Source organism: Peribacillus deserti, from assembly GCF_002863585.1.
GTDB lineage: Bacteria > Bacillota > Bacilli > Bacillales > DSM-1321 > Paraperibacillus > Paraperibacillus deserti_A.
The window spans coordinates 1-54,038 of record NZ_PGUY01000025.1; the positions used below are offsets into that span (position 1 = coordinate 1).

Below are 54,038 nucleotides of genomic sequence, written 5' to 3' on the forward strand. Positions count from 1 at the left end.
AGATTGCTAAACATTCTTCTCTAAAAACAGATTCTTGGGAAGGCACCGTTCTCCGCTTTTCTTATAGTATACAGGATTTTACCATTGGTGTTCAAAGTTGAATTGCCTTCACCAATTGTCACAGGAATTTTATAACTGGCTCATTTACTTGATTTTATATCCAAAATATGAAAAACTACTGTCAAGATATAGGAGGAGGAATGCCATATGCCATATGTAACTGTAAAAATGCTCGAAGGACGTACCGAGGACCAGAAGAAAGCACTTGTAGAAAAAGTTACGGACGCTGTAACCGAAACAACTGGAGCTCCAAAAGAAAAGGTTGTTGTCTTTATTGAGGAAATGTCCACAAACCACTATGGTGTGGCCGGGAAACGCCTTAGCGACCAATAAGAAATACATACTAAAAAAAGCTAGGCTCTGTTATTGGAGCTTAGCTTTTTCTTCTATTTGCACAATATATTCATAGGCTTCATCGATTTCTTCTAACGTATATTTCTGTTTGCTTTTCAACGTATGAATCTTTTCAGTGACTTCTTCCTTGGACAATTCATAAAAGTACAGTACAGTCGATACCAATTCAAGGAATCTGGCACTTTGCTCGTTCATGTCAAGCATGCATGGCTGCAGCGCGGGCATGTCCATCTCATAGTGTTTTAAAAACTCTTCCCCAGATGGAGTCAGCGTATAACGATACTGAAAATACCCGCTCTTTTTTTCCTTGTTCTCATGCAGGTAGCCTAGATTGCAAAGTTCCTCCACCCTCAGTGTCAGCTCCTCGGAATACGGCCCATAGAAATGAAATTGAAATTTTTCCTGAAAAGGGAAAGAAATCCTTTTAGCTATATATATCATCTTCTGCAGCTTTTTGCGGCCGGTTACTTCTCCAGCTGAAGCTATCGCATTCATTATATTTGCGTGATCTTTAAACAACAGTTTTCCACTCCTTGGTATTCCTTAAATCTATCAATCATTCCACGAGGCTTTCGCTGCTGATGCCAGAACCTTGTTGTCTATAAGGTCCTGCCTTAATCTCAATCTAAATCAAGCAGCTGTCTGATCTGCTTTTTTATTTTCCGCCTGCCGGTATCATTTTCTAGAATATCCGCAGGAAAATACAGCTTATGGTCCGTTCTTCTCTTTCCTGATATTGAATCCACAATTTCTGATTCTCTGGAAAGCTCGCGGATTTCACCATTATTCTTCATTAAATGGATCGGCAGTCTTTCTTCCTCTTCGCCAGGACGGTAAAAATCGTAAGGAAGATCTGACGATGAGTCGACGACCAGATAATATTCCGGATCAATACCCGCTTTATGGAATAATTTATTTAATTCTAACAGCTTGCTCATCTGTTCATTCGATGGGTGAAACTCTACATACTTAAACAGCTTTCTGTTTACGAAACGAGTGCACAGATCACTTAGGATCGGGTCACTTTCCTCCTGCCAGAGCTGAAAATAGTAAAGCATGACCGACTCATCCAGCTTTAAGTAATCATCCAGCGAAATCTTCCCTTCAAACAGGGAATAAAAATGGATGGGAGGCAGCTTAAAGGTATACGATTTTTCAGAAAGGTGCTTTGCCCGGTGAAGAATCTTCGTTAGTATAACCTCCGCACTGCGGGTCACCGGGTGGAAATATACCTGCCAATACATCTGATATCTGCTCATGATATAGTCCTCAACTGCATGCATCCCGCTATGTTTGATGACTACCTGATCTTCCTTCGGCCTCATTACCCGAAGAATTCTTTCCATATCAAAATGTCCGTAGCTTACCCCTGTAAAATAAGCATCCCTTTGCAGATAGTCCATACGGTCTGCATCGATCTGGCTTGAAATCAAGCTGACTACTAGTTTATTTCTATATGTTTTGGCAATCACGTCAGCCACTTTCTTTGGAAAACCGGGATCCACTTTTGCCAAAACCTCATGAATTTCTGTATCACCAAGAATAATCTGCTGTGTAAACTGCTCATGATCCAAATCGAATACCTTTTCAAACGAATGGGAAAAAGGACCGTGGCCCAAGTCATGAAGCAGCGCAGCACATAAAGACAGCAGCCGTTCCTCCTTGTCCCATTCCGGACGCCCGTCAAACACGTCATCCACAATCCGCCTGACTATTTCATATACTCCCAGGGAATGATTAAGCCGGCTGTGCTCTGCTCCATGGAAGACCAAAAAGGTCGTCCCCAGCTGCCGGATTCTCCTTAACCGCTGAAACTCCTTGGTGCCTATCAAATCCCAGATGACTCTATCTTTGATATGTATATAGCGGTGAACAGGATCTTTAAATACCTTTTCTTCATACATTTTTTCTTCGGAATATCCCATTGGCTGACCCTCATTTTCGTAATCTACCATGTTTATATTATAGCTTGTTATTTTCCAAAATCCTACCATCCATCGTCTGGAAAAAGAAAAAAATGACGAATTGCTGGAGATTCTGTCGGATTATAGCATAGGGCAATGTTTTTCCCTGGCGCGTGCCTTCCCATGCATACTCACAGTGTTGTACGGCAGCACGAGCCTTCAGCTTCTCTCCATTATGTTTCCCATTATGTGAATCCTCCTAAACAAAAGTTTTTTGAACTAAATGACCCAGTCCTCCTCACTTTCCGCCAAGGTTTTTACTTATCTATTAACTATTATCCTTCCAACCTGTATAAAAAACCGCAAGACTGTCCACACTGTTTGTAAGAAACGGCGTGATTGCAAGGTCAGAGCTTTTCTGGCACATGTGAAAATAACGGTTACCATCCGGTACAGAAAATCCATTACACAGACCGGTTTTTTTCTAAAATCATGCTAATATATCCATCTAGCAGGAAAGGGAGTAATAGGATGAAAGTTCGACAAGATGCATGGACTGAAGAAAATGATTTATTGCTTGCAGAAACAGTATTAAGACATGTAAGAGAAGGCAGCACACAGCTGAATGCCTTCGAAGAAATTGGGGATAAACTGAATCGTACATCTGCAGCCTGCGGTTTCCGCTGGAATGCCGTGGTCCGCCACAATTATGAAAAAGCACTTCAATTGGCGAAGAAGCAGCGGAAACAGCGGAATCGCATACTTGGAAAAGAACAGGGCGGAAAGAAAAAACTGTTATATAACCCGCCAGCACCTACAATCGATGAGATCACAAATCCAGTGCCATTGGAAGAGGTACATACTTTCCATTCCCAAGACTTTGAAATGGCGGAAATGGTAGAGTTGGAAACACAGCCTTTTACAACAGCACCCGTACAAGAAATACCTGCTTACACCGCACCGGCTGCTACTTATACAGCACCCGCCGCAGTGCCTTCCATGAGGACCGAAATCACCATGGATATGGTCATTACCTATTTGCAGTCTCTTACCGGCAGCCAGCTCCAAAATCAGGTATTGAAGTCTGAAAATGAGAGACTCCGTCTGGAAATTAAAGATTTAAAGCAGCAAAACATAGATTTGCAAAAGAGAATCAACGATCTTGAACAAAATTCCGGCATGATGCAGGAAGACTATGAAACACTTATGAAGATCATGAATCGTGCGAGAAAGCATGTTTTATTAGATGAAGATGACCGCCCGGCTACCAAGTTTAAGATGGACCGTAACGGCAATCTGGAAAAAGTAGCTGAATAAAAAGAAACGCTTTTGAGAGAGAAACTGGCAGCATAGGATTCTCGATTGATATATAAAAAAGGCTGTTTTCGCAAACTTTGTTGCTATTGAACCAGAGGTTGATTTCCACTCCAGGATGCTCGCTTTCCGCGGGGCGGGCGGTGAGCCTCCTCGTCTTCGCCTGCGGGGTCTCTCCTGTCCCGCTGCTCCCGCAGGAGTCTCGCACCTTACGCTCCAATCAACCTGATTTAACAATAGGGTGATGTAACAAAACTTATTAAAAACAACAATCTTTTAGAAAAGAGCCATAAAAAAGAACAGCCATCCGCGTGCGGATGGCTGTTCTTTCGTTGATTATCAAAGGTTGAACCCGAATTTTTCGTTACGGTCTACCATTCTCTTCAAATAAGCTTCGAACCAGGCAGTTTCCTCACTTTGAAGCCCGCTGTTATACATATACGAGCTATGTTCCTGCAGAGTCTTTAAAAAGCGCAGCATCACATCCTGCACCGTTAAAGGCACTTGTAAGAGCTCAGATAATGAAGCCATTACCTCAGGCCGGATGTCAGGCACGTCAAATTTGGTTGGTGCACCGCCCTTTGCTCGTTTATAAAACTCTTGAATTAATTGGGCCCGTCCGCTTCCGCTTCCTTCGACCGACAGGTAAATCTGAACGGCTACCCCATTCCGGATCCTTCTTTGTGAAATGCCGGCAAACTTTTTACCATGAATACTCAAGTCATAGCTTCCCGGGCAATATGACCCTGTAATCTCCCGCGCTTCGATCTCCAGCGGGAAATCCCTGAACATATATTTAATTAATGAATACATCGTCTCATAGCCGCGGTTAATATCAATCTTCCTGCGTTCGGTTTCTGGGAAAATTAACGATACATTTAACACACCCTCATCCAATACAACCGCCAGACCCCCAGAATTCCGGACAATATAGTCGTAGCCCTGATCCGCTAAATAATCCAGCCCTTTTTCAAGGTGCGGAAGCCTAGTGTCCTGTATACCAAGAACAACGGTCGAATGGTGGACCCAGGCTCTCGCCGCAGCCGGCGAAAGTTCCGCCCCGACAGACTGGCACAGGGTATCATCCATCGCAAAAGACTGGATCGCTCTAAAATGAGGGCCAAGAGAAGATTGATCAATAACTCTCCACTTATCCTGCATCAGCAGGGAGATTTCCTCTGCCACAATAACTAACTCCTTCAAACACTGAAATATGCCTTATTATAGCATATGGCGGTGGCAGGTGCGTCGTGGTGCGGCTTTTGTGGAAGCCATTTAATTTTTGGTAACTTGTGAAACTTAGGTCTCATTCTTACATTTTGATCGCCAGCTTAAAGTCCTGATTTTCGCTCTTGCCCCTTAAATATCACCTTTGAATTTAAATTCACTTTTAAACCTTAAGCTCAGGCATATACCCTGAAAATTTTAGGTGCTATCACGAATCATGGGAACTAGCTGGAAACCAGAAGACGGCAGAACGGCCGCCCGCTATCCTCGTATCGTTTTTAATGTAACAAAAAGGCCGCTCCTAAAAGGAGCCGCCTTTCATCATGTTACTTATCTGTGCAGTGTTTGTGCAGCTGTGATTAATGCTAATTTGTAGACATCTTCTTCGCTGCAGCCGCGGGATAGATCGTTTACAGGACGATTCAGGCCTTGCAGGATCGGTCCAACTGCTTCGAAGTTTCCAAGTCGTTGAGCGATTTTATAGCCGATGTTTCCAGCTTCAAGGCTAGGGAATACGAATACATTGGCATTTCCCTGAAGCGGTGAATTTGGCGCCTTTTTCTCAGCTACTGCCGGTACGAATGCTGCGTCAAATTGAAATTCTCCGTCAATGACTAATAAAGGATCCAATACTTGTGCCGCTTGAACAGCATCAGCTACTTTTTGGGTCTCAGGAGACTTTGCAGAACCTTTTGTTGAGAAGCTCAGCATCGCAACGCGCGGTTCAATATCGAACATACTTGCTGTTCTTGCACTTTCAACAGCGATTTCAGCAAGGTCCTGGCTGTCAGGAGCAATGTTGATGGCGCAGTCAGCGAATACATACTTTTCGTCCTCGCGAACCATGATGAACACACCGGATGTTTTCTTAACGCCTTCTTTGGTCTTGATAATCTGCAAAGCAGGGCGGACTGTGTCCGCAGTAGAATGAGCTGCTCCGCTTACAAGGCCGTCTGCTTTATTAGCGTAAACCAGCATAGTTCCGAAATAGTTTTCATCAAGCAGCATGGTCCTTGCTTGTTCTTCATTTACTTTTCCTTTGCGGCGTTCCACGAATGATGCAACTAGCTCGTCCATCATGATAAAGTTGTTAGGATCATAAATTTCAGCTCTGTCCAAAGTCACATCCAATTCTTCTGCTCTGGATTGAATTTTTTCAATGTTTCCGATTAGGATGGGAGTAATGATTCCTTCAGCAGCAAGTCGTCCAGCCGCAGTTAGGATTCTTTCGTCCATTCCTTCTGGAAAAACAATCTTAATGTTATTTCCAGACACTCTTTCTTTTAAAGCCGTAAATAAATCACTCATTTAAATACCTTCTTTCCGCTTAATTCTTGTATAGGATACTCTTATCTTTTAAAAATTACTATTTTGCAAAACAAAAATACCGCTTACATAATAAATGTTCTTTTATTCAGAAATATTTGAATGCATTATTGCTGAAAAACCTAAGAAATACGATAAAATACAGACCGTCTATGATATCTAAGCGACTTAGCTACTGCCGGGCGGGCGATCTTACTCGTCTACAAGCATATCCGACGATGGAGAAGCATATAGGCTGTTTGATAAGCATAAAGCCTCTCACATAAGCATTGGATGAAGGCAGATCAGCATAAATGTTGAAAACATAAGCATAAAATCTGAAAACTTAAGCATAAATACTCTAAACATAAGCATATTTCCGGCAAAGTTAAGCATAAATCGTGCTGCATGCTTCACATCTATAAAAATCTCTTCAAAAGGTATGATTTTTGAAGCTTGTGCACTGCCTTTCATATAAGAAAATACCCAAACTGGACGGTTCAACAACATAAATCACAGTTTTTCAATAAAAAATTAACAAACTCCCCAATTTCTTGGCGCCGAACACTGGTCTTTCATATCCTGCCTGTTCGTCTTAGAAAATATGAACATGGATCCATCTAATTTTCAATTTCTTGAAGGCTGCTTTTCTTTAAATAATGTGTTTTATAATAGTTTTGCAATCATCGTGTTTGCAAAGGGCTTTGTGCCAAAAAGCACCATCCTTCGCTTTTTTTGGTGTCCAGCACCAAACTGAGACCCTCGAGTCATAAGCCAATCAGTCCATGGAAAGAAAAACGCTTTCCACGGCCTGCTCGTCTTATGCCATTCGGGTCTCTGCCTTCCATTTGGGGAAGAAGTTTAAATGTATATCCTGAACATTGATCAATCTAATGGCGGTTTCTGGAAGGCATCGCTTTCCGCTTTTCTTGGTGTCCAGCTGCGGACTGCCATCCTCGATCATAAGCCAATCAGTCCATGGAAAGAATAACGCTTTCCATGGCCTGCTCGTCTTATGCTTTTCGGATGCCTGCTTTTCTTTAAATGATGTGCATTTTTAAAAACTTGTATATCATAGTGCTGTAATTAGATTTTGAGTGAAAAGCACCGTCCTCCGCTTTTCTTATTGATTTCCTTTTTGAGAGGTTATAAACCTCTTTTGTTATTGGGAATATTACAGAGTAGAAGGGTCATATTGAACGCTTTGTGACAGAATAAACAGCGTTCACCAAACCGATACATATTTGGAGCTGTTCCTTGGTGGTATTGCTGTAAACGTATGCTATAGTAAAAATGTAGAAATTGACGTAATGGAGTGATGATACATGAGTGAAGCAGCTCAAACACTAGACGGATGGTACTGTCTGCATGATTTTCGAACTGTGGATTGGACAACCTGGAAAATGTTACCTGAAACTGAGCGCCAGGAAGCGGTAAATGAATTCCTTGGGTTGGTTGAAAAGTGGAATAAGACCCAGGAAAATAAGGAAGGCAGCCATGCGATTTATACCATTGTCGGTCAAAAAGCTGATTTTATGATGATGCTTCTTCGTCCTACGATGGAAGAGCTGAATGTCATTGTAACAGAATTCAATAAATCCAAGCTTGCTGAATTCCTTGTTCCGGCACATTCTTATGTTTCCGTTGTCGAGCTAAGCAATTACCTGGCTTCAGGAGAAAACCCATATGAGAATCCGCATGTCCGCGCCCGCCTGTACCCTGAACTGCCGCAATCTAAGTATGTGTGCTTCTACCCAATGGACAAGCGCCGCCAGGGCAATGATAACTGGTATATGCTCCCTATGGAAGAACGCCGCAGCCTTATGCACTCGCACGGTATGATTGGCCGCCAGTACGCAGGCAAGGTAAAACAAATCATCACTGGTTCTGTAGGCTTTGATGATTATGAGTGGGGAGTCACCCTATTTTCAGATGATGTTCTTCAATTTAAGAAACTCGTGTACGAAATGCGTTTTGATGAAGTAAGTGCACGCTATGGCGAATTCGGTTCTTTCTTTGTAGGAAACATCCTGACAGAAGAAGAATTCCCGCAATTTTTAACTGTATAACACTCTCAACCCTCCTTTTCCGGAGGGTTTTTTTGTGTTAACTGGAATAAAAAAGCCCATCCCACATACATATGGAATAGTGAGAAATTAGCATGTTGACACGTTTATCCAGGTGAAGGAGCCTGGGTAGATGAATAAATTACTTACTGAAGCAAATGGTTTCTTAAGCAAGTAAAACGTATTATTGGAGGGATTTCTTAATGATGAGACAGTCTTCTAATCAGCCTCAATACCCTGGATACACTCCCCCGTATAATCCATATGCTCAGCCACAGCAGCAGATGTTCCAGCAGCCGTCTCCGTACCAGCAGCAATTGCCCGGAGCACAGCCTGGCCCGGCATTCCAGCCGCCGACACAGGACTTCCCAGGCACAGGCCAGGGGCCAGGAATGGGAGCCGGAGCCGGCCCAGGAATGGGGCCGACAGTACCTGGAGGAGGGCTGCCGCCTGAACAGTCTTATGTTGAAAATATACTCAGGCTGAACCGGGGCAAGCTCGCGACCGTGTATGCCACCTTTGAAAACAACCGGGAGTGGAATGCGAAGATTTTTAAAGGGATTATCGAAGCTGCAGGAAGGGACCACCTTATCCTCAGCGACCCGCAGACAGGTATGAGATACCTTATTCTGATGGTGTACGTTGATTATGTAACGTTTGATGAAGAAATTGAGTATGAATATCCGTATGCGGGAGCACAGGGCCCCGCGTTATCCACATATCCGCCGAGATAATACAAATAAAACCACCGGACGAAATGAACCTCCCGGTGGTTTTCTATTACATATGCTTATAGACAGCAACCATCAATAAGACCCATGCCGCCAAAAACGACACTCCTCCAAGCGGAGTAATGGCTCCGAGGACTTTAATCCCGCTGACGCTTAATATGTACAAGCTTCCGGAAAAAAGAATGATTCCGATCAGCATCAGCCAGCCTGACCAGTTCAACAGGTTCCCCGCTTTTAAGGTACTTGCGAGTATGCCAATAATCAATAACCCTGAAGCATGGAACATCTGATAGTGGACAGCCGTTTTCCAGGTTTCTAAATATTTATCCGAGATTTTCCCTTCAAGTCCATGAGCTCCGAAAGCTCCCAATGCAACAGCCAGAAATGCGTTGATTGCTCCTAGCAGCAGAAATGTTTTCAATTCCTTTTCCCCCTGGTTCATCTTTACTTCAGCCATTTTGACCGACGCACACTTGTTTATAGACTTTCCTTAAGCTAAAAAGACATAAGTGCCTATATTAAAAATCAAATAGTGAATTTCCATTCGCTCCTTCAATTGGAGCTGGTTTACCCTGCGGCAAGGACGGCTGTCTTATGCTTGTTTCCGGCACATTTGAGAAGACTGGACCGGCAGAAGGCATAGTTATGGGTTCAGCGGCAGCTGATGTTTCGCTTTTGCCATCCGTCATCAACTCGCAGACTGCCTGTATGGCGATTATGTATTTTACTGCCTCTGGTTCCGTCTCGGCAGCCTTTGCTTGATGAAGAAGATCTTCTATTTTGTCCAGCATCTTTCGAGAAGAAATTTCCACGGCATTCACCTCTTTAACTGCTTTTTTCCGTTCACTGAATCGGTTTCCCTATTTATTCTACATGGCTTGGGCATCTTTCTCAAATTCTTTTAAAGAGTCATTAGAACCGAAAATCACCATAACATCGTTTTCGAGCAGTTTTTCTTCCGGTTCAGGATTGCTGTTCGTTTCTTCCTTCCTCACAATGGCAAGAATCATTACTCCATATTTAGTCCTGATCTGGAGGTCTCCAATTGTTTTATTAATAAAGGGTGAATCCCTGTCTAATTTCACTTCTTCAATCCCATAGTTGCGTTTTCCGGCATGCAGCATAGCATTTACATAATCAACACTGACCGGCTTAAGAATCGAAAATACCATCTGCCTGCCTCCGATTGAGGAAGGATTGATAACCCTCGATGCTCCGGCTCTGATCAGTTTGTCCTCGGTCTGCTCTTTTTCTGCCCTGGCTATGACTTTTAGGTTTTTATTCATCCCTTTGGCCGTTAATGTGACAAAAACATTATCTGCATCCGTCGGCAATGTTGTAACTAAGCCTGAGGCTCTTTCTATACCGGCGTTTTTTAATATTTCATCATCGGTAGCATCCCCTACAATATAGTGCACATATTTCGGAAGATTTACAGGGAGTTCCTGTTCCTGCATATCGACAACGACTGTTGGAGTTTCAGTATGTATTAATTGTTCGAGAACCTGCTCACCGACACGCCCATATCCACACACGATCACATGGTCTTTAAGCTTGGCTATCACCCTGCTCATTCTCCTTTTTGCAAAAGTTTTCGTTAATTCCCCTTCAATCATAGCCGTTGCTAGGGCGCCTGTTGCATACGATACAATTCCTATGCCTAAAGGAATGATAATAAGGGCAAACATTTTCCCCGCAGCGTGTTCCGGCACAGCGTCTCCATAACCGACGGTCAGGACTGTGATGACTGTAAGCCAGAAAGCATCAAATATACTCAGATCCTCTGTATAATAAAATCCAATTGTTCCAAATGCTGTAACTGCCAGCATAGCAAACATGGCATTATATACATGCTTAAACCGAAAATAATCCATTTTTGGCGCTCCTTATCATTACATGAGGAATATAGTCTATTTTTCCCTAATCACGGTCATCTCATGTTGAGGGTCAATGTTTCATGTGAAACATTAGCAGACTTTTATTATCAAGATTTAATACACCAATTAATCTTTAGCAGCCCAGCCTTCTCCAGGTATTCGTTGGCTTTAGAAAATGGCCTGCTTCCGAAAAACCCTTTATGTGCTGAAAAGGGGCTTGGATGCGGTGATGTAATGATAAAATGCCGGTTCGCATCAATCAAGGGAAGTTTGCTTTGTGCAGGCTTGCCCCAAAGAATAAAAACAAGAGGAGCTTCGCGAGAGTTCAATAGGCTTATAATCCGGTCCGTGAATATCTCCCATCCTTTCCCCCTATGTGAATGAGCTTGTCCTTTTCTTACCGTAAGGATCGTATTCAAAAGAAGGACGCCCTCCCTGGACCATTCCGTTAAGTTGCCATGAGCCGGGATGGGACAGCCTGCATCCTGATGAAGTTCTTTGAAGATATTTTTCAAAGAAGGCGGAACGGAAACCTCCGGCCTGACCGAGAAGCTTAATCCATGAGCCTGATTCGGGCCATGATACGGATCCTGCCCGAGCAATACCACTTTCACCTTATTAAAATCAGTTAATCTGAGCGCATTAAAGATATCTTCAGAGGCCGGATAAATTGTCTCTGTTTCATATTCTTTTTGAAGAAATTGTTCAAGCTCAGTAAAATAAGGCTTTTCAAACTCTTCCGCCAGAAGTCGACCCCATTCATTATCTATTGGTTTTCCCAGCATATTTATTTCCCCTTTCACTAAAAAGCCAGACTACTTAATACCCTCATACACGTCAAGTCTCAACATTTCCATTTCCTGTTTTACACATTTTTCAAACCTTGAGTGTGGTTTTAGATTCTTCAACTCAAAAAATGAAGTTTAAATTTATCTAGAAGGGCTATATAAAAAATATACCAGGTAATCACTTTTACCTAACAACGACAAGGAGGAATTATTTATGTATCAAGTACATGTAATTGAAAATGGTGTCCAGGCTAAGGAACAGATCGACAGCCTATCAGGAACTGGCTTTGGTGAAGAGAACATTTATCTGTTTGCACATGATAAGGATCGTTCAGAGCATTTGACTGAAAACACGAATACACAGGAAATCGGAATGAAGGAACAGGGCTTCCTTAGTTCGGTAAAAAATGTATTCAACTCCCGCGGAGATGAGCTTCGTTCTAAAATGCAGTCATTAGGACTTACAAAGGAAGAAGCGGATCAGTATGAAAAGGAACTTGATAAAGGCAAGGTTGTACTAGTAGCCTCTGATGAAGCTAAATGATGGCCTTGAAATGATGCAGCTAAATAATGGTATGAAATATGAAAGGCAGATAGGACCATTACCTATCTGCCTTTTATTTTGTCAGGTAAAAGTACCTGCTTTAGCTCTTCTTCCTGATCTGCTGGTACTAAAGCACACAGTACATCTCCCTGTTCAATTTTTGTGTTTCCTTGAGGAATAACAAAATCCTTCCCTCTGATAATAGCGGCGATCAGTACGTCTGAAGGAAGCCCCATGCTCGATATTTCCTTCCCTGCAATATCAGAATCTGCACCTACGTCAAATTCCATCATTTCAACATTATTCCGTCCTTCAGCCAATAGTTCTATACTCTGTGGTGCTGCCCGCTCATGGTCGTGGAGTAAGCCCAGTCTCTTAGCCAGCGGATTCATCGTCGCCCCTTGGATGAGAGCCGAGGATAGGACCACAAAAAAGACCGCATCAAACATATAGCCGGCTTTGGGAAGATCCGCGAATAATGGATATGTAGCAAGCACGATCGGAACTGCCCCTTTTAAACCGCCCCACGCAATAAAGACTCTCTCCTTATTTGTAAGCTTAAAGAACATGGTACTTATAAAGACCGCTGCTGGACGGGCGACCAGCATCAAGAGCAGCGATAAGATAATTCCTTTCCCAAGAATCGCCCATAAATCCTTTGGAAACACGTATAATCCCAGCAGAACAAACATTAGGATCTGCATCAGCCAGGCAATCCCATTATTAAAGCGGGTGATTGAAAAGTGATATCTTATCTCTTTATTTCCTACATACAGGGCCATAACATAAACGGCAAGGAGGCCGCTCCCGTGAAGCAATACGGTAAAGCCGTATGTGAAAATGGCAAAGGCCAGGGCAAGAACAGGATATAATCCTGCTTCAGCTAACTGAATTTTATTGATCACTTTAACAGTTAAAGCCCCTAGTACTAGACCCGCTATCAGGCCAAACGCCATTTCCCACAAAAACGTTAAGGAAAGTGACCAGAAATCCACCCGCCCAATTTCAATGATTTCAATAAAACTGAGGGTTAAAAAAACGGCCATAGGGTCATTCGTTCCCGATTCCGCTTCAAGGATGGACGTCATTTTCTCTTTAATATTTTTATTACCTAGAACCGAGAATATTGCAGCTGCATCAGTAGAACCTGCGATGGCACCGAACAAGAAGCTCTCGAGCCACGTGAGATCAAGTATAAATTTTGCAAACACCGCAACAAGGAAAGCCGTAATTAATACCCCTGCTGTCGCCAGACTGAGAGAAACCCCTATAACCGGGCGGATGTGTTTCCAATTCGTCTGCATTCCGCCGTCAAACAAGATAATGATCAGCGCGATAATCCCGACAATCTGAGTAATCTTGGTATTCTCGAAGAAGATGAATTGATTGAGAAGCAATCCCACAATCACAAACAAAACTAACGAGGGCAGCCCCAGCCGAGAGGAAAACTTAGCCGCCGTAACTCCCGCTATTAACATGACCGAGGATAACAGTATGATTTGATCCGTGGAAAAATCCAACGCTGCCACCTGCTTACCTAGAGTTTTACTGTTTGTATACCCTATTTTTGTTCTAATCATGATAAGGGTAATAAAATTTTTAGGCTTTTTAGCCAGAGAATTTTCCCGAGGAGCCACGGTTGGAATCTGTTAAATCAAAAATCTACCTGATATGAAGGATAAAGCCTAGGCAGCAGGCCCGTGTAACGGCCTTCATGATCTTAATGAAGGACGAAATTGAGTTAATGACTGACAGAAAAGGCCTTCATATTAGCTATGAAGGACAGAGTCCAGGCAGCTGGTCATTGAAACGTCCTTCATGACCTTGATGAAGGACGAAATTGAGTTAATGATTGACAGAAAAGTCCTTCATATTAGGTATGAAGGACAGAATCCAGGCAGCTGGTCATTGAAACGTCCTTCATGACCTTGATGAAGGACGAAAACCAGTTAATCCTTGAAAGAAAAGTCCTTCATATTAGGTATGAAGGACAAAATCCAGGCAGTTGGTCATTGAAACGTCCTTCATGACCTTGGTGAAGGACGAAAACCAGTTAATCCTTGAAAGAAAAGTCCTTCATATTTGCTATGAAGGACAAAATCCAGGCAGCTGGTCATTGAAACGGCCTTCATAACCTTGATGAGGACGAAATTGAGTTATTGAATGATAGAAAGGTCCTTCCTATTGGCTAGGACAGTTCAAGCAATGAATTTGTTAAATGACCTACACATGTTATGGAGAACCCAAATAAGGCGTTTTGTTAAAGAAGGTATACATACGAGCATGAGATGGACAATTCAATCAGCCAATTAGAGAAAGCAATTCATGCCCCTCCCGTCACGACTGCCAGGCGCATCGATATCATTGGCCCGCCTGACGAGAAGACCGAGTAAAAAACAAAAAATTATGACCCTTTTATTTAGCTATGATAGAATATTTAGATAATAGTAATATTTTCTTAGGGGGACTTCATATGACAGATAAAGCTGCTTTATTTGAAAAATATGCAGATGTTGCATTAAAAATCGGGGTTAATGTTCAGCCTGGGCAGCCTTTAGTTATTCAATCACCAATCAGCGCGGCAGATTTTGCGCGTGTGCTGGCAAAAAGAGCTTTTGCAGCAGGTGCAGGCAATGTGTTTATTGAATGGGGAGATGAAGCCTTCACGAGAATTAAAACAGAAGATGCCCCGGTTGAAGCTTTAAAATTTGTACCTGAGCATTCCGTAAAATTAATGGAAGAATATCAGCAGCTGGGTGCTGCGTTTTTACAGATATATTCTCCAAATCCTGATGCATTCACAGGTGTTGATCCTGAACGGATGGCCATAAGAAATAAGGCAAACGCATCAGCATTGGAAAACTTTAAGAACACCATGATGAAGGGCGATGTAAGCTGGAACCTTATTTCTACTCCAGCGCCGGAATGGGCTCAAAAGGTCTATCCGGAGCTTTCTGAAGAGGAAGCTGTGGAGAAGCTATGGAATGCCATTTTCTCGGCAACCCGCATCCTTGAGGAAGATCCAGTTCAAGCTTGGAAAGAACACGGCAGCAACCTTCATCAGAAGCTTGATTACTTGAATACAAAGAAATATAAAAAGCTTTACTATAAAGGGCCTGGAACAGACTTAACGATTGAATTGCCAGAGGGCCATAAATGGGTGGGCGGTTCTCTTGAGAATACAAAAGGTGTGGAATATACACCTAACATTCCTACAGAGGAAGTATTTACAATGCCTAAAAAGGACGGAGTAAACGGAGTCGTCAGAAGCACAAAGCCGTTAAATTATAATGGCACGACCATTAACAACTTCTCCCTGACCTTTAAAGATGGCAAAGCTGTCGAATTTACAGCAGAAACTGGAGAAGAGACACTTAAGAAAATGCTTGATATCGATGAAGGCGCTGCTTTCCTTGGAGAAGTAGCACTTGTTCCTCACGATTCACCGATTTCGAATACAAATATCATTTTCTATAACACTCTATTTGATGAAAATGCATCCTGCCACCTTGCTGTAGGCAGCGCTTATCCAATGACATTAGAAGGCGGAACAGCTATGAGCCAGGAAGAGCTAGCTGAAGCTGGGGCTAATTACAGCCTTTCTCACGTGGATTTCATGATCGGTTCTGCTGAACTTGATATTGATGGAGAAACGGCGGATGGCAAGACTGAGCCTGTATTCCGCAATGGAAACTGGGCTTTTTAAGAAATATGTAAGAGGCCGTACAATGGTTTAACCTTGCACGGCCTTTTGATTTAGATTGCACTCTTTTCAATACGATTGGTAAGCGGTTCTATTTTTGAAGGTATACGAAATGAGTGGATGAAAAGATATAATGCCAAAAATATCAAAGCGGCTGTAATCGTTGAGAGCCAGGATCCCAGTAACAAATTGGAAGAAGAGTGTACTTGAAACAAAAATATTCCGTCTCCACGGTTCCCAGAAACTCCATAAAATAACCCATAAATTACATTCAACCCTAAGTGGATCCCTGTATCAGCCCATATTGAATGTGTTTTATAAAACGCATAAGCAAGGCTGAATCCCAGTGCCACTGAAAAAAAGGTATTGGATATGCTAAATCCTTCATTCCAGCTATCATCAGCCGCATAGACTACGACGGATAACAGCATTAATGCCTTAAAGGACAGTCTATTCCTATAAAAGTGGAAGACCAGCCCCCTGACAATCACATCATTAATGATAGAACCCAGCCCGTATCCGACAAACACCACTACAAGAATCGGGGCAGCTTCAACACCAGATTTTATCCCAGTTATGTGATAGTCCCCCAGGACTATCCTCAAAAAAAATAATAGAGCCCACCCTGCTGCCCCTATCAGGAATCCAAGCATTAAATTTCTTTGCCAGCCTTGAAAGAATACAATCCCGTAGGAATCCAATCCCTTTCCACTCCATTTTTTCGTTAAAAAAAAGGCTAATGGAAAGAACATCACTAAATGAACGAAGCGAAGAATATCGTTCATCTGAATTAGAATGGGCAATACATAAAAATAAGAAGCAAAAATGAAATAATTCAATATAAATTGTACGGTGTGTTTCCGCAAGATAAAAAAATCCCCCTTTGAATATAACATTCGACAGGGGTATCCTTTTACCTCTTTTTGTAAGATCCCGTGGAATTCTCCTGCTGATTTTCGCTGTGCCTCCCGCCTTTCCCGCGGCAGTCCCGCTTATCCGTTCCCAAACAACCCAGGGTATAAATGAACAGCAAATTCTAACCCAGCCTAAAAAAAAGACAGATTTCTTTATATCCGTCTGAACCTAAAAGCCGCCCGCTACCCCATAAGCCTCTGGTAAACGGACTTCGCATGGACAATATCCTTTGTTCCATGCACTAATGCCCTGCCATCCTTAAAAACGACAATCCGTTCAGCATCTTTCTGAGCAGAAACAAGATAGGGATTTGCTTTTACTTCATAGCCCATGGCAGAAAAATCTCTGCCAAGCCTTTCAAGCTCTAGGTCAACCGGGTTTGGCGGCCTGACCTGTACCGTTTCCCTTCCGCAGAGCACCGCTGTTTTTGTGCTGTTTTCCGGCTGGAGAAACGGGTAGGATGCGGCAGTTCCGCAGGTTAAGCAGTCTTCTTTCTTCGACCGCCCCGTTTTGATGCTCTGAAATTGACCACTCCATAAATCGAAGCTGACAAAGGTCTCCCTGAGCGCTCCCCTATTCTCGGTCAGGATTTTAAGAGCTTCGGCCGATTGATAGGCTACAGTCATTTGAACCGCCGGCCCAATTATTCCTGATGTCTCACAGGTCATGCCCTGAAGCGGAATTGTTCGGAGAAGGCAGTTTAAACACGGTGTTTTCCCCGGGATGATGGTATAGCTCATTCCAAAGCTGCCGACACAGGCCCCAAAAATCCAGGGGATGTTATATTTGTGGGACAAATCATTAAGGATGAGCCTTGTTTCAAAGTTATCGGTTGCATCCATGATTAAATCCACATCAGGCACCAGCGGTTGAAGGCTTTGGGCCGTTGCATCGATAACATGAACCTTTACTTCCGTATCTGAATTGATTTCTTCGAGATGTTTTTTAGCCGCTGCAGCTTTTGGCAGCTTTTGCTCTACATCTTTTTCTGTATAAAGCTGCTGCCGCTGTAAATTGCTTTCTTCCACATAATCCCGATCGACAATCGTTAATTTTCCGACGCCTGCCCTGACAAGGAGCTCAGCATTAGCAGAGCCCAGTGCACCCGCACCGATCAGGAGGACATGCTTTTCACCTAATGTATGCTGCCCCTTCTCACCTATCCCTGAAAAGAGAATTTGTCTGGAATATCTCTCTGACATGCTCTGCCTCCCTGCTTATCTTTCTCTCTTTATCCTCCGCTCACCGGAGGGATGAATGCAACGATATCGCCGTCAGACAGAATCGTACTGTCATCTGCAAATTCTTCATTAACTGCCACCATCACTGTATGAAGGGAGTCTATCCTGTATTGATCTGAGATTCGTTTTTTTAAGCTGATGATGTTTTCTCCGCCCATTTCAAGCGTGACAGATTCAGAGCCGATAACATCTTTTAAATGAGCAAAAAACAATACTTTAATCATGTAAGTCCTTCTCCTCTGGTTTTCCTTTAGGGTAAGCTACCGTTTCTTTCTGGTTCCCGATCCATTCCTCTCCATCTTCCCACATCTCTTTTTTCCATATAGGGACTATTTCTTTAATGCGTTCAATCGCATAACGATTCGCCTGATAGGCATCATCCCGATGCGGGGTGGACACGGCTATCACGACAGCGACATCTGTGATATCGAGCTTTCCAACTCTATGAGTTATCGCTGTTAAACTATCCGGCCAGCGTTCTTGAATTTCTCTTCCTATTTGTTCGAGCTTCTTAACCGCCATTGCTTCGTAGGCTTCGTAGAATAAATATAGTGTTTTCTTTCCATAAGTCAGTTCGCGAACTGTCCCGATAAAGGTGGTCACTGCCCCGGCATTGCGTGATATGACTTTATCAATTACTTCTTGTACATCAATTGCATTTCTAGTAATTTCATAATTCATGGCCGTTTTCCTTTGATAAAATATTTTTTGGTCATACGGTAAAAATAAGTGCAGCTTTAAGGAGTCTTATAGTAACAGGATAATAGGTATAATAAATTATCTCAACATTATTGCAATTTCGTAAACCAAGTCTCCTGCTGACATCTTAATCCCATATCAAATTCTTGTTCTAACACAGAATATGTTATATCCTTAAAGGAAAGTCGGATTATTAACTTTTATTGTCTATTTACCGTTAATTAGGGATACTAAACAAGCAGCAGCAAATTTTACAGGCCTTAAGGGGGTTATTTACCTATGAGTATGAAAAAAGCATTAACTTTAGCAGGTTCCGATACAAGCGGCGGCGCTGGCATCCAGGCTGACCTTAAAACGATGCAGGAGCTGGGCGTTTATGGGATGACGGCATTGACAACCATCGTCACAATGGACCCCAAGAACCATTGGCATCATAATGTGTTCCCTATTGAATTAAGCACAATTGAAACTCAGTTAGATACCGTTCTTTCTACCGGGATTGATGCAATGAAAACTGGCATGCTCGGTTCTGTAGAAATTATTGAGCTGGCAGCTAAAATTATAGATGAGAATAAATTAACCAACGTGGTTATCGATCCTGTTATGGTCTGCAAAGGTGAAGATGAAGTTCTTCATCCGGAAACGGCTGTAGCTTTGCGAGATATCCTGGTTCCTAGAGCTCTTGTGGCAACACCAAACCTTTTTGAGGCTGCTCAGTTAGCAGGGACAAGCCCGATCAAGACGGTTGAAGACATGAAGCAGGCTGCTGTAAAGATCCATGAATCTGGCGCTAAGTATGTACTTATAAAAGGCGGCAGCAAACTGCAGCATGAAAAAGCCATTGACCTGCTGTACGATGGAAAAGAATTCACTGAGCTTGAATCTGAACGGATTGACACTGCGTATACTCACGGCGCTGGCTGCACCTATTCAGCTGCTATCACAGCTGAACTTGCAAAAGGCAAAGATGTCCGTGAAGCTGTGCTGACTGCAAAAGAGTTTATCACTGAAGCAATCCGCCACTCATGGAAGCTGAATGAGTATGTAGGCCCGACTATGCATGGAGCATACCGCCGTTTTGGCGCTGGACGTTTAGAAGCAGAACAGCTTACTAACTAATCCATCAGGCTGAATATATATTTGAAAGGAACCGGTGCAGACCGGTTCTTTTTTATACAATTACCTATCCAAACGACTCAGACTAAGAGAAATTTTACAGAATGCATCTTTCGCTTTCTTTTATAATTTTTAGTAAGATAGTAAGATAAGGAATTGTTCGAAATACTATTACTTATGGATGATAAGGCAGACAGCCTAGAATATGTTATGAATTTCGCAGTAGTTCGAGGAGGTATTTGTATGGAACCTATTATTCAGGCTGATGTGCAGGCTCTGATCAATTCTTATGCTAATGAAGATGTATATCTGCATCTGGAAACAACAAACGGGGCCTATGCTACACATTTTGATGAGTCCTTTTTTTCAGTGGGCGCTTATATCAGGAATGCATTTCTTCAGTATGAGCTTGGCAAGATTGTCGGTATGGGACCTTACAGGGTCGGCCTTAAGCTTTCAATAGGCTGGGTGTATGCAGAAGGCTTAACCCACTATGAACAAGATGCCAAAGGGCGTCTCTTGATGGCTGGGCTTGATCCGGCCGGGAAGCTTGCTGTTGCCCTTCAAATCAGCAAAACACCATTTGAATAAAGGAGAGGAACACGTTGACATTTGAAAAAGAAAGACAAGTACTAGTCATATTTCCTCATCCGGATGATGAGGCCTTCGGAGTTTCCGGCACCATTGCTTCCCATGTAAATAATGGAACTCCTGTTACGTATGCATGCCTGACACTTGGTGAAATGGGCCGAAACCTGGGGAATCCCCCTTTTGCCACGAGAGAGTCCCTCCCGATCATCCGCAGACAGGAACTTAAGGATGCAGCTTCGGCTCTTGGGATACAGGACTTGCGGATGCTTGGACTCCGTGATAAAACAATCGAATTCGAAGATGATGAAAAGCTGGCGGATCTTATGTATGCCATGATTCAAGAGTTGAATCCTTCGCTGATCATCACTTTCTATCCCGGCTACAGTGTACATCCTGACCATGAAGCAACAGGCCGTGCCGTTGTACGTGCAGTCGGCCGCATCCCAAAGGATAAGAGGCCTAAGCTGCATTGTGTGGCTTTTTCCAACAACTGTGTCGAAGAACTTGGTGAAGCAGATATCCGATATAACGTAAAATCAGTGGAAAAACAGAAAATTGCCGCCATTATGGCTCACCGCTCGCAAACACAATATATGGTCGCAGCCTGGGGCGATAAACTAGAAACGCAGGATCCCGAGCTCCTTGCCTGGATTCACAATGAGCGGTTCTGGACGTATCAGTGGCCAGAAGAAAATCAGAAGGTTTAGATGACAGGTACATGATGGAATAACTGTCAAATTTCCTGGACTAAAACAACCTGTTCCCTAAGTTAATGGTTGACAGTGCTCAGAAAATATCTTAACCTTAGGTCGATTATAAAATATTCCACTAGGGGTGCCTTCTGGCTGAGATAAGGATGTAGACTTAATCCCTTTGAACCTGATATGGGTAACCCCAGCGTAGGAAAGTGGAGCCGGAATATATCAGGCTTTTTTAGCTGTTTTTTTGTATTTCCCCGCTCCTTTTTTAAGGAGCGGTTTTTTTGCGTCCCTTCCTGCTTTTTGAGAGCGTTCAAGATGCAGGAGCGGTAAACTTAGGGATAGTGAGTTCTCCATTACTGTCTTTTTTACGTGAAAGAGGTTGTAGCATTGGAAAAGGAAACTTGGTTATTTATAGACTCAGGAGTGAACACTCCATCTTTTAACATGGCGTTAGATGAAGCCTTGCTTAATTGGCACAGCAAAGGCCTTATTCCACCAGTGATCCGGTTTTACGAATGGAATCCCCCCGGTATGTCTGTCGGTTACTTTCAAAAGGTTCATGGAAGGATTGATGTGGAAGCTGTACATAACAAAGGATTTCAGCTGGTGAGAAGGATGACAGGAGGAAGAGCTGTCCTCCACGACCAAGAACTTACATACAGTGTAATTGTCGGAGAACAGCATCCGAAAATGCCTAAAACAGTGACGGAGGCATACCGTGTGATTTCCCAGGGTCTGCTTGAAGGATTCAGAGAATTAGGAATTGATGCAGAACTAGCGGTTCCAGACAAAGGCAAGATCATTGGCAAAACCAATTCTGCTGTCTGTTTTGATGAGTCGTCCTGGTATGAATTGATCGCTGGCGGAAGGAAATCAGCGGGAAGCTCGCAATGCCGCCAGAAAGGCGTCATTCTTCAGCATGGTTCCATTCCGCTGGAAATCGATGAGGAAATCTTATTTGACTGCTTTATTTATGCGAATGAACGTGTCAAAGAAAGAGCCCGTAAAGCGTTTCAGGGCAAAGCCGCATCCATCAATGAACTTACCGGAAAGCAGAGCGATATGAAAGAAGTAAAGGACGCTTTTTATAAAGGGTTTCAAAAAGGATTGGACATCATACTTGAGCCCTATAAGCTCACTCCGGAACAACTGGCTGAAGTTAAAAACATCGAAGAAAAATATCTATCTGACGAATGGAATTATTCGCGATAAAGGAGCATTAGTAAATGGCTAATAATCAGGAACATCTCAGGAAACCAGAATGGCTGAAGATTAAATTAAACACGAACAAAGAATATAATGGCCTTAAGAAAATGATGCGCGAGAAAAAATTACATACGGTCTGTGAAGAAGCTAGATGCCCAAACATCCATGAGTGCTGGGCTGTAAGAAAAACAGCGACTTTTATGATCCTTGGAGATATTTGTACAAGGGCGTGCCGTTTCTGTGCCGTAAAAACGGGACTGCCGACAGAGCTTGATTGGCAGGAGCCGGAACGCGTGGCTGAATCCGTTGAAACAATGGGATTGAAGCATACAGTTATCACAGCCGTTGCCCGGGATGATTTAAAAGATGGAGGCGCAGCCGTTTTTGCTGAAACTGTCCGTGCAATCCGCCGAAGAAATCCTTTCTGTACCATCGAAGTACTTCCTTCAGACATGAAGGGCGATGATGAAAGCATCATGACTCTGATGGATGCAAAGCCGGATATTTTCAATCATAATATCGAAACCGTACGACGCTTGACGAAACGCGTCCGTGCCGTGGCTACGTATGACCGTTCACTCAGCCTTCTCAAGCGAGTGAAAGAACTAAGCCCAAAAACACCAACTAAATCCAGCATTATGGTTGGACTTGGAGAAACAAAAGAAGAGATTATTGAGGCTATGGATGATCTTCGGGCACATGATGTGGATATCATCACGATCGGCCAGTACCTGCAGCCGACTAAGAAGCATCTGAAGGTAGAACGCTACTACCACCCGGATGAATTTGCTGAATTAAAAGCCATTGCATTATCCAAAGGATTCAGCCATTGTGAAGCAGGACCTCTTGTCCGTTCTTCCTACCATGCAGATGAGCAGGTAAATGCAGCAGCAAAAGACCGCCAAATGCAGGCTGAAGTACAAGAAGTATAACATGAGATGATTCGATCTGCTTAGGCCGCCGAGGCTTTCTCGGCGGTTCTTTTTCTTTGTGCCTAACGAGTGTTTGCGGTTAGATAAAGATCTGTATCAGCAATAAGCATATTCCGCTTGGGATACGCATAAATGAAGCGGGATAAGCATAAAGCAGCCTGCATAAGCATTGAATTTTGACAGATCAGCATAAAGGCAGAAACTATAAGCATAAAACCTATAAACCAAAGCATAAACCTTCTGAACATAAGCATATTTCCCCTAAAGGTAAGCATAAACCATGCTTCATCAAACTACGCGCGTGAGATTTAGTAAAAACCTCTTTAAAATGCATGTTCCTAACAGATGACAGCCAAGATTTCTATAAAATATACCAAAATTTATTTATTAGACGCAAAAAATGGCAGTTTTTCAATAAATAAAGGCTCTCTTTTCTAAAAGAATATTGCTTTTTAATTGTTACGTCACTCGTCACTCTATTGTTCAGTCAGGTCGATTGGAGCATAAGGTGCGAGACTCCTGCGGGAGCAGCGGGACAGGTGAGACCCCGCAGGCGAAGCCGAGGAGGCTCACCGCCCGCCCCGCGGAAAGCGAGCATGCCTTGCGCTCCAAATCTGCCGGTGCCTTAAGCGCACCCTTTGTCCTTCAGCTGCCCAAACTCCGTACTCTTTATCTTTAAAAAACTGACAAAATAACCTTTCTTCCGGGGGATGTATATTCAGGGGATACATTTCGCACATAAAATCATTTTAATTTTTCATGAAACAATACATATAAAATATAAAGCAGTTTTTATCAAGGGGGTACTTTTCTAGATAATGGATAGAACCTCTTCCCCATTCCTGCATCACCCGCAGAAGAACTTTCCTCTGACCCGCTCACTTCGGAATTGGGCTAACCTGTGACCGGCATATATTTGTATAAAAAAAATCCACCCAACAGGGTGGATTAAAAAGGGGATATTATGGAAAAACAATCATGTTCCTATTTTGACCAGATTCAAGCAAGTGTATACCTGCACTAAAAAATTTTTATATCCTGTCTAAAAAAACTCGGTACAGCTGATCGTCTTCCTTTCTCGGGGTTCCTCTGCCGTCTGTGTTATTCGTTACAAAATAAAGAATGCCACCCTCTATCCGGACATCTCTTATCCTTCCATAACCAGTGATAAAATCATCAGCTTGCCCTGTTTCAGGATCAAACACTTTGACTGCCTCTCCCCTTAGAGATGCTATATATATCTTTCCCTTGTAAATGGCTGTTCCGGATGGAGCCCATGTGTCGTTCCCCGTGTGGAAAACCGGAGTCTCCAATCCCTGCCGCTTCCGATTCCCTTCGATAAGCGGCCACCCATAATTTTTGCCGGGCTTAATCAGGTTTATTTCATCATGTGCCGACTGACCGTGCTCTGTACTATAAAGCACCCCTTTCTCCGTCCAGGCAAGCCCCTGGGGATTACGGTGGCCAGAAGAATAGACATAAGATCCTCTAAATGGATTGTCAGCAGGTATCGATCCATCCAGATTCATCCGCAGTATCTTGCCGCCCAGGGAATTCAGATCCTGCGCCCTTTCCGTCACATACCCTTCACCTGTAGTGATATAGAGCTTTTGGCCGGGACCGATTTCAAGCCTTCCTCCGTGATGGAAATTACCGCTTGGAATGTTATCGATTAAAATTCTCTCTTCGTTCCATTGATTCCCCTTCAGCGTAAGAATCACTACTCGATTAAGGGTCGTTCCGCTTTTGTCATAGGAATAATAAGCGAAGGCCCGCTTTGTTGTATTAAAATCAGGGGCAAGAACAAATCCAAGGAGGCCCGATTCCGGCTTAGTGGATAGCGGTGCCGTGATCGTGACCTTCTGCCTCGTGGTTCTTCCATTTTCTACTTTAGCAATTGTACCCGTCCGTTCTGATATGTAGAAGGTATTCCCTGTTTTTTCGATGGACCAGGGTATGCTTAACCTCTCAGCTGCCTTTTCAGCGTTTGCAGCAGGCCTATTAACCGTTTCTGCAGGCTTGCGCGGTTCCTTAGCAGGCTGTTGGTTTCCTGAATCCCCTGAACATCCTGAAGCAATTAAAAATAACAATCCGCCGGCTGCAGCCAAAAACAATCGTTTCATAATTGATCTCCTTTTTATAACGTCAAAGGGAAATCTATGCTGAATTAATCTTCTAAAACCTTCAATATGGCCTTTGCCACACCATTTTCATTGTTGGTGTCCGTCACAAAGTGGCAAATTCTTTGAATGTCTGCAGGGGCATTTCCCATTGCAACTGCTCTTCCTACTCTTTCAAACATGGAAACATCATTATAATTATCCCCAATTGCCATAGCATCCGACATCGAGATCCCGCGTTTTGTCAGGTATTTTTCTAGAGCTACACCTTTTTGTGCATCCAGAGCATTGATCTCCAGGTTATCGCGTCCAGAGGAGGTAACAGCAAGAGTGCCTAGCTTTTTCAATTCAGAAGCAGCTTCCCCTAACTTTTTAAAATCAACTGAGAATACCAGAAATTTGTAATACTCGATCTCTGGCTTTTCAAACAGCCTTTGATAGCTGTCCACTATTTTAATCTGGCTCACCTCGAACCGCTTTCGTGCCTCTTCCGTAACGACCAGTGGATCTGCACCCGGATTGGACGTTAAGAAAATATCCACAAGCAAGGCAATGGATTTATCTTTATCCTGCGTGTAAGTCCCTTGATTTGTATAAATCTCATAATATAGATCATGCTGGCTCAAGATATGCGCAGCCTGTGTCACCGCCTCATAGCTCATCGTATTGGCTTCGACCACTTTGCCCTCTGTGTCAATCACAACTGCTCCATTTATTCCTATTATAGGCGTCTTGATATCCACCTCATCAAGCGCATACCTGGCTTCCTCGAAGGACCTTCCTGTAGCGATGATGACTTCTATTCCCTGCGAGATGGCTTTTTCTATAGCCTCTTTATTTTCTTTGCTTACGCTTTGTTTTTTATTGACTAATGTTCCATCCATATCGATGGCAATACTTTTAACCATAATGCACCAACTTTCTTTGCTTCTTCTTTTTACCACCTTCCCATTCTATCAAACCTGGTCTGATACAGAAGGGATGTGCTTGTTAAATATATTTACTGCCTTCGCGAACACTAAGTTTAGCCAAATCAGTGCTTTCGATAAACTTTCTGACTGAAGCTGGATCTGTCTTAGAATATTCCCGCAGTGCCCAGCCGATCGCTTTTTGGATAAAAAACTCCTTGCTGTCCGCATTTAAACATATGTATCGATATAGTCTTTCTACATCTGTATTATTCTTATACTTCAGCTGAAATAAAATAGCCGTCCGCCGCAGCCACATGTTCTCATGAACTGCCCAGCCCTCCATATATTCCTCAGCTGTTTCCGGGAACCTCATTGCAATGGCTCCTATGATCGGCGGAGCAATGGAATCCACCGTATCCCACCAGGACTTGCTGATCAGAAGCTCTTTAAAAAATGTGATGTCCTCCTTAGCAAACTTCTTGATAAATTTGCCGCAGTAATCCAGCGCGGCATACTGCATCTCCCTTTGGGGGAAGCTCCATAACTCCCTGACCAGCTGATGTGAAAAAGGCTCCTTAAATACACCCGCTTCTTTAAAAAAAACGGAAACCAGCTTCTTGCGTTCCGGGGACTTTATTCCAAAGAAGGGAAACTGATTTTTCATATAGTTTTCCATAGGAACACGATTCTCTTCGTTCGCATGCTCCTTCATTAACTTGTACAGATTTTGAGCCAACTCCATATTTTGAATCTCCTTCGTTATTAATAGCTAGTTTTATTTTATAGGATATTATTTCCTTTTGGTAGCGGGAGTAGCATTGGGGACTGTCCCCCATTTCCCAAAATACATAACTCAAGCTCTCCAAGGCTTTCTAGTGATTTTTTGTGGGGACTGTCCCTTATTTCCCAATATACTTCCATCTAAAAAGAAAAGGGAGCAGAATTCCTCTGCCCCTCTTTTGCATTTTATTTTGTTAAATCCACTAAAGACCCCCGGGTTGCAGTCATTAATTCACCAACACCCAGTTCTAGCTGTACCCCAATCTTTCCGCCGCTTACTATTATCTTCTCTAGGCTTTCTGCACTGCTGTCAATGTAGGTTGGATAGTTCTTTTTCATTCCAACCGGAGAACAGCCGCCCCTGATATATCCCGTCCATTTCTGGATGTCTTTCACTGGCAGCATATCGAGGTTTTTTTCCGCTGCCGCTTTGGCGGCTTTTTTCAGGTCCAGCTCCGCTTCTACAGGGATAACAAAAACATGTATAGAGCTGCCCTTGCCGATGGTGACTAATGTTTTAAATACCATCTCGCGGGGTTTACCAATCTTATCTGCGACAGAAACACCGTCAATTTTTCCGTCTTTGTTTTCATAGGTAAAAAATCCGTATTCTATCTTTGCCTTATCCAGGATTCTCATTGCATTAGTTTTAGCCTGAACCATTTCTCTTACCTGACCTTATTAATCAAATTTTAACTTCGCAAGTGCATCAGCTAACGCGGTATTGATCGGTTCATCTTTTTGCTGGGTTTTCAAATACTTATTAACATCCTGCTTGGTTGCCTTGCCGCCTTTTTGTTTGTTTCTTCTATTCTGGAATGCAGACAGCTTCTCACGATGGCCGCAGGAGCAAACAAAAATCTGGGCTTCGCCTTCCCCTCTAAGCTCTAGCTTCTTGTGACAGACCGGGCATCTCGCATTTGTCGTCTTTGAGACATTTTTGCGGTGTCCGCATTCTCGGTCCTGGCAGACCAGCATTTTGCCTCTTTTTCCATTCACTTCAAGCATCAGCTTGCCGCAATCCGGACATCTGCTGCCGGTTACGTTGTCATGCTTGAATTTCTTCTCACTGTATTTGATCTCCTGCACCACTGTTTTGGCATAGCTCTTCATCTCTTGAATAAAAGCATTCTTTTGGAGCGATCCCTTCGCAATCCGGTCGAGCTTTTGCTCCCATTCAGCCGTTAGGGCCGGTGATTTCAAATCTTCAGGAACCAAATCCAGCAGCTGGCGCCCTTTTGAGGTTATGAAAATATCTTTTCCCTTCTTCTCAAGCAGGAAGCTGTTAAATAGCTTTTCGATGATATCCGCCCTTGTGGCAACTGTACCTAGGCCGCCTGTCTGCCCAATAGTCTTGATCAGCTCTTTATTTTCTCCTGCCATATACTGAACGGGATTTTCCATGGCTGACAGCAGGGTCGCTTCATTAAAGTGAGCCGGCGGCTTCGTTTCTCCTTTAGTCACCACTGCAGAAATCTGCTCGAGTGTATCTCCTTGATTTATAGGAGGCAGCTGCTGGTCATCAGACTCGGCGTCTTCGTCTTCATAACTGCCGTACACTTCCTTCCAGCCCGCTGCTTTTACAATCTTGCCTTTTGCAGTGAAGGTTTCCTTCTCAATCTTAGCCTGCACCGTTGTCTGCTCATATTCAAATGGAGGCATTAATACCGCCAGAAATCTCTTTATGACAAGATCATAAATTTTTCTTTCTTTATCGCTCAGTGATCCGATATAAAAAACCTGTTCTGTCGGAATGATCGCATGGTGGTCGGACACCTTACTGTCATCGACAAAAGATTTATTGGCACGGATCCCGTTTCTAAGAATTTTGGAGGCTGAAGCCGCATATTCCTTATGGCTAACCGCTTTAACGCGGTCTTTCAGGGTCTCCACGATGTCCGATGAAATGAATCTCGAATCTGTACGCGGATAGGTCAGCACCTTGTGCTGCTCATACAGCTTCTGCATGATGGATAAGGTTTCTTTAGCGGAATATCCGAAGCGTTTATTCGCGTCCCGCTGGAGTTCAGTCAGATCATATAATCCAGGGGCAAAGCTTTTTTTCAGTGTCTTTTTTACTTCAGCAATCTCAATGTTCTTATGAGAAACTGCCTTTAGAACAGCTTCTGCTTTTTCTTTATTAAATGTTCTAGTTTCCTTAGACTTCGCATCCTGCCAGGTAAGCTTCAAGCCTTTTGATGTCACACTTACCCCATAATAGGTTTTTGGCTGAAAGTTCTTAATGTCTTCTTCCCGCTTCGCAATGATTGCCAGAGTCGGAGTCTGCACTCTTCCAGACGAAAGCTGGGCATTATATTTGGTTGTAAGCGCCCTTGTAGCATTAAGGCCGACAATCCAGTCCGCTTCGGCACGGGCCACTGCTGAAGCATATAAATTTTCATATTCTTTACCATTCTTTAATTTGCGGAATCCTTCATTAATGGCTTTGTCTGTTACAGACGAAATCCATAGCCTTTTAACAGGTTTTTTGACGTTCGCTTTCTCCAGAATCCAGCGCGCCACCAGCTCGCCTTCACGCCCCGCATCTGTCGCAATGATGATTTCATTTACATCTTTGCGGATAAGCTGGGACTTAACAGCCTGAAACTGTTTTCCTGTCTGCTTAATAACCACAAGCTTCAGCGAACCCGGAAGCATAGGGAGGTCCTCAAGCTTCCATTCTTTATACTTATTATCATAAGCCTCCGGGTCTGCCAGTGTAACGAGATGACCCAGCGCCCAGGTCACAATATATTTATCGCCTTCCAAGAAGCCGTTTCCTTTTTTTGTACACTTTAATACTCTAGCTATATCTCTAGCCACGGATGGCTTTTCAGCTAATACCAGCTGTTTAGGCATAATGTTAAACATCCTTTCAAAAAAACCATTGGAACAATCCATGAAGTTCCTATCATAAGTCTAACTGAAATTTGGAGAAAATACACGTTTCCAGAAGGTTAAATCTCGCTTTTACAAAATCTTACAAACCAACTCCAACCTTTTTATATAAAGGCCTGCCTCTCTTCAAGCTCGCTGGGAAAAATATGGGGGATGGTGTTACGTCCCAGATTTTAGTATGATGTAGTATAGGAATTTATAGATTAGCAGCGGAGGGTTATTAAAACACAATGAGCGTACTTACTGTAGATAAATTAGGTCATAGTTTTGGTGACCGCACATTATTTAAAGATGTTACATTCCGCCTATTGCCTGGAGAGCATGTCGGTCTTGTAGGCGCAAACGGCGTTGGTAAATCAACCATGATGAATATCATCACGAAACAGTTGATCCATGATACAGGACGTGTTGAGTGGACACCAGGAACTCAGTATGGCTACTTAGATCAGCATACCGTTCTATCCAAGGGGAAAACGATTCGTGATGTACTGAATGATGCTTTCCTTCCACTTTTCGAGCAGGAAAAAGAGTTAAATGAAGTTACCGCGAAGATGGGAGACGCCTCACCAGAGGAACTAGAAGCTCTTTTAGAAAGAATGGGAGAAATCCAGGATAACCTGGATGCCGGCGGCTTTTATTCTCTGGATTTAAAGGTAGAGGATGCAGCAAGAGGACTTGGACTGGATGCCATCGGCCTTGACCGCGATGTGTCTGCACTGAGCGGCGGCCAGCGTACAAAGGTATTGCTTGCCAAGCTTCTTCTAGAGCAGCCGAAGGTTCTTCTTCTCGATGAGCCGACCAACTACCTCGATGTTGAGCATATCAACTGGCTGGGCCGTTATCTGAAGGAATATCCGTATGCTTTCTTACTGATCTCCCATGATACGGAATTCATGAACGGCGTGGTAGATGTCATTTTCCACTTGGAATTTTCTAAGCTTACCCGTTATACAGCCACATATGAAAAATTCCTTGAGCTTGCTGAGATCAATAAGAACCAGCATATCAATGCTTACGAGAAGCAGCAGGAATTCATTAAGAAGCAGGAAGACTTTATCGCGAAAAATAAGGCCCGCTATTCGACAACCGGCCGGGCGAAAAGCCGCCAAAAGCAGCTTGAACGGATGGAGCGGATTGACCGTCCTGAAACTGCGGTGAAGCCGACGTTTGAATTTAAAGAGTCCCGCGGCAGCGGCCGTTATGTGTTTGAAGGCACAGATGTAGAGATTGGCTACTCAGAGCCTCTTCTGCCAAAACTTAATGTGACGATCGAACGCGGCGAAAAAATTGCCGTTGTCGGCTGTAACGGAGTAGGGAAATCTACCCTTCTCAAAACCATTCTTGGAAAAATCCAGCCGCTAAGCGGTTCAGCTGTACAGGGTGACTTCCTCTTCCCTTCTTACTTCGAGCAGGAAGTAAAAGCTGGAAATACCACGCCGATTGACGAGCTATGGGCAGCATTCCCATCCTTAGATCAGGGCCAGGTACGCGGAATACTGGCACGATCCGGCTTGAAGAATGAACATATCTCCCGCCCCATGAGCCAGCTCAGCGGTGGAGAGCAGGCAAAAGTCCGCCTCACCAAACTGATGCTGAACGAAAGCAACTGGCTGCTCCTCGATGAGCCGACCAACCATTTAGACGTAACAGCAAAAGAAGAACTAAAACGTGCATTAAAGTCATACAAAGGCACCGTTCTCCTAGTCTGCCATGAACCGGACTTCTATGAAGACTGGGTAACTAAAGTATGGAATGTAGAAGACTGGGCGAATAGCCAGGCATAAGAAAAAGGCACTTGCTGAATTCAGCAGGTGCTTTTTTACGCGATTTAGGGTTAATGAAATTTTTAAGAATTTATAGATATAAAGTTAATGATGAATGGTAATACAATATTTAAACCAAAGCCTACAAAGATTGCCTTCTTAAAGAATAATAAAATTATGCCATGCTCCATCCTCCTAATAAAAATGCTGTTAAGCAGACATGATTAATAGGCTGGCCGAATCCGAATCCCCCCATAATGCCAATTGCAAATACGATTAAAAATAACGGTAATGGAATCATAAAGTTGTCTATATAATCATTTTCATATTACTCCTTCACCCTGTTTTTAGCATGAGGATATCCGTGCCCTCGTTAAGGGTGGATTGGTTTAATGAGGCTTCTGTATATGTATCTATTTATAGTGGTCCTTACATGTACTGTTAATTAACTGAGACCGCTCTAGTTGGCCAGGAACTGCCTATAAAGCATTAAAAAAGGTGCTAATTTTATTCATTTTGACAAAAATGCCATCAAAATGATGGGTTGTCTGCACTCCTGCACCTAAAAAACTCCTTACATTAACTAAAATCGGCTGTTAAACAGTCCAAAAGCTCAAGATGTAAAACAATCAGAAAGTTTATGATTATGTTTTATGGTTTTATGCTTATGTTTTTGTGATTTACGCTTATGTTTGGGAGGTTTATGCTTAAGTTTACTGGTTTTTTGCTTATGTTCAAAAAAAGTATGCTTATCTTATAAGCTATATGCTTAGCTAGAAGGCTTTATGCTTATTTAAGTGGGCATATGCTTATGGTAGAGGGTTTTTGCTGATGTAAGCGGACGTATGGATTAAATCGCGATTAAGTTCATGTAATTGTGTAAATGAAAGAGTTATTTTATTCACTCTTGGCCACACTGTTTTCAACGACAAAAACAATAAGTGAAAAGAGGAATTAAAAATGACTCAATTACAGTTTAGCCCCGATATGGAACTTTTAAAACACTCTATGATAAATTCAAATTTTGATACGGTTGTTCAATCGGCTATTGTTTTAGTTTTAAATGAGTTCATGTTTAAGCGGACATATGCTCTAATGGTGGAGGTTTACGCCGAACTCAATGGTCTTATGCCACAAGAAATCTGCGCCAACGGTGTCTGAATGAAATCAGCTGCACGCTCAGATAAAAGCAAACGGGCCAAGGTTTTGTCATGGGAATATGCCCATTCCACTAGAAATACTCCTGGAAACCCCTTCATGCCAATTGAAGTATAGCCCAGCTTATAGTGAAGCAAAATGTTATATCCGATGCGTACTCGAGTTATGCAGATTAAATGAATGTTAACCATCCGCAGTCACCATTACAAGTTCAATACCCCTCAGCTCCTGCTTACCCAACCCGGTTACTGCAGCGGATCCCTACTGCATATCATAAACCCAGCCCCCAGCTCAAACTAAAAAAGCCCAACCCAAACAGCCTGCGCTGTTCAAACCGGCTTTTCACTTTACAATATGATGCTTAAATGCATAAATCACAGCCTGCGTCCGGTCCTGGACATCGAGCTTGCTTAGGACATTGCTTACATGGACTTTGACCGTTTTGAGGGCGATGAATAGTTCATCTGCGATTTCCTGATTGGTTTTTCCCTGTGCCATGAGGAGCAGGATTTCCTTTTCCCTGAGAGTCAGCTGTTCGTGCGGCAGGGCTTTTTGTCTCATTTTGACCATCATTTTGCCGGTTACTTCGGGCTCTAACACGGATTGGCCATGGTATGTATTTCTGACAGCGGCCGCTATTTCACTTGCTTTTGAGGTTTTGAGCATATAGCTGGTTGCCCCGGCCTCAAGCGCAGGGTAAACTTTTTCATCATCCAAAAAGCTTGTTACAATAATGATTTTAGCTTCTGGCCATGCGTCGATAATCTGGCCGGTAGCTTCTATGCCGTCCATTTCTTTCATGACTAAATCCATGAGAATGATATCCGGCCTCAGCTCTAAAGCCAGTTTAATAGCCTGCAGTCCGTTTTCTGCTTCTCCGGCTACCTCTATATCCGGCTGTGCGGCTAAATAGGAACCGACACCCAGTCTTACCATTTCATGATCATCCACGAGCAATACTCGAATCATAGTGTCATCCCTCCTGAGCCATTACTGGCACTTTTACTTCGAGACGGGAGCCTTTATTTTTGACACTCACCAGCTTCAGAGTGCCCCCTATCTCCAGAGCTCGTTCCTGCATATTCTGAACGCCATATGACCCGGACTTCGCTTCTTCCACATCGAAGCCTACTCCATCGTCCGCTACTCTCATAATAATAAACTCATCTCTTCTGATTAGCAGGACTTCCAACGAAGAAGCTTTGGAATGCCTGAGCGTGTTTGAGACAGATTCCTGGAGAATTCTGAAGAGGTGATCCTCGATTCCCTTGTCTGCTCCAACGGGCTCGAGTTTCCACTGTATGTCCAGAGGTACTTTATTCTCCAATTCGGATAATAATTCCTGTATGCCTTCATCAAGTGATTTGCCTTTTAAAGGGGCAGGGCGCAGGTGCAGCAATAGTGCCCTCATTTCAAGCTGGGATTGGTGGATCATCCCTTCCACGAGTTTTAGCTGAGAGGCTTCGAGGGTGTTGGAATCATCTTTGGATTCATTGATCGCAGACATAAGCATAGAGGCGGCAAAGAGCTGCTGGCTGACTGAATCATGCAGTTCGCGTGCTAATCGGTTTCGTTCCTGCGAGACGATTTCCTGGATCCTTTTCTCCTGGACCTCCGCTTTTTCATTGGCAAGCTTTTGAGACTGTTTGATCTGTTCCTTCATGTGAGAGTGAATGCTGTTAATTCTCTTACGGATGACTTGCATTTCTGTCAGGGCTGCATTCGCCTCCGTCATTTCATTCCCCGCTTCTAGATCATACAATGCATCGTTAACCAGCTTGATTTGTTTCTTTAAAAATATACCGGAACCCATTCCAAAAATAATGCCGATCAACAGACTTAATCCTGCTAAGAAAATAATAACGGGGAAATCGAATATCTCTCTTTCCCATAGGATGCTCCAGGACTTAAGCGGAAAAAAAGTGAAATACAAAGCTGATAACACGATAAAAAAGACCAGTGACAGCAGAGCGCCAAAGGCAGTCTGACGGCTGACAATGCTCATACTCTCTTCACCTCTAATTCACCAGAAAATAGAGAGGTAAAGATTTTAACCCTTTGTGCAGCCTGGTCATAATCAGCGGTCTGGTAAATCATATTCTGCGTAAATATTCTTGGCTCCTGTTCATCAAGGATCCTGGCTGAACCAATGAATGCAGAATGATTCACACTCAGTTCAATATCATACGGAACCAATATGCGGATGTTGCCCACTCCATGGCGGATATAAATGGCAGACTCACCCTTAGGAAGTACTGTATAGCTCAAATCGATTTCTGTATCGCCAATAAATCCCTGGATGTTAATATCATTCCATTCATATACATGCTCGCCTGTTGATTTTGTACCGTAAAAACGATTTTGAAAAAGCGGCGTTTTCTTAATCATGGTTTCTTCTATTACAGGTCCTTTTTCTAAGACGATAGGCCTGATCTTTTTTGGTTTTCTTTTAGACTGATTATAAATCACAAACAAATATATAAGCATTGCGAGAACTAAAAATTTGGCAGCAAACATATTAAAAATCGTGACTACAAGACTAAACATCCCAAACCAAAATAATATAACGCCAAACGTTTTATTAAATTTTTTCCGGCCTACATAAATCAGTCCGGCAGAGAATAAAAGGGAGAAAATCAATCCGCTGTGAAAAAATAACAGCTCTACGAAGATCAAGAATATGGGAACCCAGATCAGCAAATTAATATGATCGGTTTTAAGTTTATTCAGCACGGATTTTCCTCCCTTCGTTTTTTCATTAAGCCGCTCTAAAAGGCGCAGAAAGCCCCTGCGCCCTTTTAAATTCAGTCTCTACTAGAATACCATGAACATCTTATGAAATGGCTGTTTTCGTAAACTTTGTTGTTATTGAACAAGCGGGTTGATTGGAACGTGGGGATGCTCGCGGACCTTAGGGGCGGGCGCCCGAGCCTCCTTGGCTTCTCCTGCGGGGTCTCAGCTGTCCCGCTACTCCCGCAGGAGTCTCGCACCTTACATTCCAATCAACCTGTTTAACAACAGAATAGATTCACAAACTTAGTAAAAAACAACAATCTTTTAGAAAAGAGCCTATGAAATAGAATGAGTTTCTTTATTTTTCAGGTCTTTTTCCAGCTTAGCAATCTTGCTGTCAATGGTGCTGCGGTAATAAGAGGCAGATGCTTTCTGCTCCAGGCGGTCAATGTACCCTTCAAGCTCATTGAATTTGGAGAAAACTTGATCATTGTACGTGTTTTCATTCAACACCTGGCTTGCTTTATGGCTGGCCCGCGCCACATTCTCCCTGCCCATAAGCTCCATGCGCTTAATCTGCATATCTTTCAGCTTATGTTTCATTTCTTCATACTTTCGTTCCAATTCGTTCAGCTGTCCTTCGGCCTGGTCATAGACCGTTTTGATATAAGAGGAGCGGTCTGCATACTGACGGGCTTCCTCTGAAGCAAATTCGTGCAATTGGGACTCACCAGCCTGCAGCGCGATTTCTGCCTGCACTTTGCGCTTTTCGGCCATTTCCACAGCGGACTGATATTCCCTGTTGAATTCCTCTTTTAAAAGTGATTGGCGTTCCACAAGCTTACTGACTTTTTCTACCTCCTTTTCACATTCTCTTAGATACTGATTCAGTAAAGCCAATGGATTCTTTTGTTCCTTTTCGTCTAGCAACCCATGAAAGTCTGCAACTACAGTGTCTTTAATACGTGTAAATAAGTTAGCCATTTAGTATCTCTCCTTACAAAATTATTTTAATTTAGCCCATTCTCTTTCAAAATTCACAAACGGATCGTTATCCATTTCTGTTTTCTTCGCTTTATTCCAGTTTTTATAGATCAGGTAGAGAACAAAAGCTGCTGCAACACCAATGATCGCAGGAGCATTCGAGATGGATGCCGCCATCATGATCAGCCCCAGAACTCCCCATAAAATCTTCATCCCTTTTGTTTCTGCTTTCATGAACTTCTTAGCCACATAGTAGAGAATGGCTACACTTACCGCCAGACCAACCATAGGCCCCAAATTCGCCAATAGAACGACACCTGCTATTACAGCCGCTGCTGCCAAGCCAAATTTTTTCATTGTGCGTTCCTCCTTTCATAGTTCTATCTTAGCTAATACGAGGATTTCTCATAACGTACCCCAGCTATATTTTGAGGTAAGACCTGAGGCTTAGCTGAGGCTAAACATCCTTGTTTTAAACGCCAAATCGGACGGAACTTATCTAAGCTGGGGGATCTTCTTCTTCATTTGAAACCAATCCGGCAGGGATGACGCTTGTGCGCAGATAGGTTTATATGGGGAGCCTCTTATTTATGGCCACACCTTCCCCTCGCATATAATTTTAAGATTCCTGTTTTTCTGCCCATAGTCAGGGTAAATTTTGTTAGAAAGGTATTCGTCGCCTATATTTGGAGAACCTAATCCAGAAAATAACACATTTCTGTTTTTCTGATTATCCTAGGAGGAGGGTATTGTTTATGACTGAATTTAAAGGTATGCCGCAGGTTCCCGAACCTTATTGGAGAGATTCCGCCGAGCTTAAGAAATTTTCAGCCTTGAATGAAGATATTGAAACAGATATTGCGATTGTGGGCGGCGGGATTACCGGCATTACAGCCGCATATTTACTGCTTAAAGAAGGACGAAAGGTAACCCTTATTGAGGCGGACAGCATCCTAAATGGAACAACCGGCCATACGACTGCAAAAATCTCCGCTCAGCACGGATTAATTTACAGCAAACTGATTGAGCAGCACGGCGAACAGAACGCGAAGCTCTACTATGAAGCAAATCATAATGCTCTTCAATTTATTAGGAATCTAGTGAATGAGCACCAGGTAGACTGTGATTTCTCCACTCAGGATGCGTATGTATTCACGGAAACCAGCGAATATCTGCCTAAGCTTCATGATGAGACAAGAGCCTATGAACGATTAGGTATTGATGGGACCTTCGTAGAAACAACTCCTCTAAGCTTCCCTGTTAAAGGAGCGGTATTAATGCGGGATCAGGCACAATTTCACCCGCTTAAGTATCTTTCCTTTTTAGTCGACCGGATTGTGGAAATGGGCGGCACGATTTATGAAAATACCGTGGCAGGGGACGTAAAGAAGGGTCCTCCTACGAAAATTACCATAAAAAACAACAATAAAAATGAAATAACCTGCAATCAAGTACTGATATGCTCTCACTATCCTTTTTACAATAAAGAAGGAAAATATTTTGCAAGACTGCATCAATCGAGGTCCTATGTGCTTGCCGTTAAGACAGAGAAAGAGTTTCCCGGCGGAATGTATATAAATGCTGAGAAACCCACCCGATCCCTGCGATACACCATGATTGACGGGGAAAAAGCGGTCCTTTTCGGTGGTGACAGCCATAAAACAGGACAGGATTTGGACACAAAGGATTATTATGAAGAATTAGTGCCTTTCGCTGAAAAAACGTATGGAGTTAAAGAAATTCCTTATCGATGGTCAGCTCAGGACATTCATACACTTGACAGCATTCCATACATCGGCCGCTTAACCGATGATTATGAGAACGTGTATGTGGCCACCGGCTATGCAAAATGGGGAATGACTAATGGAACCAATGCTGCACTGCTGATGCGCGACCTGGTTATCGGCGCCGATAATCCTTATGAAGAGGTCTTTACCCCTCGTAGATTTAACCCGAATCCGTCCATTATGAACTTCATCAAAGATAATGCAAATGTGGCCAAGCACCTTGTTGAAGGGAAACTGGACAAGCCTAATCATACAATTGAGGAAGTGGGCATTGATGAGGGACATGTTGTTACGGTAAACGGAAAGCGTGCCGGAGCATACCGCGATAAAAACGGCGAATTATTCTTAGTAGATACTACTTGTACACATATGGGATGCGAATTGAATTGGAACAGGGGCGACCGCACATGGGATTGTCCATGCCATGGTTCGCGCTTTGCCGTGAATGGAGATGTAATCGACGGACCGGCTAAAAACCCATTGAAAAAAGTGGAGTACAAACAGGAAGAGACTCAACAAAATAGCAGCACAGATTCCACTGATGCCAAGAGGAACGAGCGGAACAGCAAACAGGACTTCAATGGAGATGCAGAGAATCAATTTAATATCTCAGATCATGATAATCCGCTTAAACCATGACAAAGAAGGTGTCCCCCATAGGAGGACACCTTCCTTATTTTTCTGTGCCAAAGACAATCTGGTTCTGCCTGCGGGCTTCTTCTGTGATAGACAGTACGATTCGGCTGGCTTCTTTCCAGCTCTCATATGTCTCAAGGTCTTGCGTTTCTATGGTACGGACAATTTGATTGATTTCGTAAACCATATCATTTTCAGCCTGTTTTACACCCAGGCTCTCTTTTTCACCAGTCTTATGGTCGATAAATTCAACACTACTGATCGGCGAGACTTTATCGAGAAGGAAAGCTCCCTTTTCGCCGTGGATTTCACTGCTGATGTAGGACGCGGCAATTTTTGAAAACAAAACAGTGCAAACAAATGAATCATATTCTAAGACCAGGGTTCCGCTTCCATCAATGCCATTGCGGAGCAGGACGGGGTGATAGGAGACAGCTTTCGGTGCTCCAAATAAGCCGACCGCTGCATATATCGGATATACTCCTAAATCAGTGAGGGCACCGCCTGAAAATTCCGGAGAAAATACGTTAGGATTTTCACCTCTTAAAAAAGCATCGTATCTTGAAGAATACTGCAGATAATGAAGCATTGCACTGCGGATGACACCAGCTTTCTCCAAGTTCTTCTTAAGAATGGAAAAATTAGGAGAATGGAAGTTGCGGATAGCTTCAAATACGTAGACACCATGCTCTTTTGCAAGCTGATAAATTTCGTCCCACTCTTTTAGGTTAGAGAAGATGGGTTTCTCGCAGATAACATGTTTTTTATTCTGAATGAACAGCTTTGCATGTTCATAATGATGAGAGTTTGGTGAAGCTATGTATACGATTTCCACGTCAGAGCTCCCAGCCATCTCTTCAAGAGAATCAAAGGCCCGCCCGGCGTTGTGTTTTTCAGCAAATTGTTCAGCTGCATCCATAGAGCGTGAGTAAACAGATGTTAAGGTTAATTGATCACCGGATTTGGCAGCATCGATAAATGATTCTGTGATCCAGCTGGTTCCTATTGTTCCTAGCTTCATAAAACTTTACCTCTTTTCGTTTCTAATAGTTTAAGTATAAACCATCCACCTTCATTTCAAAAACGAAAAAGGAGCCCTCTCACGTCCCAGGCTCCTTCAAACCGTTTTATTTCTCCTGCAGCTCCGTGTTCTTCGTTTCTTTCCCAAAAAAGAATACTGCGGCAGCTCCTATCAGCACCGCTATGCAGAAAATCGTAAAGATTGAGGTAATGGATGTTTTCTGTGCAACCAGATATCCGACAAGAAGCGGCCCGAGTACTCCCCCAATTCGGCCGACAGCAGCCGCCATCCCTGCACCCGCTCCTCGGATAATAGTCGGGTATTGTTCAGGAGTGTAAGCATATAAAGCACCCCATGCCCCAAGGTTGAAAAAGGATAGAAAAATCCCGGATGTGATCAAGAGTGCAAGGGATTCAGCCTCACCAAAAAAGTAGGCGCTTATAGCTGTACCAATTAAGTATGTCACAAGGACAAACTTTCTTCCCAGCCGTTCAATGAACCACGCAGCGGTAAAATAGCCCGGCAATTGTGCCAGTGTCATGATCAAGACATACTGAAAGCTCTTAATCAGCGTGAAGCCTTTAAGGACCATTACGCTTGGCAGCCATAGAAACATACCATAGTAAGAAAAGACAACACAGAACCATAGTACCCAGAGCGTGATGGTTTGTTTGCGATACTCTGCGGCCCATACTCCAGAAAGGTTCTCCCATACAGACGGCTTTTTCACATCTTTTATTCGTTCATACCTTGGGGAATCCGGCAGCTTCAGTCTTAAGTACAAAGCATATAAGGCAGGAATGACACTGATCAATAAAGCAGCCTTCCAGCCATATTCAGGAATTACAAAGTAAGAAATTAACGCTGCAAGCAGCCAGCCTCCTGCCCAGAAGCTTTCAAGCAGAACAACGACCTTCCCCCTTTTCTCTGCAGGCACACTCTCAGAAACGAGGGTCGATGCGACCGGCAGCTCGCCGCCGAGTCCCATTCCAATCAGGAAACGCAGGATTAGGAATACAGTCAGCGAGCCGGTGAATGCCGATAGACCGCTTCCAATTGAAAATAGTAAAAGGGTAATGATAAAAACGTTTTTCCGGCCAATCCGGTCTGCCATCAGTCCAAACAGCAGTGCACCAGCAGCCATCCCTATCGAGTTCACACTTCCTATCCAGCCTACTTGTTCTGAGGTGAGCCCCCAATCAGCAGCGAGCGCTACCAGAATAAATGAAAGCATACCTACATCCATGGCATCGAACAGCCAGCCGAGGCCTGCTACTCCTAAGAGTTTATTATTATTTTTATCGAATGCTTTTGCATTGGTTGCCATATTGCCCTCCTAGTTTTTCAAAATAATGACACCTGAAATATAACAGGTGTCATTACATCTGTAAACAACTATTTTTCATTCAGGAGACTTTTATGAATCCAAATGGCCGCCTGAAGTCCATCACCCATGGCAATCGCTACCTGTTCAGAGTGGACCGTCACATCGCCGGCAGCCCATACATTTTCAACATTGGTCATTTGAGTGCGCGGATTTACTTTAATATGATTATTCTCCATCACTTCCACACCCAGCTGTTTCGCAAGCTGAGATTTTACTTGATTGCCGCCAAAGGCAAGAAAGCACTTATTTGCTGAAAGAAGCTTTCCTCCTTCCAGGATAAAGCCCTGAAAGGATTGTCTCTCTTTCACAACCTCTTTAATAGGTTCTTCAATATATTGTATATTATTGTCCTTCAGCTTTTCCAAAAGGTCCTTATCTACTTTCTTCCGCTCATGATTAATATAAATCAGCTTGTCTGTCCAATAGGAAAGCGTCAGCGCCATGTTCGCTCCTGGATTGCCCGAGCCTGCTACTAGAGTCAGCTCATCCTTAATCTCATATCCATCACAATCCGGACAAATATATGCACTATTGCCCAGGCAATCATAAATCTCCGGCATATCGGGGATGCGGTCCATAATCCCTGTGGCAATCAGGATTCTTTTTGCCTCGTATTGAATTCCTTTGTCTGTTGCCAGAGCAAACCCTGTACTCACTTTCTTCGCAGAATAAACGGTATCCTCCACGAACTCTATTCCCACTTGTTCAGCCTGCTGCCGGCCCAGCCTTCGAAGCTCTTCCCCGCTGATGCCATCAGGCCATCCCAAAATATTATGATAGTTCCTGCATAGTGTGGACCTTCCTCCTTCAGCATCTATAACAAGCGCCTTACGCTGAGCCCGTCCAAGCTGAATGGCCGCTTGGAGTCCTGCTATTCCGCCGCCGATGATAATCGTTTCGTAGAACATATCAAACTTCCTCCCGCCTAAAGGCTTATATCGGCTTTCCCTGCCTTTAGTATTTTATAAATCAACCACTATTATGTTTGCTATATCCTTTCGTCCCGCAGCTTAAACAAAAACCAGCCCCTATATAAAAAAAGGAGCTGGTTCTTTATGGATTATGCAGCTTTCTTTACAGAGGTGCTGCTATTGATTTTTCTGAAAAAGAGGAGGGATTTTTGAAAAACAGGGCTCTGGATCAGTGTATAAATAAAGGACATGATAAAGACTGGTCCTCCAAGCAGCAGACCTGCCACCAATATGACGCTTTCTACTAGAATTCTGGCACTGCTGATTGATATGCCTGTTTTCTCAGAAATGGAAAGCATGAACCCGTCACGAGGGCCGGCTCCGATTCCGGCTGCCACATACATGCCGCCGCCAATACCGGTAAGAATAATCCCGCACAGGATCACCAGATAATCTGTCCATGTATCAGTGGCAGAAGGAAGAATATCGGACCATAGGAAAAAATCTACGATCGGCCCGATCAAGAGAGCATTTAAAAACGTTCCGATACTAATATATTTTCTGGCAGTGATGGCCGAAACGCCTATCAGAAGGAGGCCCACCACAACTCCCCAGAATCCAATCGAGACGCCAAAATGGTCATATAAAGCTACACTCAGCACATCCCATGGGTGGAGTCCAAGGTGCTTTACCTGGATTGCGGTCGCGATACCAAGTCCAAATAGTGTCAGCCCGCTAAAGAACATGATATACCGAAAATATAAAGGCATGTATATCTCCTCCTTCTTATGTAAAATATGTTAATTATTGTATTACTTTCAGTTGCTTGTGTATATGAATATTAAGAATTTTTTTGCATTTGCCGATTCAACCTGCTTTTTTGTTTTATTATCATGGAATAGCCAAAAATCCTGTATTTATCGTATTTATTACAGTAAAATTATTATTACGATTTTAAAAGAAAGAGGGCAGTGAAAGTGGAGCACACGAATTCTAATTTTATTAGAGATATCATTAAAGAGGACCTCGAAACAGGAAGACGTGACTACGTGATTACCCGTTTCCCTCCAGAGCCTAATGGATACTTACATATAGGCCATGCTAAATCCATCATTTTGAACTTTGGAGTAGCGGACGAGTTTAACGGAAAAACCAACCTCAGATTTGACGACACCAACCCTCTGAAGGAAGACATTGAATACGTTAATGCAATCAAAGAGGATGTTCAATGGCTTGGCTATGAATGGGATGGGCTTTTCTTTGCTTCGGATTACTTTGAGGAAATGTACAATAAAGCTGTTCTATTGATAAAAAAAGGCCTTGCCTATGTCGACGATCTATCAGCAGACGAAATTCGTGAATACCGCGGCACCCTGACTGAGCCTGGTAAAAACAGCCCACATCGCGATCGTTCCGTGGAAGAGAACCTGGATTTATTTGAGCGGATGAGAAACGGCGAATTCGCTAACGGAGAAAAAGTACTGCGTGCGAAAATTGACATGTCCTCCCCGAATATCAACCTGCGTGACCCAGTTATATATCGTATCGCTCACGCAACCCACCATAATACAGGGGACAAATGGTGCATTTACCCGATGTATGCTTTTGCACATCCATTGGAAGACGCCATGGAAGATGTTACACACTCTATCTGTACGATTGAATTCGAAGATCAGCGCCCCCTGTATGACTGGATTGTAGAAAACTGTGAAATGGAAAGCCGCCCGCGTCAATATGAATTTGGCCGCTTGAGCTTAACCAATACGGTGATGAGTAAGCGTAAGCTGAAGCAGCTGGTAGATGAAGGCTATGTGGATGGATGGGATGACCCGCGCATGCCGACGATCTCCGGATTAAGAAGGAAAGGCTATACACCTGAAGCAATCCGTGCCTTCATTCATGAAATTGGTGTTTCCAAAAGCGCAGGAACCGTGGATACAGGGATGCTGGAGCATTTTGTACGTGAAGATCTAAAATTATCCACTCCGCGCACAATGGGCATCGTCAGACCGCTGAAAGTAGTTATTACCAACTACCCTGAAGGCCAGGTTGAAATGCTTGAAGCAGAAATCAATCCGGAAAATCCAGAAATGGGGACAAGACAGATTCCGTTCTCCCGTGAAATCTACATCGAGCAGGATGACTTCATGGAAGATCCGCCGAAGAAATATTTCCGATTGTTCCCTGGCAATGAGGTCCGCTTAAAGCACGCGTACTTCATTAAATGTGAAGAAGTCATCAAGGATGAAGAAGGCAATGTCATTGAAATCCGTGCAACCTATGACCCTGAAACAAAAAGCGGTACAGGCTTTACAGGCAGAAAGGTCAAAGGAACCATCCACTGGGTGGAAGCCACTCAGGCAGTTCCTGCAGAATTCAGGCTCTATGAGCCGCTGATTCTGGATGCAGACAGCGAGGATGCAAATGAAGAAGATGCCAAGTCATTCCTTGACCATGTGAACCCAAACTCCCTGCAGATCGTCAACGGATTTGTAGAGCCAAACATGAAGGATGTCAAACCACAGGATAAATTCCAATTCTTCCGCCATGGATACTTTAATGTCGATCCAAAAGATACAACAGAGGATCGTTTGGTCTTTAATCTCATTGTGTCCCTGAAAAGTTCATTCAGGATGTAAAAGAAAGCAGCCGGCATTTGGGCCGGCTGTTTTTTGTGTTATTTATTGTATCGCTTGTCGTATCGCTATAGACATTTATTTAGGTAGATTTATTATCTGATTACACCTAGTGTTTATATGGTTTTTAATGGCTGGCAGTTCATTCACATGTGTTATTTATGCAGATTGATTAAAGTCATATATGCGGCAAATCTTTACGTGCCTCTTTATTATACTAAGTGGTATTGTTTTATCCGTGACCGCGTGCAGCACTAGTGGTTGATATTACTTCTATATTGTATCGCCATACGATATGCTGGTTAGGAAGCATATAAAACAGCGATATCTTGCCTTATAATTTTTCTAGCAGCCCTTATTGTAGCGCTATACGATACACTGGTTAGGTAGCCACATAAAATACCAATTTTGCCACATAAATGGCTGGTTTGACCACATAAATTATCTGTTTAGCCACATAAAAGAATAATCCAGGCACATATCGCCGGGGTATTGATGGCTGGCAGTAAGATTACCTAAGCTTTTAAAGGCTTATGCGCATTTTTTGAAACTTTATGCTTAGGTTTCTTGGATTTATGCTTCTGTTTTGGCATTTTATGCTTAAGTTTTTGGATTTTATGCTTATGAATGCTTATAACTGTGTACATATGCTACCTATATGGTGTTATGCTTAAATTTAATTGGATATGCTTACAATAGTACCCAACGTTAACTTAGAAGAACAAAATAAGAGCCTGTTTCGAAGGATACGAAAACAGGCTCATTTGTATTACTTTTTCTTTTTCTTAGAATCTTTTTTCAGCACTACCTCATATGTGAAATCTACTGGATTTTTGTCATCCACAGGTGCTGCATAGGAAGTAATCATATAATTCTTGCCTTCCTTGAACAATTGACGGAGTTCAAGTGCTTTTTGGTCTGTAACATTGAATGGGTCAACAGTAATTACTTTAGTATGAGTTTTCTTACCTTTTACGGTTTCATTAATAAAGGTTACTGTGTATTCAACGTACTTACCTAGAAGTTCGTTCATAGACATAAATGCTTGTGTTGACGAACCGTCTACTGCAAAGTTTCCAATTTCAATATTGTCAATGTACCAACCAGCGTCAGTGTGGCCCCAGTCTGTTAGGTATCTGAATGATATTAACACTTTTTTGCCATCGTAAGCAGATAAATCAAAACTTTCATCTATCCAGCCATTGCTTTTGCCAGTAAAACCAGGAACATTTTCTTTTATCTTTGGATACCCTTCCTCTACAACGTCTGAACGTGTATTTTCGTTGGAAAGGCTCTTCCATGTATTACCACCATCTTCAGAAACCTGTACCATACCAAAATCCCACTGCTCTTCGATATCATAATTATGGTCAAATTTCAAAGTAGCCTTTGTCACTGCAGTTAAGTCAGCTTCAAAAATAGTAGCATTATCTGCCTCATCACCACTACCGCCCCAAAGTACTTTATTAGCAGCATTTGCTGGATCAGCAACTGATGTCCACGGAGTCGGAAGGAAATCCACTCCATCAAATTTAATCGTACGGATTTTATCCTGGAAATCCAGCTGCTTGAAGTCCCCGCCCCATGCCGGAACCCCTTCTTTTTCAAAGGTTTTTGCAGACTCAAAGTCTACCGTTTTACCGCGTTTTGTACCTTTAGTATCAACTACAAGGTCTCTTAGATTGATGCTGTCAAAATTGTATTTACCCTTGCCACTATCGAGCGTTAGGGCTGTTATAAAGTCTTGATATAGCTGCGTGAAATCCATATCATACCCTGCTTCTGCAAGAGCTTTATTTACACCCTCGATCCCGTTATCTTCACTAAGTGCAAGGTCACGGATAAATTCTCTGCCAAACTTATCATTCATGTAAAGAGTGAATAGATAGACTTGTCCATAGTCCGCAATGGTTTCTGGACCAGTGGCAGCACCAACATGCTCATCCCAGTTTACGAGAGAGTTTTCAGGGTGGTCCAGGTAGAAATTAATAGATCTGTCATCGTGACCGTATCCTCCAAGATATTCAGAGAAAGTGGACATCCCTTCGTTAATCCATGTTTCCTCATCTCCATCATTGTCTGCATGAATTAAATGTTGCAGTTCATGGATCGTTGTACCAAAGAAAGTGTTCTCTAAGCGGGTATCCCAATCTCTTGAATCAATGGTAATTATATTTCTATCCATAAGATTTTCTAGTGTCTGCCAGTAGAAACCAGCTACAAAGAAAGGGTAGGCAGGATTATTATAGTTATCATCAATAATATTATCGACAAGCATGATGACTTTATCGCTGCCTTCATAATATCCGGCAGGAACATTTTTACCAGCAAGCGGCGATTGTGAACCATCATGTTTATCAGGATCGCCAAAGAATTCAGTATCTTTTGGATAGATATTTTTATCAAACTCTGCTTTTAACTTGTCCACTTGTGCTTGGGTAACAACCTGCGCAGGACGCGGGTCACCAGCTGGGAATGACATATCATTCGCCACCCAGATTTCTACATTATCCCCGACGCTTCGGAGGGTAAAATCCTTAAATTTTAACTGTCTGTTTAAAAATTTCTTAGTCCCGCCGTCATATGTAAAAGTGCTTGATTCACTACTAGCAGTACTGCTGGATGTCTCATTAAAACTAATATTCTTAGCCTGCTCTTCTATTTTCTTAAGAGCATTCTCGTTAAACGTTTCATCCTGAGACAGCTTATTCAAATACCCATCAACGTCCACACGATCCCCGTAACGCTCTACATCCCATTTTTCAGTTGCAGGCGAGGTATTAGCAGCGGTGGCTGCCTTTGCAGGTGATGCTGATGGTGCAAATAAGGAAAGAGCTAAAGCACTTGAGGCTAATACAGAAAAAAGTTGTTTTTTCACTGGCAATTCTCCTTTTATTTTATAAAGTAGTCTTATTGACTTTCCCATCCTAACATACAGAATTTTCAGAATGAAGCGTCTATTTGACTAAGTTTCTACAATATTTTCCAATAGTTGATATGCATAAAGACCCATACAAAGTTGAGCAAGCGCCAATTTTCAACCTTTATATCGATAAAATTTTGCTTCTTATGACTCATACGTGTTTCAAACGAATTTTCAGGGTTTTTGAACTATAAGGAATGGTTCATCGACAAATTACTCTATTAAACCCCAAATCTTTAAAATTTCTATTGGTAATATGTTTATTAATTAGAATATTTTGGGTATTTCTCTCTTAGCAATACTTTTTAACTATTAACTTAGTTCTAGGAGGATGGAGTATTTTGTCAAAAAAGCATGTGGTTTTACCTGTTTCACTAGCAGCACTTGTCACTTTAGCCCCTTTATCAGCCTTTGCAGATGAGAATCAAAACCAATCAGCTACAATTGAGGTGAACGCTACTGAATCTGCAGCAGCAAATACAGAACCAGCGGTAAACAGTCCTGCACCAACAGACGCAGCTGTAACAAGTCCTGCCCCTGAAAAAGCTCAAACAGCAGCCCCATCAGAGGAGAGCAATACCACAACACCTACAGCCAATACAGCAACACCAGCCGAAGCTGCCTCATCTGTAGTAGTTAAAACATCTGCAGAAATAAAAGCAAATCCAACAAAAGAAACCAAAACCGAAGACTCTAATAAAAAGGAACTAGCTGCAGTAACGACTGCTGCTACTACAACTAACGAAAAATCATTAACTGCTGACACCTCTGTTAAGACCACCACGACTACACCAAAAACAGAAATACCTATCCCTACGCCGCCAGCAAAGGATGATATCCTGCCTGGCCTTACGATTGACTCTTCTGTTACTTCATTCAGCAGCTTTCAGGCAAGCTCGAATCTTTTGAAGGCTGCCGGTACTATTAAACTGAATGGCGATACGAAAATCGGCGATAAACAGCTTCACCCAGTGTATAAATTTGACCTAACCAATCCTGGTAAAGAAAAACTGGATGCCTTATCTACGACCATTGCTTTTCCTGAGGGATATGTACTGGATGAAAGCTTTCCGCAGCTTGTGTTAATAACACCAAACAATCAAAATCCACACATGGAAAATATCACGTGGAAATTAAATGATGCAAAAAATGGACTTATCCTCTCGATTCCAAATATGGATGCCGCAGAAAGTATGCATTTTGATGTGAAGTTTTTCCTTGTTAAACCGGCAGCTGAGCAGATTATCAATAAAGAAGTAAAAGAAAAATTTAAGCTTGGCGGCAATGCCTGGTTTACTTTTAAGGGAAAGACGGCTGAATTTACCCAGGATTTATATATTGAGAATGGCAATCTAACAGCATTTAAGGATTTTAGTCTTACCTTTAAGGCGCCAGATTTCCTTAAATTAGAAAAATTTATCTGGATTAACGGTATTAAGGTCAATCTGGTTCAAAATGCGGATGGAACCTGCGTCATAAAACTTCCTGAACTGTTAAAAGGGAAGACTCACTTTAAATTAAGGCTGAGCGGGATGGTCGTCGGACAAGCGAAGTCCTTCTCTCTTCCGTTCACACTGATTTGCGGGAAAGAATTCATCTTGCAAAAATCCTTAATGGTACATGTAAAAGATTTAAACCTTCCTGACTTTACAGCAGAAATGAAGAAAAAAATCAAGCTGAATGGCAGCGCCTGGTTTATGCAGAAGGGGAACAAAGCTGAGTTCTATCATGAGCTGTTTATCGAAAACAGCAACTCTACATCGTTTAAAAACTTTATTCTATGCTTCAGCAATCCTGCTTCCCTAAAGCTTGAAAAATTTGTTTGGATCAATGGAGTAAGAGTAAGCCTGGTTCAGAACACAAATGGTACTTGTACGGTGTCTCTTCCGGAAATTTTAAAAGGTAAAACCCATTTAAAAATTAAATTAACTGGTACAGCAGCCGGAAAAATGAAAACGTTCACTATGCCATTCAGTCTACAATTCAATAATGAAACAATCTGCGACAAGTCTGTTGCGGTCAACTTGGAGAGCCGAGTAAACCCTGTATTTACTAAAGAAATGAAACAGAAAGTAAAGCTCAATGGGCATGCTTGGCTGAAGGTACATGGAAAGACGGCGGAATTTACTCCTGAATTCCGGATTGAAAATTATACTGGAATAACACTTAAAAATATTTGCTTAGTATTTAAAGCTCCACCTTCATTCAAAATTGAAAACGTCATTTGGATTGGCGGAGTGAAAGGAACTATTACACAGCGTGCAGATGGCATGTATCAAATCATGCTTCCAGAGCTGCCGAAGGGGAAAGTACTTTGTAAACTTAAAGTGGTTGGAGCAATAGCTGGTGAGCTAAAACCAATTACACTCCCAGTTATTCTGGAATCTGATAACGAAACGGTTATCGAGCAGCCTTTCACGGTTCCACTGAATAACAGCGGAAACCCTTCAGGCGGAGTGGGCCCTGGGGCAGGCGGCTCTGCTGATCCTGGTACTTCTGGAGAAACCTCTAGTGATCCAGGCAGTTCTGCAGGTACGGATACTTCTGTCAATAGCGGGACAGCACCTGTCAGTCCTAATCCTTCTTCAGCAGGCCGTACAGATGGAAGCCAAACAGTTTCAAGGTCATCTACTCTGCCGATTACAGGATCGGCAGTGGACAGCAAGGCCATTATTTTATTAGGATTAGCGGCTGTTGGAGCCGGGCTGTACCTATTCCGCAGAAAAGGAGCTAAAAACTAGGAGAGCTGATATGAAGCTTTTACAAAAACTTGCCGGATGTATTTTTGTTTTGACCGGGCTGCTCCTTTTAGCTTATCCCTATTACACAAGCTGGAAGGTAAACGAAGCACAGTCGGCTCTTAAGCAGGATTGGATCCAGCTAAATAAGACCGTACAGGCAGAAACAGCAATGCTTGATGAGCCCACAACGGCCCGTCCTCCCACCGCGGAAAGAAAGCAGCTGACAGCAAAAACAGAAATAAAGAAATCGCTTTCCACCCGTGATATTGTAAAGAAAGAAGGCATAGTGGGAGAGCTTGTTATCTCTAAAATTAATCTTGAGGCCATTATCGTTCAAGGTGTCGATCAAAAAAGCATGAAACATGCGGTAGGCTGGATGCCTTCTACGTCCCTCCCCGGTGAACATAGCAATGTGGTACTAGCTGCCCATAGGAGCCATACGTACGGACAGTTCTTTAACCGACTCAATGAACTAAAAAATGGAGACAAAATAACTCTGAATTCATATGGCCAGTCATTCACATATCAGGTGTTTGACAGGATTATCGTTGACCCGGCAGACCTCTCGGTAATCCAGCCTGCCAAGCAGGAAATGTTAACACTGATCACCTGTCATCCATTGAACTCGAATAAACAGCGTTTAATTATCAGAGCCAGGATCGTCTAATTCATAAAAGATCCCTTGTCCAGATCGACTGACAAGGGATTTTATTATGGATTTTTATTGATTTTCTTAATGGTTTGATTGAGAACCTCCGAGAGGATGATCCCCACGGCAATCGCCCCAGACAGCATAAAGGCCTTTGCTGCTAATTGAAGGGCTTCATTATAATCATTTTCTACAAATTTTCTCATGGCGTAATAGGCCATTCCTCCAGGCACAAGCGGAATCATACCTGCCACACTGAAAATGATCACAGGCATTTTATATTTTTTTGCGTAATACTGGCTCATAATCGCTATAAAAAATGCAGAAATTAACGTTGCAATCACAGGATCAAAGTGATTTTCGAATAAAACCACATATATAAACCAGCCAACCATCCCTACAATACCGCAATTTACAAGTGCCTTTTTTGGGATGTTGAAAATGATCCCTATTCCAGCAGTGGCAAAAAAGCTGGTAATCAGCTGTCCGATCATAGTCTGCCCCTTTCTTAAAAAATAGCTCAGTTAGACCTGCCTGTTGAATGTACCGTAAGGCCGGTCGAGAGCCTTCTAACCGTATACGCCTATGGTCTACCTTAACCCGAGCTCCCGCTGGAAACTCACACCTGCAGCGGAGATCAACAGTGCACCTTAACATTGGTCTAAAAAATAGAGAATACGACCGCTATTCCCGTTCCTATGGCTGATGCGGTCAGAAAAGCATCTGCACCCTTTGAGAGACCGGAAACTAAGTGTCCCGACATTAAATCTCTAACGGCATTTGTTATAAGGAGCCCGGGCACTAACGGCATGACCGATCCTATGATGATCTTATCTGCTTCATGGCCTGCTCCCCATGCTTTAAGGGAAAAAGCTGCAAGTCCTATGACGAAAGCAGCTAGAAATTCGGCGAAAAATTTCACTTCTACCAGCTTGTGTATATAAACAAAGCACGTAAATCCGAGGCCTCCGCATAACAATGCCGGCAAGAAATCGTGCCAGCCTCCCATAAACATGATGACGAAGCAGCCGCTGGAAATGGAGGCTGCGAGCAACTGAATAACAAATGGATAGGATAAATCCTGTTTTTCTAATTCCTGAAGCTGTTTGTAGGCTTCCTTAGAGGTCAATTCGCCGTTCGTTATTTTTCGGGAAATACTGTTCGCAGCGGTGACCTTGTGCAAATCTGTATTTCGGTTTGCAATCCGGATCAATTTAGCTGGAACGACCCCATCCAATGAAAATATAATGCCTGTCGGAGTGACATAGCTATGGGGCCGGCCAATGTTATAATAACCAGCGATCCGCTCCATTGTATCCTCTACACGGTATGTTTCCGCGCCGTTTTGGAGCATGATTTTGCCTGCAAGCAAACATAGCTCCATCACTTCATAGGTTTCTTTTCCTGGTTCCATCTGATCTCTCCCGATTTATCATCTAGTCAGGATCCGGGAAACAACATTAAAAAGTCCCCGTATCCTTCCTCCTGTAATTTTTCCTTAGGAATGAACCGTAAAGCAGCAGAGTTAATACAATATCTTAGTCCTCTAGGACCGGGACCATCTTCGAACACATGACCCAAATGCGCATCGCTTTCTCTGCTCCTGACTTCGGTTCTTGTTTTGTGGTGGCTTACGTCAAGGTGCTCGGTCACACTCGCAGACATCACTGGTTTCGTAAAACTCGGCCATCCACATCCGCTGTCATACTTATCCTTAGAAGTAAATAGTGGTTCTCCCGAAATAATATCAATATAAATCCCATCTTGAAACGTATCCCAATATTCATTCTGAAAGGGTGGTTCCGTTCCGTTTTCTTGAGTCACAAAATACTGTAAATCCGTTAACTTTTCCTTCAGGGCTGTCCGGTCTTTTGGCCAGTACCGCTTTTGAAATGCGTCCCGTTTCGATCCCTGCCTGTATAAAGCATAACGGAAAGGGTTTTTCTTGTGGAAATCCTGATGATACTCCTCAGCAGGGAAGAAATCTGAAGCAGGCAGTATGTCTGTGACAATTGGCTTTTCAAACCTGCCGCTTGCTGATAATGACCGTTTAGACTCCTCTGCTTCACTTTTCTGTGCATCATTATGATAGAAAATGACACTTTTATAAGAACTTCCGCGGTCTGTAAACTGCCCTTCAGAATCTGTGGGATCTATTTGCTGCCAGTATATCTCCAGTAACTCTTTATATGGAATGATAAGTGGATTATACACGATTTGAACAGCTTCGTAATGGCCTGTGGCTCCAGATTTTACTTCTTTGTACCTTGGATTTGCTTTGTTCCCTCCTGTATATCCTGAAACTACGCTTTGGATTCCCTTTCGTTCTTCAAAAGGGGAAACCATACACCAAAAACATCCTCCTCCGAATGTAGCAAGTTCCATCATTTCCTGGTCCATTGAAATCTCCTTACTCTTTCAGGTATTTTTAATAATTTTTATTCAAAACGAGATACTATTTATAAATTAGGCTGTTTTGGCAAACTTTGTTGTTATTGAACAAGGGCTTGATTGGAACGTGAGGATGCTCGCTTTCTGCGGGGCGGGCGGTGAGCCTCCTCGGCTTCGCCTGTGGGGTCTCACCTGATCGAAAAGCGGAGGACGGTGCTTTTCAAGATAAGATCCATCAAAAAGCTGAATGATGATCTTTTTTAATTAGAGGCAAACGCTAAAAGAAAAGCAGACACCTGATAAAGAAGACTTGCTGACTGGCTAGCGATAGCGAA

The 54,038-nt window shown here is 42.9% G+C and carries 48 protein-coding genes, 1 pseudogene and 1 riboswitch; of the genes and pseudogenes, 18 read left to right on the forward strand and 31 right to left on the reverse strand.

Going from position 1 to position 54,038, the window contains the following annotated elements; translation table 11 throughout:
* The first annotated feature begins 207 nt into the window (after window positions 1-207).
* A complete protein-coding gene (locus tag CUU66_RS08440) occupies window positions 208-393 on the forward strand; it encodes a 2-hydroxymuconate tautomerase (protein ID WP_101641247.1) in 186 nt (61 codons plus the stop codon).
* A 30-nt stretch (window positions 394-423) separates the two neighbouring features.
* Here CUU66_RS08440 and CUU66_RS08445 read toward each other — a convergent pair whose 3' ends face one another.
* Window positions 424-933, reverse strand: coding sequence for a YwgA family protein (locus tag CUU66_RS08445; RefSeq protein WP_101641248.1), 510 nt, complete (start codon window positions 931-933; stop codon window positions 424-426).
* Between the two features lie 101 nt (window positions 934-1,034).
* On the reverse strand, window positions 1,035-2,339 hold the full coding sequence (locus tag CUU66_RS08450) for an HD domain-containing protein (protein ID WP_101641249.1): 1,305 nt from the start codon (window positions 2,337-2,339) through the stop codon (window positions 1,035-1,037).
* Window positions 2,340-2,849: 510 nt separating this feature from the next.
* Here CUU66_RS08450 and CUU66_RS08455 point away from each other — a divergent pair.
* The gene (locus CUU66_RS08455; RefSeq protein ID WP_101641250.1) at window positions 2,850-3,635 is read left to right on the forward strand and encodes an RsfA family transcriptional regulator; all 786 of its coding nucleotides are present in this window, start codon (window positions 2,850-2,852) and stop codon (window positions 3,633-3,635) included.
* Window positions 3,636-3,971: 336 nt separating this feature from the next.
* Here the strand turns inward: CUU66_RS08455 and CUU66_RS08460 are convergent, their stop codons facing one another.
* A complete protein-coding gene (locus tag CUU66_RS08460; protein WP_374702983.1) occupies window positions 3,972-4,793 on the reverse strand; it encodes a lipoate--protein ligase family protein in 822 nt (273 codons plus the stop codon).
* Between the two features lie 396 nt (window positions 4,794-5,189).
* Window positions 5,190-6,167, reverse strand: coding sequence for a phosphate acetyltransferase (gene pta / locus CUU66_RS08465; protein WP_101641252.1), 978 nt, complete (start codon window positions 6,165-6,167; stop codon window positions 5,190-5,192).
* Between the two features lie 862 nt (window positions 6,168-7,029).
* Here pta and CUU66_RS24770 point away from each other — a divergent pair.
* From CUU66_RS24770 to gerQ, 3 genes are all read left to right on the forward strand, one after another.
* Window positions 7,030-7,155, forward strand: coding sequence for a hypothetical protein (locus CUU66_RS24770; RefSeq protein WP_257967935.1), 126 nt, complete (start codon window positions 7,030-7,032; stop codon window positions 7,153-7,155).
* A 334-nt stretch (window positions 7,156-7,489) separates the two neighbouring features.
* Complete coding sequence (gene hemQ / locus CUU66_RS08475) at window positions 7,490-8,233, forward strand: hydrogen peroxide-dependent heme synthase (protein ID WP_101641254.1); 744 nt, start codon at window positions 7,490-7,492, stop codon at window positions 8,231-8,233.
* A gap of 200 nt (window positions 8,234-8,433) precedes the next feature.
* Window positions 8,434-8,964, forward strand: a complete 531-nt coding sequence (gene gerQ, locus CUU66_RS08480) for a spore coat protein GerQ (protein WP_257967936.1) — start codon at window positions 8,434-8,436, stop codon at window positions 8,962-8,964.
* A 46-nt stretch (window positions 8,965-9,010) separates the two neighbouring features.
* On the opposite strand, the gene CUU66_RS08485 is transcribed toward gerQ, so the two are convergent.
* The 4 genes from CUU66_RS08485 to CUU66_RS08500 form a co-directional block, all read right to left on the reverse strand.
* A complete protein-coding gene (locus CUU66_RS08485; protein WP_101641292.1) occupies window positions 9,011-9,382 on the reverse strand; it encodes a DUF423 domain-containing protein in 372 nt (123 codons plus the stop codon).
* Between the two features lie 97 nt (window positions 9,383-9,479).
* Window positions 9,480-9,773, reverse strand: a complete 294-nt coding sequence (locus tag CUU66_RS08490) for a YwdI family protein (protein WP_101641255.1) — start codon at window positions 9,771-9,773, stop codon at window positions 9,480-9,482.
* A gap of 57 nt (window positions 9,774-9,830) precedes the next feature.
* Window positions 9,831-10,835 carry a potassium channel family protein gene (locus tag CUU66_RS08495; RefSeq protein WP_101641256.1) on the reverse strand — a complete coding sequence of 335 codons (1,005 nt, stop codon included), beginning with the start codon at window positions 10,833-10,835 and terminating at the stop codon, window positions 9,831-9,833.
* A gap of 110 nt (window positions 10,836-10,945) precedes the next feature.
* Entirely contained in the window at window positions 10,946-11,623 is a 678-nt protein-coding gene (locus CUU66_RS08500; RefSeq protein ID WP_180955216.1) for a uracil-DNA glycosylase, read from the reverse strand.
* Between the two features lie 217 nt (window positions 11,624-11,840).
* Between CUU66_RS08500 and CUU66_RS08505 the strand changes: the two genes are divergently transcribed.
* A complete protein-coding gene (locus CUU66_RS08505; RefSeq protein ID WP_101641257.1) occupies window positions 11,841-12,170 on the forward strand; it encodes a general stress protein in 330 nt (109 codons plus the stop codon).
* 62 nt (window positions 12,171-12,232) lie between these two features.
* Here CUU66_RS08505 and CUU66_RS08510 read toward each other — a convergent pair whose 3' ends face one another.
* Window positions 12,233-13,690 carry a potassium/proton antiporter gene (locus tag CUU66_RS08510; RefSeq protein WP_101641294.1) on the reverse strand — a complete coding sequence of 486 codons (1,458 nt, stop codon included), beginning with the start codon at window positions 13,688-13,690 and terminating at the stop codon, window positions 12,233-12,235.
* A 953-nt stretch (window positions 13,691-14,643) separates the two neighbouring features.
* Between CUU66_RS08510 and CUU66_RS08515 the strand changes: the two genes are divergently transcribed.
* Entirely contained in the window at window positions 14,644-15,876 is a 1,233-nt protein-coding gene (locus tag CUU66_RS08515) for an aminopeptidase (protein ID WP_101641258.1), read from the forward strand.
* A 50-nt stretch (window positions 15,877-15,926) separates the two neighbouring features.
* Here CUU66_RS08515 and CUU66_RS08520 read toward each other — a convergent pair whose 3' ends face one another.
* From CUU66_RS08520 to CUU66_RS08535, 4 genes are all read right to left on the reverse strand, one after another.
* The gene (locus CUU66_RS08520; protein WP_101641259.1) at window positions 15,927-16,739 is read right to left on the reverse strand and encodes a CPBP family intramembrane glutamic endopeptidase; all 813 of its coding nucleotides are present in this window, start codon (window positions 16,737-16,739) and stop codon (window positions 15,927-15,929) included.
* 231 nt (window positions 16,740-16,970) lie between these two features.
* The gene (locus tag CUU66_RS08525; protein WP_101641260.1) at window positions 16,971-17,990 is read right to left on the reverse strand and encodes a MoeB/ThiF family adenylyltransferase; all 1,020 of its coding nucleotides are present in this window, start codon (window positions 17,988-17,990) and stop codon (window positions 16,971-16,973) included.
* A 29-nt stretch (window positions 17,991-18,019) separates the two neighbouring features.
* The gene (moaD, locus tag CUU66_RS08530; RefSeq protein WP_101641261.1) at window positions 18,020-18,253 is read right to left on the reverse strand and encodes a molybdopterin converting factor subunit 1; all 234 of its coding nucleotides are present in this window, start codon (window positions 18,251-18,253) and stop codon (window positions 18,020-18,022) included.
* Complete coding sequence (locus tag CUU66_RS08535; RefSeq protein WP_101641262.1) at window positions 18,246-18,710, reverse strand: molybdenum cofactor biosynthesis protein MoaE; 465 nt, start codon at window positions 18,708-18,710, stop codon at window positions 18,246-18,248. Before CUU66_RS08535 ends, moaD begins: the two co-directional genes overlap by 8 nt.
* A 297-nt stretch (window positions 18,711-19,007) precedes the next feature.
* On the opposite strand from CUU66_RS08535, the gene pdxK reads away from it, so the two are divergent.
* The 5 genes from pdxK (at window position 19,008) to lipA (ending at window position 23,274) form a co-directional block, all read left to right on the forward strand.
* A complete protein-coding gene (gene pdxK / locus CUU66_RS08540) occupies window positions 19,008-19,847 on the forward strand; it encodes a pyridoxine/pyridoxal/pyridoxamine kinase (protein ID WP_101641263.1) in 840 nt (279 codons plus the stop codon).
* A gap of 240 nt (window positions 19,848-20,087) precedes the next feature.
* On the forward strand, window positions 20,088-20,435 hold the full coding sequence (locus tag CUU66_RS08545; RefSeq protein ID WP_101641264.1) for a YojF family protein: 348 nt from the start codon (window positions 20,088-20,090) through the stop codon (window positions 20,433-20,435).
* A 14-nt stretch (window positions 20,436-20,449) separates the two neighbouring features.
* Window positions 20,450-21,142 (forward strand): bacillithiol biosynthesis deacetylase BshB2, encoded by a 693-nt coding sequence (gene bshB2, locus CUU66_RS08550; protein ID WP_101641265.1) that lies wholly within the window; start codon window positions 20,450-20,452, stop codon window positions 21,140-21,142.
* Window positions 21,143-21,255: 113 nt separating this feature from the next.
* A riboswitch (TPP riboswitch) is annotated at window positions 21,256-21,358 on the forward strand.
* A gap of 165 nt (window positions 21,359-21,523) precedes the next feature.
* Window positions 21,524-22,348 carry a lipoate--protein ligase family protein gene (locus CUU66_RS08555; protein ID WP_101641266.1) on the forward strand — a complete coding sequence of 275 codons (825 nt, stop codon included), beginning with the start codon at window positions 21,524-21,526 and terminating at the stop codon, window positions 22,346-22,348.
* A 14-nt stretch (window positions 22,349-22,362) separates the two neighbouring features.
* The gene (gene lipA / locus CUU66_RS08560; RefSeq protein ID WP_101641267.1) at window positions 22,363-23,274 is read left to right on the forward strand and encodes a lipoyl synthase; all 912 of its coding nucleotides are present in this window, start codon (window positions 22,363-22,365) and stop codon (window positions 23,272-23,274) included.
* 1,031 nt (window positions 23,275-24,305) lie between these two features.
* Here lipA and CUU66_RS08575 read toward each other — a convergent pair.
* The 5 genes from CUU66_RS08575 to CUU66_RS08595 form a co-directional block, all read right to left on the reverse strand.
* The gene (locus tag CUU66_RS08575; protein WP_101641269.1) at window positions 24,306-25,397 is read right to left on the reverse strand and encodes a PQQ-dependent sugar dehydrogenase; all 1,092 of its coding nucleotides are present in this window, start codon (window positions 25,395-25,397) and stop codon (window positions 24,306-24,308) included.
* Between the two features lie 44 nt (window positions 25,398-25,441).
* A complete protein-coding gene (locus tag CUU66_RS08580) occupies window positions 25,442-26,302 on the reverse strand; it encodes a Cof-type HAD-IIB family hydrolase (protein ID WP_101641270.1) in 861 nt (286 codons plus the stop codon).
* 82 nt (window positions 26,303-26,384) lie between these two features.
* Window positions 26,385-27,047, reverse strand: a complete 663-nt coding sequence (locus CUU66_RS08585; protein ID WP_101641271.1) for a DNA alkylation repair protein — start codon at window positions 27,045-27,047, stop codon at window positions 26,385-26,387.
* A gap of 224 nt (window positions 27,048-27,271) precedes the next feature.
* Window positions 27,272-27,748 carry a Cys-tRNA(Pro) deacylase gene (gene ybaK / locus CUU66_RS08590; RefSeq protein WP_101641272.1) on the reverse strand — a complete coding sequence of 159 codons (477 nt, stop codon included), beginning with the start codon at window positions 27,746-27,748 and terminating at the stop codon, window positions 27,272-27,274.
* 18 nt (window positions 27,749-27,766) lie between these two features.
* Window positions 27,767-29,944, reverse strand: coding sequence for a DNA topoisomerase III (locus tag CUU66_RS08595; protein ID WP_101641273.1), 2,178 nt, complete (start codon window positions 29,942-29,944; stop codon window positions 27,767-27,769).
* 269 nt (window positions 29,945-30,213) lie between these two features.
* On the opposite strand from CUU66_RS08595, the gene CUU66_RS08600 reads away from it, so the two are divergent.
* On the forward strand, window positions 30,214-31,767 hold the full coding sequence (locus tag CUU66_RS08600) for an ABC-F family ATP-binding cassette domain-containing protein (RefSeq protein ID WP_101641274.1): 1,554 nt from the start codon (window positions 30,214-30,216) through the stop codon (window positions 31,765-31,767).
* 939 nt (window positions 31,768-32,706) lie between these two features.
* Window positions 32,707-32,826 (forward strand): annotated as a pseudogene (locus CUU66_RS25530) (IS256 family transposase); the annotation flags it as partial.
* Window positions 32,827-33,246: 420 nt separating this feature from the next.
* Here CUU66_RS25530 and CUU66_RS08610 read toward each other — a convergent pair.
* The 5 genes from CUU66_RS08610 to CUU66_RS08630 form a co-directional block, all read right to left on the reverse strand.
* The gene (locus CUU66_RS08610; protein ID WP_101641275.1) at window positions 33,247-33,873 is read right to left on the reverse strand and encodes a response regulator; all 627 of its coding nucleotides are present in this window, start codon (window positions 33,871-33,873) and stop codon (window positions 33,247-33,249) included.
* Between the two features lie 4 nt (window positions 33,874-33,877).
* Window positions 33,878-34,909 (reverse strand): sensor histidine kinase, encoded by a 1,032-nt coding sequence (locus CUU66_RS08615; protein ID WP_101641276.1) that lies wholly within the window; start codon window positions 34,907-34,909, stop codon window positions 33,878-33,880.
* Window positions 34,906-35,637 (reverse strand): cell wall-active antibiotics response protein LiaF, encoded by a 732-nt coding sequence (liaF, locus tag CUU66_RS08620; protein WP_101641277.1) that lies wholly within the window; start codon window positions 35,635-35,637, stop codon window positions 34,906-34,908. The genes CUU66_RS08615 and liaF overlap by 4 nt, the downstream gene beginning before the upstream one ends.
* Before the next feature lie 336 nt (window positions 35,638-35,973).
* On the reverse strand, window positions 35,974-36,621 hold the full coding sequence (locus CUU66_RS08625; RefSeq protein ID WP_101641278.1) for a PspA/IM30 family protein: 648 nt from the start codon (window positions 36,619-36,621) through the stop codon (window positions 35,974-35,976).
* A 21-nt stretch (window positions 36,622-36,642) separates the two neighbouring features.
* A complete protein-coding gene (locus CUU66_RS08630) occupies window positions 36,643-36,978 on the reverse strand; it encodes a lmo0954 family membrane protein (protein WP_101641279.1) in 336 nt (111 codons plus the stop codon).
* A gap of 398 nt (window positions 36,979-37,376) precedes the next feature.
* Here CUU66_RS08630 and CUU66_RS08635 point away from each other — a divergent pair, with 398 nt between their 5' ends.
* Window positions 37,377-39,047 (forward strand): FAD-dependent oxidoreductase, encoded by a 1,671-nt coding sequence (locus CUU66_RS08635; RefSeq protein WP_257967937.1) that lies wholly within the window; start codon window positions 37,377-37,379, stop codon window positions 39,045-39,047.
* A gap of 34 nt (window positions 39,048-39,081) precedes the next feature.
* Here CUU66_RS08635 and CUU66_RS08640 read toward each other — a convergent pair whose 3' ends face one another.
* The 4 genes from CUU66_RS08640 to CUU66_RS08655 form a co-directional block, all read right to left on the reverse strand.
* On the reverse strand, window positions 39,082-40,065 hold the full coding sequence (locus tag CUU66_RS08640) for a Gfo/Idh/MocA family protein (RefSeq protein ID WP_101641280.1): 984 nt from the start codon (window positions 40,063-40,065) through the stop codon (window positions 39,082-39,084).
* Between the two features lie 106 nt (window positions 40,066-40,171).
* Window positions 40,172-41,392: an MFS transporter gene (locus tag CUU66_RS08645; protein WP_101641281.1), complete on the reverse strand. Its 1,221-nt coding sequence runs from the start codon at window positions 41,390-41,392 to the stop codon at window positions 40,172-40,174.
* A 68-nt stretch (window positions 41,393-41,460) separates the two neighbouring features.
* Window positions 41,461-42,360 (reverse strand): NAD(P)/FAD-dependent oxidoreductase, encoded by a 900-nt coding sequence (locus CUU66_RS08650; protein ID WP_101641282.1) that lies wholly within the window; start codon window positions 42,358-42,360, stop codon window positions 41,461-41,463.
* Window positions 42,361-42,512: 152 nt separating this feature from the next.
* Window positions 42,513-43,133: a YczE/YyaS/YitT family protein gene (locus CUU66_RS08655; protein ID WP_101641283.1), complete on the reverse strand. Its 621-nt coding sequence runs from the start codon at window positions 43,131-43,133 to the stop codon at window positions 42,513-42,515.
* 207 nt (window positions 43,134-43,340) lie between these two features.
* Here CUU66_RS08655 and CUU66_RS08660 point away from each other — a divergent pair, with 207 nt between their 5' ends.
* Complete coding sequence (locus CUU66_RS08660; protein ID WP_101641284.1) at window positions 43,341-45,002, forward strand: glutamine--tRNA ligase/YqeY domain fusion protein; 1,662 nt, start codon at window positions 43,341-43,343, stop codon at window positions 45,000-45,002.
* Window positions 45,003-45,768: 766 nt separating this feature from the next.
* Here the strand turns inward: CUU66_RS08660 and CUU66_RS08665 are convergent.
* Window positions 45,769-47,877: an immune inhibitor A gene (locus tag CUU66_RS08665; RefSeq protein ID WP_257967938.1), complete on the reverse strand. Its 2,109-nt coding sequence runs from the start codon at window positions 47,875-47,877 to the stop codon at window positions 45,769-45,771.
* A 386-nt stretch (window positions 47,878-48,263) separates the two neighbouring features.
* On the opposite strand from CUU66_RS08665, the gene CUU66_RS08670 reads away from it, so the two are divergent.
* Window positions 48,264-50,663, forward strand: coding sequence for an LPXTG cell wall anchor domain-containing protein (locus tag CUU66_RS08670; protein ID WP_101641286.1), 2,400 nt, complete (start codon window positions 48,264-48,266; stop codon window positions 50,661-50,663).
* Between the two features lie 10 nt (window positions 50,664-50,673).
* Window positions 50,674-51,330, forward strand: a complete 657-nt coding sequence (locus CUU66_RS08675; protein ID WP_101641287.1) for a class D sortase — start codon at window positions 50,674-50,676, stop codon at window positions 51,328-51,330.
* Between the two features lie 44 nt (window positions 51,331-51,374).
* Here the strand turns inward: CUU66_RS08675 and CUU66_RS08680 are convergent, their stop codons facing one another.
* The 3 genes from CUU66_RS08680 to msrB all read right to left on the reverse strand — a co-directional run bounded on the left by CUU66_RS08680 (window position 51,375) and on the right by msrB (window position 53,712).
* On the reverse strand, window positions 51,375-51,806 hold the full coding sequence (locus CUU66_RS08680; protein ID WP_101641288.1) for a threonine/serine exporter family protein: 432 nt from the start codon (window positions 51,804-51,806) through the stop codon (window positions 51,375-51,377).
* A gap of 167 nt (window positions 51,807-51,973) precedes the next feature.
* Complete coding sequence (locus CUU66_RS08685; protein WP_101641289.1) at window positions 51,974-52,726, reverse strand: threonine/serine exporter family protein; 753 nt, start codon at window positions 52,724-52,726, stop codon at window positions 51,974-51,976.
* 26 nt (window positions 52,727-52,752) lie between these two features.
* Window positions 52,753-53,712 carry a peptide-methionine (R)-S-oxide reductase MsrB gene (gene msrB / locus CUU66_RS08690; RefSeq protein WP_101641290.1) on the reverse strand — a complete coding sequence of 320 codons (960 nt, stop codon included), beginning with the start codon at window positions 53,710-53,712 and terminating at the stop codon, window positions 52,753-52,755.
* Window positions 53,713-54,038 lie beyond the last annotated feature (326 nt).

Excerpts from the sequence above, each read along its gene's own strand:
- CUU66_RS08440 (WP_101641247.1), top strand. The coding sequence starts at position 208 with ATGCCATATGTAACTGTAAAAATGCTCGAAGGACGTACCGAGGACCAG.
- CUU66_RS08450 (WP_101641249.1), bottom strand. The coding sequence starts at position 2,339 with ATGGGATATTCCGAAGAAAAAATGTATGAAGAAAAGGTATTTAAAGAT.
- CUU66_RS08455 (WP_101641250.1), top strand. The coding sequence starts at position 2,850 with ATGAAAGTTCGACAAGATGCATGGACTGAAGAAAATGATTTATTGCTT.
- CUU66_RS08460 (WP_374702983.1), bottom strand. The coding sequence starts at position 4,793 with ATGCAGGATAAGTGGAGAGTTATTGATCAATCTTCTCTTGGCCCTCAT.
- pta (WP_101641252.1), bottom strand. The coding sequence starts at position 6,167 with ATGAGTGATTTATTTACGGCTTTAAAAGAAAGAGTGTCTGGAAATAAC.
- CUU66_RS24770 (WP_257967935.1), top strand. The coding sequence starts at position 7,030 with ATGTATATCCTGAACATTGATCAATCTAATGGCGGTTTCTGGAAGGCA.
- hemQ (WP_101641254.1), top strand. The coding sequence starts at position 7,490 with ATGAGTGAAGCAGCTCAAACACTAGACGGATGGTACTGTCTGCATGAT.
- gerQ (WP_257967936.1), top strand. The coding sequence starts at position 8,434 with ATGATGAGACAGTCTTCTAATCAGCCTCAATACCCTGGATACACTCCC.
- CUU66_RS08495 (WP_101641256.1), bottom strand. The coding sequence starts at position 10,835 with ATGGATTATTTTCGGTTTAAGCATGTATATAATGCCATGTTTGCTATG.
- CUU66_RS08500 (WP_180955216.1), bottom strand. The coding sequence starts at position 11,623 with ATGCTGGGAAAACCAATAGATAATGAATGGGGTCGACTTCTGGCGGAA.
- CUU66_RS08505 (WP_101641257.1), top strand. The coding sequence starts at position 11,841 with ATGTATCAAGTACATGTAATTGAAAATGGTGTCCAGGCTAAGGAACAG.
- CUU66_RS08515 (WP_101641258.1), top strand. The coding sequence starts at position 14,644 with ATGACAGATAAAGCTGCTTTATTTGAAAAATATGCAGATGTTGCATTA.
- CUU66_RS08525 (WP_101641260.1), bottom strand. The coding sequence starts at position 17,990 with ATGTCAGAGAGATATTCCAGACAAATTCTCTTTTCAGGGATAGGTGAG.
- moaD (WP_101641261.1), bottom strand. The coding sequence starts at position 18,253 with ATGATTAAAGTATTGTTTTTTGCTCATTTAAAAGATGTTATCGGCTCT.
- CUU66_RS08535 (WP_101641262.1), bottom strand. The coding sequence starts at position 18,710 with ATGAATTATGAAATTACTAGAAATGCAATTGATGTACAAGAAGTAATT.
- pdxK (WP_101641263.1), top strand. The coding sequence starts at position 19,008 with ATGAGTATGAAAAAAGCATTAACTTTAGCAGGTTCCGATACAAGCGGC.
- CUU66_RS08545 (WP_101641264.1), top strand. The coding sequence starts at position 20,088 with ATGGAACCTATTATTCAGGCTGATGTGCAGGCTCTGATCAATTCTTAT.
- lipA (WP_101641267.1), top strand. The coding sequence starts at position 22,363 with ATGGCTAATAATCAGGAACATCTCAGGAAACCAGAATGGCTGAAGATT.
- CUU66_RS08575 (WP_101641269.1), bottom strand. The coding sequence starts at position 25,397 with ATGAAACGATTGTTTTTGGCTGCAGCCGGCGGATTGTTATTTTTAATT.
- CUU66_RS08580 (WP_101641270.1), bottom strand. The coding sequence starts at position 26,302 with ATGGTTAAAAGTATTGCCATCGATATGGATGGAACATTAGTCAATAAA.
- CUU66_RS08585 (WP_101641271.1), bottom strand. The coding sequence starts at position 27,047 with ATGGAGTTGGCTCAAAATCTGTACAAGTTAATGAAGGAGCATGCGAAC.
- ybaK (WP_101641272.1), bottom strand. The coding sequence starts at position 27,748 with ATGGTTCAGGCTAAAACTAATGCAATGAGAATCCTGGATAAGGCAAAG.
- CUU66_RS08595 (WP_101641273.1), bottom strand. The coding sequence starts at position 29,944 with ATGCCTAAACAGCTGGTATTAGCTGAAAAGCCATCCGTGGCTAGAGAT.
- CUU66_RS08600 (WP_101641274.1), top strand. The coding sequence starts at position 30,214 with ATGAGCGTACTTACTGTAGATAAATTAGGTCATAGTTTTGGTGACCGC.
- CUU66_RS08610 (WP_101641275.1), bottom strand. The coding sequence starts at position 33,873 with ATGATTCGAGTATTGCTCGTGGATGATCATGAAATGGTAAGACTGGGT.
- CUU66_RS08615 (WP_101641276.1), bottom strand. The coding sequence starts at position 34,909 with ATGAGCATTGTCAGCCGTCAGACTGCCTTTGGCGCTCTGCTGTCACTG.
- CUU66_RS08625 (WP_101641278.1), bottom strand. The coding sequence starts at position 36,621 with ATGGCTAACTTATTTACACGTATTAAAGACACTGTAGTTGCAGACTTT.
- CUU66_RS08630 (WP_101641279.1), bottom strand. The coding sequence starts at position 36,978 with ATGAAAAAATTTGGCTTGGCAGCAGCGGCTGTAATAGCAGGTGTCGTT.
- CUU66_RS08635 (WP_257967937.1), top strand. The coding sequence starts at position 37,377 with ATGACTGAATTTAAAGGTATGCCGCAGGTTCCCGAACCTTATTGGAGA.
- CUU66_RS08640 (WP_101641280.1), bottom strand. The coding sequence starts at position 40,065 with ATGAAGCTAGGAACAATAGGAACCAGCTGGATCACAGAATCATTTATC.
- CUU66_RS08645 (WP_101641281.1), bottom strand. The coding sequence starts at position 41,392 with ATGGCAACCAATGCAAAAGCATTCGATAAAAATAATAATAAACTCTTA.
- CUU66_RS08650 (WP_101641282.1), bottom strand. The coding sequence starts at position 42,360 with ATGTTCTACGAAACGATTATCATCGGCGGCGGAATAGCAGGACTCCAA.
- CUU66_RS08655 (WP_101641283.1), bottom strand. The coding sequence starts at position 43,133 with ATGCCTTTATATTTTCGGTATATCATGTTCTTTAGCGGGCTGACACTA.
- CUU66_RS08675 (WP_101641287.1), top strand. The coding sequence starts at position 50,674 with ATGAAGCTTTTACAAAAACTTGCCGGATGTATTTTTGTTTTGACCGGG.
- CUU66_RS08680 (WP_101641288.1), bottom strand. The coding sequence starts at position 51,806 with ATGATCGGACAGCTGATTACCAGCTTTTTTGCCACTGCTGGAATAGGG.
- CUU66_RS08685 (WP_101641289.1), bottom strand. The coding sequence starts at position 52,726 with ATGGAACCAGGAAAAGAAACCTATGAAGTGATGGAGCTATGTTTGCTT.
- msrB (WP_101641290.1), bottom strand. The coding sequence starts at position 53,712 with ATGGACCAGGAAATGATGGAACTTGCTACATTCGGAGGAGGATGTTTT.